Here is a 56,694-nt window from a genome sequence, read left to right on the forward strand (position 1 = left end):
CCGGAGCACCACCAGTAACACGGGGCGGGCAAGTTGAGAGCATCCTTATGCATTCCTTGCCCGCCCCGACCGTTCGGGTCTCCCGCTGAGGGATCGGTTTACGGAAAGCGCAGTGCTTCTCTGCGTGCAAGAATGGGCTGCATGGCAGTGCACCCGCTGTGGCGTCCGTACGGCTCGCGAACGAACGCCAGTCGGCAACGGGCTCGGATGGCCTACAGACAATCCGAGCCCGGATCGCTCCAAGAACACCGAACCTCCTGGGCCGTCGACTACGACGAGATACGCGAACTGGTCGAACGGACCATCACTGATCAAGTTCTTCAAATTCGACACGTTGGATCCACAGCGGTTGCTGACCTGCTCGCGAAACCTGTTATCGACATCGACCTCATCATTCCGGCTGTCGCTGTCGAAGCCGTCTACATGCCACGGCTTGAAGCCATCGGCTTCCGCCTCATCTTTCGAGACGATATGGCCGGTGACCCGCACAGGCAGCTCACGTTTTCCAGGCCGAACATCAACCTGCACGTCTGGAGCCCGAACGCCGTCGAGCCCCTGAGGCACGAGCTCTTCGCCAGATGGCTGAGGTCAAGCTCCGACGACCGGCGCCTATACGCTGCTGCGAAGCAGGCCGCCGCACGTACTGAGGGCGCCCAGCGATACAACGACATCAAGTCGGCCACCGTGTACGAAATCTACGAGCGAGCGTTCACCGGCGATCCAGCGCATGAACATGATCCTCAACCTCGGCCGGGCGGATCACGCTAGGGAATCCACTTACGCGGGTTTGATCAGCGGGCGTCCAGACGCCCGCAAGCGGATCCTTTAGCGTGCAGCTGCTTCCGTTCGCGCGAGCCAGTCAGTTATCAGCGCTTCGGTAATAGTGGGTTGCTCAAGATGGACGTTGTGTCCGGCTGCGTCGAGGACAGCGTATGTCCCTCGGATGTAGTGGTTTCGAAGCTGCCAACCGTCCTCATACCCTGTCACGTGGTCCTGTCTGCCAAAAACGTGCAGCGAAGGCGCTGCGAAGGGTTCCGGGTGTTCGACCTCCGGCTGGTGGCGAAGCGCGTAGTTCGCCGAGACACGAGCCATGACCTCTTGGTCCGCGCTGGCGAGACCAGGAAGTACGTGCCGGGTGAACGCGGCAACGGTCGCGTCGCTTTGTACGACCGTCAGTTCCCCATAGTCCTTGCGTGCTGCGCCCGCTGACGCAGCGGACTCCGGGTTGTGGTGCAGAACGTGGCGCCTAGGGAGGGTGCGTGCGGAGTGATCAGCCTCGAACACGCCTGCGAGTGTTGCCAGTCCGAGGATTTGTCCGCGCATCTCATGCGCCACGAACCGCGAAATCATCCCGCCGAATGAGTTGCCGATGACAGCGAAAGGCCTAGCTCCAAGGTGCTGGCGGATCTCGGCGACAACTCCGTCCGCGACGTCCTGAGCGGTCGATACACCGCAGTCCGTAGCCGTCGATGTCCAAGGCAGATCCAAATAGATGCGCTGCCAGTTGGACACACCGGCAAACTCCTCAAGAGGAAGCATGATGCGGTGATCCACCCCGAAACCGTGGATGACAACGAGCGGGGTCCCTCGTCCTGAGATGTTTGCAATCACGTAGCGACTGTATAGGGGTCGCCAGCGTTGCCCTAAGCCGATCCTTTATCGGGCGCCTTAATTTCCGTTTGGTCACCGTCAGCGGCCCACATACTTAGAGCCTTGACCGCACAGGGTGTGGAACCCAGGTGAGTGCTTCAGAGACCGGTGGCACACCGTTATCTCTCGACCCGACTCTAGAAGTGCGATTTTGCTTTAGAAATGGCGGCTGTTGGATTCGCGACCTACGGGTATTTCGGTGCATTCTGACGTGGATCTTAAACTTTTTCGGATTCGGTGAAACCTTTTGGGCTTTGCCGGACACTAAAGGGCATGGGGAACAACGGAACCGGCGAAGAGGTGTTGTGGCGCCAGAGCCTTCTGGGCCAGGGCGATGCCTTTGGCGCCCTGTACGACCGGCATCGGGACAGAGTCTTCCGCCACGCGTACCGGCTCTGCGGGAACCACCATGACGCTGAAGACATCATGGCTGCCTCATTCCTTGAGCTCTGGCGGCGGCGAAAGCAGGTCCGGGTCGTGGAAGGATCGATCCTTCCATGGTTGCTAGTTACGACCACGAACATGGCACGCAACAGCGCCCGCACGGCACTCCGCTACCGACGCCTCTTAAACGCCCTTCCCCGAACCGAGGACATGAGCGACCCAACAGCAGATTCTTACCGCTCTTACCAGGACGCTCTTGACCAGGACCTTGCGCGGGCTCTGGCCACACTGACTGCCGAGGACCTGCATCTGGTCACCCTGGTCGTTTTCGAGGAGCACACCATCGTTGCTGCCGCCGCTGTCCTGAATCTGACGCCTGCCGCAGCGAAATCACGGATCCACCGGGCACGCCAGCGGCTCAGAACCGCCCTCGACGGTGATGCATCTACTAACCCGCCCACCGCTCCAACCCCGGTGTTGGAAGGAGAACGGACATGAACCAGTCCCACGTCGATGGCCTGTTCAGCGATGCCCTCCGGGCAGAACTGGTCTCCCAAGTCAAGAAGGAATCACCAGCCACGAAACGGAGGCGCACCAGGGTGTGGCTTGGTACCGGCGCACTGGCGGGAGCAGGACTGCTTGGAGTCGGGGCAGCAGCGGCAGGGCTGTTCTACATCCCTGGAGGGGAGAAGTTAACGCCCCTGGCTTCGCCCGTGACCACGACCTACACCGGCACAGCAACCGTTGAGCTGGGCACTCCTCCCGAGGGAACCACGGGGATTCAAATGGAACTTAGGTGCCTGACTCCTGGCTGGTTTGAGTATCCCGACGGTGCATCGAGCAGCTGCTCGGAGGAGGATGTGGCCAACGACAGACTGGGCTGGAGCAGCTACACCATCAGCCTTGCCCCTGGCCAGGACAGTGTCACGATACAGACCGACCCCGAGGCCCGCTGGCAGCTCACCGCCGAGTATGTAAAGCAGGAACGATTACCCCTGGGTGTTAATGCCAAGGGTGAAACCTACGGCGTCGAAAGCCAGGAGAACGGAACCCCCGATCTGATCGCTGTGATGGCAACCAACGGGCAATCCGGGTACGCCTACGCCGGTGACCTGTACGGGGGACCCATGCCCACCAGCCCGGAAGACGCCGTCAAGAACTTCAGTACTCCGCGCCCTCCGCGCGAGATCCCCGTCTTCAAAAGCGACGGAGAAACCCAGATCGGCGTCTTCATGGCCGCCGGATCCGGCGGAGGGATACCCTCCTATCCAACGCGAAGTTCCCCGCCAGGGTGAACCGATCATTCGCTGGTATCCCTGCACTCCGCAGCATCCTACCGCTCCCGATCCGCTCCGGGAGCGCCATCCTACGAATGCGGGTACGCACCTATATCCTCCGATCAGGGTTGACTTATGAGGGAGCACAATGAAACGCATTCGGTTGTGGCGATGCCTGGTTCCATCCCTACTTCTCACCATGCTGCTGACATCATGCGGCGACAAGGTGACGGGCGAACCAGGAACTGCCGAGCCCACGGCGAACTCCACCAGCTCAATCCCTGGTTCTACCAGTAGCCCCGTTCCAGGCGGTGGCCCGGTAGCGTGCGTTGACTGGGTCCGGTTCGAGACCCCTCAGGACGAATACGACAACGCCGGCGTGGTGCTCATTGGAAAGTCCGTAAGCCGGGCCGGCGAAACAAGCATTTACGGTTCCAAGGCCACGACCCACCTTGTTGAAGTCGAGCAGGTACTCAAGGGGGATCCCGGAGAGGGGAACCTCCGCATCACCTCCATGCCCCCGACCTGCACTGTAGGAGGGACCTACCCAGACGGCGATCCGCTCGATACCGATCAGAGAGTCATCATTTTTGCGACCAAGCAGGGCGGCGACTGGTTCACCATAACGCCTGCACAAGGAGTCTTGCCTTTCCCAGAGGGCTCAGAGCTTCCCTTTCACTAGACGCTACGTGGCGGCGTTTTTTGATCGCTCGCTGTCGCACCGCCGCCCGTGAGCCGATCCCTCATTGGACTGTGCTCTCCCGGATTGCGGCGTACAGAAACATGTCACAACGCTCTCCCGCGATCTCCTGATGACTGCGAAGTAGTCCCTCGCGCTCGTAGCCGGCACGTTCGGCGGTGCGGATAGAAGCGGCGTTCCACGGCTCGATATACAACTCCAGACGGTGCAGATGCGGAATCGTCCAAGCAAAGGTAGTGAGGGCGCACAGGGCATCGGATGCAATACTGTGGCCTCTCTCCTTCGGGGCAACGCCATATCCAACCTGTGCACGGCCTTTGTCCAACTCCCTGATCCATAGTCCGATGTTCCCCATGGAGCGATTAGTTTCAAGGTCGGCTATCGAGAAGGAAAATCCTGTCCCTTCGATGTGGCGCTGTCGCTGCCGCTCAATCCACGCTAAGGCTTGTTCAAGAGTGGCATACGGTGGGAGGGTTCCCACCGTGGGGACATACGGATCTTGGGAAAGGTCCATGGCCATCCCTACGTCCAGATTCGTGAACGTGCGCAGCCGGATACGGCCATGCTCCGGGTTGGAAGACGGCCAAGGCGGAATATCACCGCAGATGCTCATACCCCTAGTTTTGCATTGGGGCGCCAAGGTAAGTTGCGCGTCCCGTTCTTCACCGTCCCCGTACGCCGAACCCTCAGCGGACGAACTCGAGGACGGGCGTTCCTTTGCACTCAGTAGGACTAACGGAGCCGGGAAACACCGATAGGCTACGCGAATGAGGAAGTCCAACACCAGGGATTGGACGCCGCCGGGCAGTAGTGGATCTTCTCCGGACTACTGCCGTCAACAGAAACCCATAATCTTGTGGAGCGTCCTGCCGCGTGCTTAGGTGAATTATCGGCGGCACGAGGCCGCTCACGTTCTGGGGGAACGAGATGTCTAGAAGCACAAAATCCATGCTTTACCGGCGCACTCTGTGGGCAGGAATCATCGTTGGTGTGATCGGTCTGAGCATAATGCTGTTCTCAAACGTGTTCATGCAGTCCATCGGCACCTATACATTTAACGGTGCCAACGGCTTCTTTTACGCCTTGACGCACATCTATCTTCTTGCGGCGCAGGCTTGCATGCCTTTCTCAGCAGCGCTCATTGCAGCTGCCCTGGTGATGCGCTACTTGGACGCCCTGGGTGTGCGGCCCTCCGAACAGCGGACGACAGACGACATCCTGCCTTAGGGCGCTGAAGAGTTCCCTAAAACGGAATGGCGGACGGTTCGGCCGTCTCACTCGGTAAACCTGCTGCGGGACGCCTCACCATTCCGAAAGCGGGACCGGCTTACGGACGACTACCCAAGGCCAGGTCTTTGATTTGGAGGCATAGGCTCAAACAATGAATGAAACCCTGAGGCTGCAGCGGCATGAAGACCTCAGCATGATGGAATTAGATGCACTGGAAAAGCTTTTTGACGGTGAGTACCTAAGCGATTACGGCCGGTGGAGCCCCGACGCGCCGTACGGCTACTCACCAGCCGATTTCCATGTCCTGGCGTTCCAAGGGCCCGCTCTGGCGGCGCATGTGGGCTTTCAGCGTCGCGTGATCTCAGTAGGAACCGACGACGTCGTTGTGGCTGGCACGGGAGGCGTGCTGGTTGATCACCGCTTTCGCGGTACTGGTCTCGGCGGCCGAGCGATGCGACACGCTCAAAAGGCGATGCGCGATGAAGCCGGCGTCGACTTCGGTTTCCTCGGATGCCGGAAAGATGTGGTCCCCTTCTACGAGTCAGCAGGATGGCTTGAGGTGCATGCCACGGAACGGTGCTTGTCCCGCTTGGACCGGATATCGGTCATCGTGTCCCGTGGAGGGCCAACGCTCATCTGCTCCGCGACGCGCGATGCGAGCGAGTGGCCGCACGGCGACATCGATCTTCGAGGCACGCCTTGGTGACACCGCGCCTCAAGGCGGCAAAGCGTCCCAATAGAGAATCCGTCTGAGGAACCTTGACCGCTACGGGTTGGATTGATCTGCCCTTGACGACCTGCGGTACTTGACGACGGCCAGTCCTATGACGTTGGCGGCGGCGAACCCAAACGTCACCACAATTAGGATGATGTTGAAGGTGATCCAGAACGGCGAAGTGTGTTCAGTGAAAAGTGCTAGGACTCCAAAGATGAGCCCAAGAAATACGCCGCTTATGGAGGGAAAGGATCGCCTCTTAACAGGCTTGTTACTCAACTTATCGTTCATAGCGCGCTAGACCTCTTTCGCGATCCCAATCAGCCCGCCTTTGAACATAGATGCTACGCCTCACCTCATGCACGGTAACCTCCCCTCTCGACTGTGTGCACAACGTTGATGGGTTCCGATATTGATGAGTTGATTCAAGCAGATGCCCCCGCGGAGGAGATGTGCTGCGATCCAAAATGCCGCGAAAGGGGCCGGTCCGCATAACGTCCCGTAAGCCGGTCGTCATCTGGCTACGACAATAAGGAGACACGCCCTAGCCACCCTTGGACGCCTGGTAACCGCGGCCTTGCCACTCCTAGATTAAGTCCCTCGGCGGTTTCAGACCTCATTGGGAAAGCTCTCCAATGCGGAGGCAACGAAACATTTCTCGCACCCCCGCCCGCACAAGCCGTCCCGTAAGCCCGCCCCCTTCCGGACGAACCTACCGCCCACCTGCATAAACGTGTCCCTACGCATCAGCCCCCACCGTAAGACCCGTCCGTTGAAATGCCAGGTGACGGTAACATATCTGGCCCACCTAAGAGTCGAGTGGCAGACTTTTGCGCATGACCGCTTTGCTGGTCGGCTACGCGCGTGTGTCCACGGAGCAGCAGGACCTCACGGCGCAGCGCGACGCACTGTCAGCCTTAGGGATCACCCCGGATCGGATCTACGTGGACCACGGACTGACCGGCACTGACAGGAACCGGCCGGGCCTTCGGGAAGCGATGGCGGCGTGCCGGGATGGCAATACGTTTGTTGTAACCAAGCTGGACCGTCTGGCCAGGTCAGTCCGGGACGCCCACGAAATCGTTGACGAGCTGGCCCAGCGCAACGTGAAACTCAGCGTCGGCGGCTCGGTGCACGATCCCACCGACCCCGTCGGAAAACTGCTGTTTAACGTGCTGGCCATGGAGGCGGAATTCGAGAGCGACCTGATCCGCGCCCGAACCCGCGAGGGCATGAAGATCGCAAAAGCCATGGGCCGGCTGCGCGGGAAGAAACCGGAGCTGTCTCCCGCGCGGGAGGCGCACTTGGTCAAACTGCACGACGCGGGTGAGCACGCCACCGGCGAACTCGCAGAACTTTTCTCAGTAGCCAGATCCACGGTGTACCGGGCAGTCCAACGCGCACGGCACAAGCCGGGCTTGCCCCGGTGAGGTGGCGCCTGCGCCGTGGCCAAAGCCAGCAGGCAACAACAACGGCCCCTCCGAACCGTTAGGTTCGGAGGGGCCGTTGTCGGTACGGGGTGGTCCGGCTGGGCGCCGGAACCTTTCCCTAAGCCTTTAGAGAGGGCGGATGTTCTCTGCCTGCGGGCCCTTGGGACCCTGGGTTACATCGAATTCGACCTTCTGGTTCTCATCCAGTGAGCGGTATCCGCTGCTGGAGATTGCCGAATAGTGGGCGAAAACGTCCGCGGACCCGTCGTCGGGGGCAATGAAGCCAAAACCCTTTTCGGCGTTGAACCATTTAACTGTGCCTGTTGCCATGGCTGCATTCCTTCATGTGACTCTGATTCTCTCCGCAGGCACAATGGCCCGCGGTGCGGAGAACGTCCCCCGCTTTCCCCAACGTACGGGGCGACGGCGCTGCTTGCAAGGGTATAAGTCCTCTTAGTGCACTATAAGTCTGCCCAGCAGGGCAACAATGTGCCCGTGTGAACCGCAAATAGACGGCTAATTCCCTCACCAAGTGACGGTTCCGGCTGCCCCGTCCACTGTGATCGTCTGCCCGTCGCGCAGCCGTGCGGTGGCATCGGGAACCCCGACGACGGCGGGGATGCCGTATTCGCGTGCCACCACCGCACCGTGGGAGATGACTCCGCCCATCTCCATCACCAGGGCCCCGGCCGTCATAAAAAGCGGCGTCCAGCCGGGATCAGTCGACGGGGCCACAAGAATTTCCCCGGGTTCCAGGCGGGCACCCACCGGATCCATAACCACCCGGACTTTACCGGTGGCCGTGCCGGCGGAGGCCGGCGTCCCCGCCAGCCGGTCTGGCGCGTCTGCCGGGGCCAGCGCGGCGGCCTTCGCCATGACGGCGGCCTCCACGTCGGTGCCGTCCGAAAGCAGCAGGCGCGGAATCCGCCGTCGTCGGAGTTCGACGTCGTACAGCCGGCGGCGCGGGGCGACGATTCCCTTCAGGTTCGCACCGCGAAGGCCCACCCTCAGCTCATCGAAGTCCAGGAAGAACACATCGCCGGCCGCGGTGATGGTGCCGGCCCTTGTCAGTTCCACTCCAACGGCCAGGAGTTGCCGGTGCATCTCCGCCAGCACCATCACGATGCAGAACTTGGGAAATTCCCGCAGGCCGGCCAGCTGCCGGGTCCGCCGCAGGCAGAGCGCCACCAGGCGCCCCCGCAGCCGGCTTTTGGCACCTGCACGCGCCGCCAGTTCGCTGATCCGGGCCTCCGCGTCGTCGGCGGCCTTGGCAAACTGGCGGTCCGGAGCCTGCTCGGGCTCCTCCACCCGGAGATAGTTCGAGATCATGCCAAGCAGGTGGTCCGGTTCCTCGGACCACCGCGGCATCCCCAGATCGATTTCCGCCACGGCCCGGTGACCGTACTTGGACAGGAACTTCCGCAGCCCGGCCTGGGCAACGGGCGGCAAGCTTCCCGCGTCGTAGCGCGCAGCCAGTTCCTCTGGGCGCTGTTCCATCAACAGCCGGCGGGCCTCGGTATCCCGGCCCAGGGAAACGGCCAGGTGCCACAGTTCAAGGTCCATAATCGTGGTCACGTTGTGGGGAAGCCCCCGCAGGACCGCCTCCAGTTCCCGCGGCTTGGCAATGCCGCGCAGCAGCCTGCGGGCGGCGGCCAACATCAGGTACCCGGCAGCCGGCCCCGGCAGTGTGGCCTGGATCAGCCCGCTGACAGTGGTCCCGAGGACATCCTCCGCGTGCCGGAGCCGTCGTGCCGGACTGGCCGGGAGCCGGAGCGCCAGCCGGGCTTCGAGGCGCCTTTGATAGTGCCGTGCCCTGCGCAGTTCCGCGTCCGGCCACAGCAGGGCACGCACCATCGCGGGGATGAACTGTGCAGCCAGGCCGAGGTTCTGGGTGCCGTCCGTGCCCTGTCTTTCTGTCGTCGCGGAACCCGCAGCGCCGTCCCGGCCCCGCTTCCGGCGCCGCCCCTTTCGGGGAGGACGGGCAATGCTGAACCGCGGGTCTTCCAGCAGTGCCGGGAACACGGCCGCAGACCTTCCGTCGGCCAGCGGAAGCATCCGCAGCAGCGTCCGGCGGCCGGATTTGCTGCGGACGAACGGCGTCAGGTCGACATACATCCGCAGCCCGGGGTTCACGTATTTCCACGGCCCCTTGTTTCCCCTCATGAGGCTCAGGACTGAGAGGCCCATCGGCGTGATGGGGCGGGTGAGCCCCTGGAGCAGCGTGCCGCACAGGTACACCCGCGGCTCCGTACCGGCCGCCTCGTCCGTGCTGGCTTCGTCGCCGGATTCTTCCTCCTCCGGCAGCGGGTACAGCGTGGTGATGGGCCGCGACTGGGCCAGCCAGGCCTTGCCTCCGGCGTCGATCACCCACTCCACGTCCTGGGGTGCGCCAAACAGGCTCTGGGCGGAGTCGCCTAGTGATGCCAGTTCGCGAAGCTGGGCCTCGGCCAGGCTTTGCCCCCGGCCCTGTGACGCCTGCAGGACCCTGCCCGTGGCCGTGTCCACCACAAAGTGGTCGGGATTCACCGCGCCGGAGACCACGGCCTGCCCCGGTCCCGGGCTGGCATCAATGACGGTCTCCGTGCGCGTCCCCGTCACCGGGTTGGCGGTGAACAGCACGCCGGACGTGCCGGCGTCGACCATCTGTTGAACGACGACGGCGAGACCCACCTCGCGGTGGCTGATCCCGTTCGCCGTGCGGTAGGCCACCGCCCGGTCCGTCCAGAGGGACGCCCAGCAACGCCGCACGGCCTGGACGACGGCGTCGGCTCCGACGATATCCATGAACGAATCCTGCTGCCCCGCGAAGCTGGCGAAGGGCAAGTCCTCCGCGGTGGCCGAGGACCGTACCGCCACTGCCACGTCGTCGCCCATAACCGTGTACGCGCGGCGGACGGCAGCCTCGACGTCGGGCGGCACCGGTGCCGCCGCCACCGCCTCGCGTGCATGCCGCGCCAGCTCGTCCCGGACGTCGGCCGCGCCGTCGTCAGAGTGTGAGTCCGGAGCGCCGTCCAGGCGGGAGGCCACGCCGTCGAGTGCCGCGGGGACGGCCATCCGGTAGGCAGCTGTGGTCAGGCAGAAGCCGGGCGGAACAGGAAAGCCCGCCGCGGTGAGTTTGCCAAGGTTCAGCGCCTTGCCTCCCACCAGCGCCAGCGACCCGGAGGCAAGCTCCGTGAGCCCCACAACGAGGCTGTCCCGGGCCCCGCTGCCCGCCTGCGGATCAGGGCTTACTGAACCCATGTCCCGCTCCTAGCCGTTGTCGGCGCCCTCGCCGGTGTCCTCCCACATGACATCCAGGTTCCGGAAGATCACGGGTCCGTCGCACAGCGCAGCCATCTTGGCCGCGAATTCCGACGTTTCCGGGTGGCCGGAATTCTCCATCGCAGAGTCAAAGGAATCGAAGTCGACGATAGTGAAATAGGTCCCCGGGTGGTCCCTGTCCGCCGTCGCGACGATGCGGCGGAACGTTGGCGGAGTACTTCCCTCGGTCCTTGACGGACGGCCCAGCTCTTCAATCTCCTTGATGCGGGAGGTCTTGAATTCGATGATCTGCACAAACCCGGCCATGACGGCTCCTCGACGGCGGTGGATGCTGACGCGCTTCACGCTAGCCCCCGCCGCAGGGCGGCGCAAAGGGGAGAAATGCCCTACTTTGCCGGTGTCCTGGCACTGCCCTGGTGGGAGCCCGGGCGACTAAGGGGTGTGGACTCCCCGGACGGTGCGGTTGCGGCCCAGCGACTTGGCTTGATACAGGGCGGTGTCCGCGGTCGCGATCAGCTCATCCAGGCCGACCGTTCCATGGTCTATCGGGGCAATGCCGTAACTCGCCGTGGGCATGCGGAAACCGCCCGGTCCGCGGACTGACCTGAGCTGCCGGTTGATCGCCGTAGTGATGGCTTCTGCCCGGTCCGGGCTTACCCCGGGCAGGAGGAAGATGAACTCCTCGCCGCCGTAACGTCCCACGAGGTCTGTTGAACGGACCGTGTCATTGCAGGCGGCGGCGAACGACTGCAGGGCCACATCGCCGGCCGCGTGGCCGTAGGTGTCGTTGACTGCCTTGAAGTGGTCAATGTCGGCCAGGATCAGGCAGCCCAGTGCCTGCTTGCGCCGCAGCCGCTGCAGCTCATCGGAAGCCAGTTCCATGAAGGCCGAGCGGTTGAGCAGCCCGGTGAGGCCGTCCTGCGTGGCCACGGCGTGGAGGGCGCGAGTCTGCTGTTCGCTGCTGAGCGCCGCCATGCTGAAGGACACCACCACCAGCAGCACCATGGTGACCAGCGTGGTGACGGCGGAGCCGAAGTAGGCGACGAAAACGGGGCCGTCCGGGCCTTCGCCGATGTACACCACCAGCCGGCAGAAGTAGTAGGCGGAGAAGAACCCGGCCGCGATGGCCAGCGGAATCCGGACCCGGGAGTAGCCCGGCTCCAGCCGCCAGAGTTCGCGGGACGCAAGGCCCAGCATGAGGCTCATGAGCGCCAGGAACACGGCCCCGCCGGACCACACGTTGACGGCAGGGTTTTCCAGGGCTGATGACACGGTCACAACGGCGGGACCTGCCGCCAGCTGCCAGGAACGCGGCCGCGACGCGTGTAGCGACCGGGCGCCTGACCAGACGCAGGTTGCTCCGGCGATCAGCAGGCAGTTTCCCAGGGGGTTGGCCCACACCTGATGCGCTGTCCCGTTGAAGAGAAAGGAAGCGGACCCGGCGAGGAAGAGCGTCAGGGCGAGGCACCACCACGCACTGTAGGGGGACCGCGTGCTCCGGTAGGCCGCGAAGTAGAACAGGAGGGCAAGAGTGAACGCGACAACGGCAAAGGCAACCCTGAGGGTTGAGGTGTCGAGCTGCATTCAGTTCCCCCAGTTCGCCACCAAGCGAAGACCCCGGACCGTTCGCGCACCCCATTCGTACGCAGACTTAGTATCGCACCCGAAGGCGCTCGCAAGGGACTGCCGTTTGCAGTCTGTTAAAACCCTGCTTAAGCCCTGCGGTCAGCCAGCCGGGTCAGGGCGTGAGCAGCACCTTGATGGCACGCCGTTCGTCCATGGCTTTGTAGGCCTCGGCAGCTTCCTCCAGCGGCATCACGGAGTCAAACACCCGGCCCGGGTTGATGGTTCCGGCCAGCACGTCCGCCAGCAGTTCGGGGATGTACGTCCGTGCGGGAGCCATGCCGCCGGCGATGGAGACGTTGGAGTCAAACAGGTAGCGCAGCGGAACCTCGGCCCCTCCGGTGGGGACGCCCACAAAGCCAAGCGCGCCGCCCGGGCGGACACAGTGCAGGGCCTGCTCCATGGATTCCTTCGTGCCCACGCATTCCAGCACCGAATCGGCCAGCACCCCGTCCAGCAGCTCGCGGACCTTGGCCACGCCGTCGTCGCCCCGTTCCTCCACGATGTCCGTGGCGCCGAACTCGCGGGCCAGCGCCTGCCGGTCCGCGTGGCGGGACATGGCGATGATCCGCTCTGCCCCGAGACGCTTGGCCGCGAGGACACCGCAAAGCCCGACGGCGCCGTCGCCCACCACTACCACCGTCCGGCCGGGCGCCACTTTCGCGGACAGCGCCGCGTGGTGGCCGGTGGCCATGACGTCGGAGAGCGTCAGCAGGTTGGCAGTGAGCCCGGCGTCCGGCTCGCTGACTCCCGGCACCTTGACCAGGGTGCTCTCGGCAAGTGGAACACGGATGGCCTGGCCCTGGCCGCCGTCGATCCTGTGGCCGGTATCGTCCCGGCCGCCCCAGCCGGCCAGGTGGTCGCAGGCAACGGTGACGCCGTTGCGGCACTGAGGGCATTCGCCGCAGCTGATGACGAACGGTGCAATGACGAAGTCGCCCACCGCCAGCGCTGTCACGCTTTCTCCGACGCTCTCCACCACCCCGACGAATTCGTGGCCGATGGCCGTCGGCTTCTTCGTGGGCCTGACGCCCCGGTACGGCCACAGGTCCGAGCCGCAGACGCAGGATGCGGTCACCTTCACCACAACGTCCGTGGGCAGCTGGACGCTGGGGTAGTCGCGGTCTTCGACCCGGATGTCTCCAGGGCCGTGGATGATGGTGGCGCGCATGCGGGCTCCTCAAGTCCGGGGGCGGGGCTAGGGTCGAGTCTAGACCTCCGTTCCAGGGGGATCCGCTAGCGCATTCCCTCGCGGCGGATGGCGGTGGCGATCGCGGCGGCGCGGGTCTCCACCCCGAGCTTGGCGTAAATGTGGGCCAGGTGCGTCTTCACCGTGGCCTCGGAGATGAACAGCCGCTGGCCGAGCTCCCGGTTGCTGAGCCCCTCGATCAGCAGGCTCAGCAGCTCCGCCTCGCGCGGAGTCAGGATCTCGTCGGGGTTCCGCAGCTGCTGGAAGAGCCGCGAAGCCACGGGGGCGCTCATCACGCTCTTGCCTTGGACGGCTCCCCGGATTGCAGCGAAGATCTCCTCAGGCGCAGCGTCCTTGAGCAGGTAGCCCATGGCGCCGGCGTCGACGGCCCGGACGATGTCCGCATCCGAATCGTAGGTGGTGAACACCAGCACGGCCTGCCTGCTGTCGCGGCGTCGCAGCTGCTTGATGGCCTCGATGCCGTCCATCCCGGCGCCCATGGCGAGGTCCATCACCACCACCGCGGGGCTGAGCTGCTCCGTTTGGACCAGGGCCTCTTCTCCGGAGGCGGCCTCGGCCACCACCTGAATGTCGGGCTGCGTTCCCAGCAGGGCCTTGAGCCCGCTGCGGACCACCAGATGGTCGTCCACCAGCAGCACGGTAACCGGGTTCACTGTTCCTCCCCGGTGGGCAGTTGCGCGGCCACGATCGTCCCTTCGCCGGGGGTGCTTTCCACCGAGAATACGCCGCCCAGCTGCTCCACCCGCTGCCGCATGGCGCGGAGTCCGTAGCCTCCGGCGTCCGACGGCGGTGCCAGCGACAGCGGGTCGAAGCCGCCGCCGTCGTCGTACACATCCAGGGTGACGGCACCGGGCAGGAACCCCAGCGTCACCGTGGCGTTCTCCGCGCCGGCATGCAGCTTGGTGTTCGCGGCAGCGCTCTGGACCACCCGGAGCAGCGTGTGCCGCACGTCCGCGGGCACAGGGCGCGGCTCGCCGGTGACCAGCAGGCGCGCGCCCGGGACATACTGCGACGCCGCCTGCAGCAGGGCATCCGGCAGGGGCGCCGTGTCCAGCCCGGGGGAGGCGAGTTCGTGGACCAGGCTGCGGGTGTCCGCGAGGTTCCGGCGCAGCATCCCGCTGGCGCTGAGGACGTCCTCGCGCGCGGCCAGGCTGGGCCAGGACCTGTTGGCGGCTTCCAGGAGGAGGAGGCTGCTGGCCAGGCCCTGCGTCACGGTGTCATGGATTTCCCGGGACACCCGTTCGCGCTCCTCGATGGTGCCCGCCCTGCGCTCGCTGGCCGCCAGCCGTCCCTGGGCCAGCGACACCTCCGCGTGCAGCCTGCGCTGCTCGGCGGCGTCCTGCTCGATGCGGTCGTAGATCAGCGTCAGCATAACGCCCACGGCCAGCGGCCCCAGGAGCATGGCAATATCGCTGCCGCCGCTGAGCCGGAACAGCCCGACGGCGGTGGCCGCCGCCGTCGCGCCGCCCGCCAAATACGCCACCCAGCCGCTGAAGGCCGTCCGGCACAGGAAGAACAGCGCGAACGAGCACCATGCAAAGCTGGGTGCCGCGATCACCAGCACCGCCCAGAGCGCCACCAGGACGAACATCCACACTGCCCACGGCCGCCTGCGCTGCGAGAGCACGGCGATCACGGCATAGAGCGAACACACTGCCGCGGCGAGGGCCAGCACCCACAGGTTGTCCGCCGGGCTGTGCCGCATCACGTACCGGACCGCCGACGCCATCAGCAGCACGGCAAAACCAAGATGGACGACGGCGTCGATGCGGCCCAGCGGGCCTCTTCCGGGAGCGCCGTGGTGGGGGAGGGGCTCGGGGGCTGGCGAGGGGACCGGCGCCGCCGGGCGGGCTGGTGGTGAGGAGGGCATGGGGGTCCGGTTCCGGTGGAGGAGTGCTACCCACAATGCTAGGGCCCGCGCCGTTGCTGGTCTCTCAGCTTTTTGGCTGATACGGCGAGCCTAATGGGGGAGGCCGGAGCAGACTAACGCCCGATGCCTTGCCGGGTCTCAGCGGAAAGGATGGATTCCAGGCCCGGGGCATGAACCCGGGCAAGTGCCAGAACCCCATTCCAAGGAGAACCCGTGAAGATGTCCAAGAAGATCGCCGCCGCCGCTGCCGCCGGAGCACTGCTCCTGACCGGCGGGCTGACCGCCGCAGCCAACGCCGGGACCTCAGCTGCCGCCCCTGCACCGGCAGCGGCTCCCGCAGCCGTTCCGGCAGCCGACGTCCAGCCGGCCCCGGAAACCGTGGTGGCCCAGAACCGGATCAGCGTCGGCGCCTCCGCGGACGCGGTCAAGGCTGCCCTCGCCAAGTGCCAGGCGGACAAGCTGCCGTTCGTCACCGTGGCTCTGGTGGACAGATTCGGAACCGTGCAGGCACCTCCGCGGCGACAACGCTGCCGAGCACACCATTGAAGCGGCGCAGCAGAAGGCCTACACGGCTGCCGCGTTCGGCACGCCCACCAGCGAGCTTGCCAAGCGCATCAACGGCAACGGGCCCAGCATCGCGGACCTCCCCGGCACGCTCTTCCTGGCCGGCGGGGTCCCGCTCAAGGTCAACGGGGTCTCCGTGGCGGGCATCGGCGTGGGCGGCGCCCCGGATGGTGCGCTGGATGAAGCCTGCGCAACCGCCGGTGCGGAGGCCATTGCCGCAGGCGCCGCGAAGTAGGCTCAGGGCTGATGCGGCGGTTCAGGACATGGCGGAGGACGCGGCAAGTATCGGCGGTCTTCATCGCCACGGCCGGTGTCGCGGCCTGCCTGGCGTCGTGCCAGGCAGGGCCCAGGGACCCCGGCCGGCGGGACGCACCGCCGTCGTCCGTGCCCGTAACCTCCTCCGCCGCCGGGACGCCGTCAGCTGACGCGCAGGCGGAACTCGACCAGCGGCTGATCCGGGCCGCGAAGGCCAACGATGCTGCGACGGTGGCGGAGTTGATCCGGGCCGGGGGCAACGTCTCGGCGTTCCTCTATGCGGGCGCCGAGGGGTTCAACGAGGTCCTGGAGCTGACCCTGGCTGCGGGTGCGGATGTCCGGAGTACCAACCGCTTCGGCGGAACGGCGCTGATCCCCGCGAGCGAACGCGGGCATGTGGACATCGTGCCGATCCTCATCGCAGCCGGCGTGCCCGTGAACCACGTCAACAGCCTGGGCTGGACCGCCATGCAGGAGGCCATTCTGCTCAACAACGGCGGGCCCAGGCAGCAGGAGGTTGTGCGACAGCTCCTCGACGCCGGCGCCGACCCCGGCATCCGGGATCCACAGGGCCGCTCCGCCCTGGACAATTCGGAGCGGCCGGGGTTTGCCGGGATCGCGGCCCTGATCCGGGCACGCTAGCCCAACTGGGTAGCAGCAGATGTCGTTTTGAGGGCTCAAAACGACATCTGCTGCTACCTACTTGGGTGGGGCTAGACCGCTTCGAGCACGCTGACGTAGTTCGCGATGCCCACGCCGCCCATGTTCTGCACTGCAGCGCGGCGGGGATTGGCGAGCTGCATGCCGCCCGCGGTGCCGGTGAGCTGCATTGCCGCTATGACGTGTTGGGACACGCCGGTGGCGCCGACGGGGTGGCCCTTGGCCTTGAGACCGCCCGAGACGTTGACGGGCAGCTTGCCGTCCTTGAACACCCAGCCTTCCGCCAGGGCACGGGCGCCTTCGCCGGGTTCGGTCAGTCCCATGGCCTCGTACATGAGCAGTTCGGCGATGGTGAAGCAGTCGTGCACCTCGGCGAAGTCCAGGTCCTCAAGCGCGACGCCGGCCATCCCCAATGCCCGCTGCCAGGACGCGCGCGTCGCAGCGAAAGCGGTGGGGTCGCGCCGTTCGGCGGGGAAGAAGTCGTTCGCGTGGCCGAACCCCGCCAGGCGCACCGGCGCAGTGGCCCCGCCGGTCGGTGAGACAGACAGCACGACGGCGGCGGCGCCGTCGGACACGGGGGAGCAGTCGGTGCGGCGCAGCGGATCGGCCACCATCGGGTTCTTGTCCGAGACCGTGCGGCAGAACTCCTCGCCGAGGTCCTTGCGGAGCTGCGCGTAGGGGTTGTCCACGCCGTTGCGGTGGTTCTTCGCCGCGATGGTGCCCAGGATGTCGCTGACCGGTCCGTAGCGCTTCTCGTAGTGCTTGGCCACTTCGGCGAAGAGGCCAGTGAAGCCGGTGGTGGAGGCCTTGCCGGCCATGTCGTAATCCGCGCCCAGCAGGGCCGAGCCCACAACGTCGGCGCCGGCGTGGGTCATCTTCTCGGCGCCGATGACGAGCACAGTCTTGGCGGTGCCTGCCAGCAGCGATTTGGTGCCCTGCTGGAAGGCGGCCGAGCCGGATGCGCAGGCGTTTTCCACGCGGGTGGAGGGCACGTTGGCAAGCTGCTCGGAGACCTGCAGCGCGAGCGAGGACGGGAAGGCCAGCGGCATCATGCCGGAATTGAACTGGCCGAGGTAGATCTCATCGATCTGGCCCGGTTCGATCCCGGCGTTGCCGATGGCCTCGGTGGCCACCTGCACGATCAGGGACTCGAGGGTCTCGTCAGTGAGTTTGCCGAAGCGGCTGTGGCCCCAGCCGGTGAGTAGGACATCCTTGCCGAACTGTTCCTTCAGGCTCATGCCGTGGCTCCTTCAAGGGTGGGGGTTGCGTTCAGGGACGGGGCGACGTCGAAGCGGGCTTCGGTTTTCTCGCGGATCTCCTCAACAGTGACGCCCGGGGCGAGGCGGGTCAGCGTCAGCTGCCGGCCGCCGTCGGACTTTTCCAAATCAAAAACAGCGAGGTCGCTGATGATCCTGTCCACGCAGCTCAAGCCGGTGAGCGGGAGCGTGCACTCCCTGACGACTTTGGCGGTGCCGTCCTTGGCGTTGTGTTCGGTGAGGACCACAACGCGCGGGGTTCCGGCGACGAGGTCCATGGCGCCGCCCATGCCCTTGACCATCTTGCCGGGGATGGTCCAGTTGGCGAGGTCGCCGCTGCCCGAGACCTGCATGGCGCCCAGGATGGCGACCTTGACGTGGCCGCCGCGGATCATGCCGAAGGACGTGGCGGAGTCGAAGATGCTGCCGCCGGGAAGGACGGTGACGGTCTGCTTGCCGGCGTTGATGAGGTCGGCGTCTTCCTCGCCTTCGTAGGGGAACGGGCCCATGCCGAGCAGGCCGTTCTCGCTTTGCAGGACCACGCGCACGCCCTCGGGCAGGTTGTTGGCCACCAGCGTGGGGATGCCGATGCCGAGGTTGACGTAGTCGCCGTCGTTGAGTTCTTCGGCCGCGATGGCAGCCATTTCATCCCTGGTCCAGGCCATGGGGTTCTCCTTGGGGTTCAAAAGGTGGGGGGCTTAAGTGTTCGTTCGCCCTTGGTGTGGAGGGCTGGGGCGCGCGTCCCGGTGATGCCGGGTCCGGTGGTGCCGTGCGCCCGCGGTGGGGGAGTCAGGCGGGAACAGGCTCGGAGATGCGGGCGCGGACCGTGCGCTGTTCGATGTCCTTGACCCGGCTGCTGGCTTGCACCAGGCGCTGGACGTAGACGCCCGGGGTGACGATGTGGTTCGGATCCAGATCGCCCGGTTCGACGATGACCTCGGCCTCGGCAATGGTCACCGCCCCGGCCGTGGCCACCACCGGGTTGAAGTTGCGGGCAGTGAACCGGTAGATCAGGTTGCCGTCGGTGTCTGCAGTGTGCGCGTGGACCAGGGCGACGTCGGCCTTGATGGCGCGCTCCTGGACGTACGTTTCGCCGTCGAACTCGGCGAGCGGCTTGCCCTCGGCGACGAGCGTGCCAACGCCGGTCTTGGTATAGAAGGCCGGAATGCCGGCTCCGCCGGCGCGGAGGCGCTCGGCCAGGGTGCCCTGCGGGGTGAACTCCACTTCCAGCTTGCCGGCGAGGTACTGCTCGGCGAAGAGCTTGTTCTCGCCCACGTAGGAGGCGATGACCTTGCGGACCTGGCCTGCCTCGATCAGCACACCGAGGCCCTTGCCGTCCACGCCCATGTTGTTGGAGACGACCGTGAGGTCCTTGACGCCGGAATCGCGGACGGCCTCGATCAGGTCCGCCGGGATGCCGCTGAGCCCGAAGCCTCCGACGGCCAGCGTCATGCCGTCCTGCAGCACGTCCCGCAGTGCGGCAGCCGCACCGGATTTCACCTTTGACATTGCATCTCCTCATTGAGCGGGCGGGTTCCGGCAGTGCGGGTCCCCGTGCAGACGGTAATCCACTTTGTGGACTGTTGTTCTGGAATTGGAGCGTACGGGGCGGCTGGAGGCGCTGTCAAGGCGCGATTTTCCCGTAATTGCGGGCATTTTTAAAGTGTGGACGGTAGGCTAAGAAGTATCCATATTGTGGATACTTTGAAGGGAAAATAATGAATTCAGTACCGGTCCAGGGTGCCCAGGTGGTCAGCCGGGTTGCAGCTTTGCTGAGGATCGTGGGACGCCAGCCCGAAGGCAGTCCGCTGGTTGAAGTGGTTCGGGAATCGGGCCTGACCCGGCCCACCGTCCACCGGCTGCTCTCCTCGCTGGCCTCCGAAGGCCTGCTGGACCAGGACCCTCAGAGCGGCAACTGGGTGCTGGGCCCGGAAATCCTGCTGATGGGTTCCGTGGCCTCCGCCCGTTTTCCGCTGGAGGACATTGCACGGCCCAGCCTGCGCCGGCTTGCCGAGGAGACCGGTGAAAGCGCGTTCTTCTCCATCCGCCGCGGAGCGGAAACGGTGTGCCTGCTCCGGGAGGAAGGCAGCTTCCCGGTCCGCTCCTTCGTGCTGCATGAAGGCGTCCGGTTTCCGCTGGGGGTGGCGTCCGCCGGGACCGCGATCATGGCGTTCCTGCCCGAGACGGAACAGGAGGAGCTGCTCGCCGGTTGGGCCGCCCACGCCGGCAACTTCGCCGCTGCGCACACCGAGGCCCTGGTCCGGGAGAACCTGGCGAAGACCCGGCAGGCCGGCTACTCAGTCAATCCCGGTCTGGTGCTCGAAGGCAGCTGGGGCATGGGCGCCGCGGTGTTCGACCAGCGCGGGCGCCCAGCCTGGGCCTTGTCGCTGACGGGGATTGAGCCGCGTTTCCGTGGCGAACGGCAGGAGACCCTGGGCCGCCTCCTGATGGAAGAAGCGCACCGGATCTCCACGCTGCTGACCCGTCCGCCGGGCGGCGCCTGAGCTGGGAGGCCGGCCGTCGTCGGGCACTTTGACACGGACACGCCGGAAGGTGAGGCCGGAACGGGCCAACCGGGGTTCAAAGTGCCCCGTTGCGGCCCGGACTTCGTCCGCCGAGTGCGGGAGATAGTGGCCAGCAGCAGGCGCTTGCGCACACATCCGATCTGCAAGATGCTGGCAGCGTAGGCGGCAACTGCGTCGAACCTAAGGAGTGCAGCCTCATGAACAGCATCAAAATGTCCTTTGACCACTTCGGCAGCCCGGAGGTCGTCACCGTGGGCGAAGAGGAGCTCCCACCCCCGGGGGAGGGCGAGGTCCAGGTGGGCGTCCGCTCCATCGCCGTCAACCCGGTGGACTGGAAGCTCGTTGCAGGCTACCTGGAGCCCTACTTCCCGCTGCAGCTACCCGGTGTTCCCGGCTGCGAAGCGGCAGGAACGGTGACCGCCGTCGGCCCCGGCGTGACCGGGTTCGGAGTGGGCGACGAGGTCATTTGGAACGGCGTCGCCGGAGGGTACCGCGCCGTAGCCAACGTTCCGGCCGCCCAACTGACACCCAAGCCGGCCGGCATCGATTTTGAGCAGGCATCCTGCATGGCGATAGCGGGCGGCGCGGCGTACTCGGCCCTGGTCCAGCTGGGCGTTGGCTTGGGGGATACCGTCCTGGTCCACGGCTCGGCGGGCGGGGTGGGCTCGGCATCAGTCCAGATCGCGCGGGACCTGGGCATCCGGGTCATCGGCACCGCTTCAGAACCAAACCACGATTACCTGCGCGGACTCGGGGCCGAACCGGTGGCCTACGGCGAGGGGCTCGCGGATCGTGTCCGCTCACTCGGCAGCATCACCGCGGTGGTGGACACCTTTGGCGGGGAGGAGGCGACGGCGGTGATCGTCGCGCTGCTGGGCGGTCACGGGGCCGCGGTGACGACTGTGCCCGGCAAGGAGTCCAATGCCGCCGGAATTGCACCGGTCCGGCTGCTCGACGGGCGCGTAGCGGACGCGGCCAGGCTGGCTGCCGAGGGAAAGCTCCGCTTCAACATCCATGAACGGCTGCCACTCACAGACGCGGTCCGGGCACTCGGCATCAGCCGGGCAGGGCACATCCGCGGCAAGATCGTGCTGGTGCCTTAGCTGATATCTCATAGGCAACCAGTGAACCAGGGACCCGTACCCAGGGATCCCGGAGGACCGACGTGGGGCACTTTGACACGGACACGCCGGTGCGGAGGACCGAATCGGTCCAGCCAGCGCCCAAAGTGCCCCGGGAGGGAGTCCCCCGGTGAGTTTTACAGACCGACCCGGGGTTCCTCCGGGCCCTCGCCCTTCCACCAGGTGTCGAATATGCTGACCGGGACCGTGCGCTTGTGACGGGTGCGGAGGTATTTCTGCTCGATCGATTCGGCCACGGCGTCCGGGACCTCGCGGCCTTCGAGGTAGTCGTCGATCTGGTCATAGGTGATGCCCAGTTCGTCCTCGTCCGTGCGGCCGGGTTTGCCGTCGAGGAGGTCGGCCGTGGGGACCTTCTCCCAGATGCGGGCGGGGGCGCCGAGCTCGGCCAGGAGCGCCCGGTTCTGGCGCTTGTTGAGTCCGAACAGAGGCAGTATGTCCGCGCCGCCGTCGCCGTACTTGGTGAAGAAGCCCGTGACTGATTCCGCGCCGTGGTCGGTGCCGATGACCAGATAGTTGTGCTCGCCCGCGAGGGCGTACTGCGCGATCATGCGGGTGCGGGCCTTGGTGTTGCCCTTGTGGAAGTCGGAGATCCCGTTGCCCACGGTCTTCTCGAATTCATCCTCGAAGCCGTCCACTGCGGCGGAGATGTTGAAGGTCCATTCGGTCTTGGCCTGGATGAAGTCGAGGGCTGCCTGGGCGTCGTCCTCATCGTGCTGCACGCCGTAGGGAAGGCGGACCGCCACGAAATTGGCTTCCGTTCCTTCGGCCGCGAGCTCTTCGACGGCAAGCTGGGCCAGCCTGCCCGCGAGCGAGGAGTCAAGGCCTCCGGAGATGCCCAGGACGAAGCCCTTGGTGTGCGTTGCCTTGAGGTATTCCTTCAGGAACGTGACGCGTTTGCGCACCTCCCCGGCGGGATCGATCCGGGGCTGGACGCCCATTTCTTCAATGATGCTGGCCTGGAGTTCGCGCATGTGATCCAGACTAGTCAGCAGTGTCAACCATGCTCAACTGTGTCCCACTGCGTCGGTCGCGGAGTCACGGAGTCGGGCGCGGACTCACTGCGTCGGTCGCGGAGTCACTCCGCTGTTGGACCAGCCACAGAACCGGGCGCAGGTGCAGGCCCGGTGGAGCCGCGGACGGTCAGATGCGTGGGCATCACGGACCGGCTGCGTGTGCCGCCGCCCGCCAGCGGGTTCAGCTGGGCCAGCAGCATGGAGACTGCCACGCGGCCGGCCTGTTCGATCGGGGAGGCCATGGTGGTCAGCGGCGGATTGCAGAAGTCGGCGCCGAAGATGTCGTCGCAGCCCACAATGCTCATGTCCTGCGGAACACGGAGGCCGCGTTCGCGGAGGCGTTGGAGCATTCCGATGGCGATGAGGTCGTTGAACGCGATGCAGGCCGTCACCCCGCTGTGCACGGCGGCGTCCGCGGCTGCTGCGCCGGACTGCGTCTTGGGCGCGAACGGCCCCAGCCTGCGCACCTCCACGCCGCGTTCCTTGGCTGCCTCGGACAGGGCGGTCCAGCGCCGGGTGCTGGACTGGGACGTTGCCGGTCCGGCGATGTAGGCAATCCGGGTATGGCCCAGCGAGATGAGGTGGTCGAGGGCCTGGCTCGTGGCGGACGGCGTGTCAATGAGAACCGCAGGGATGCCGGGGACATCGCGGTTCATGGTGACCATGGGCATTTTTGCCGCCGCGGCCAGCAGGGCTTCGTCGGTGAGCCGGGAGGCGGCCACCACGATTCCGTCCGCACTCTTGCGGAGCTGTTCCATGGTGCTGGCCTCCACCTCGTCCGATTCCTCCGTGTCCACCAGCAGCTGGGTGTATCCGGCGGCCTTGAGCTGGAGCTGGGTGCCCCGGATGAGGTCGAAGTAGAAGGGGTTGGTGATGTCCGGGACCAGCACCCCCACTGCTCCTGTGCGACCGGAACTCAGTGCTTTGGCCTGGCTGTTGGGGGTGTAGTGCAGCTGGGCGGCGGCCGCTTCGATGCGCTGACGCGTCCGGATGTTGACGCGGTCCGGCGAGGAGAGCGCCCGCGAAACGGTGGAGGCCGCCACGCCGCAGAGCGCGGCGATGTCGTGGATGGTGGGCGGGCGGTCCATTGCTGCTGGTTGCGTCGTAGCCACGGCGCTCCTCTCTGAACGTGGTGGCCGGGCCCGTGAGGCCGGGTCGGATGGACGGGCCCGTGACTGCCGCCACAGATCCGGTCAGCAAAGAATGCCACAGATTGTCAAAGTTTGGCAATCGGTTGTCATTTGAAGGCAAGGCTAGCTAAACTGAGCTGGACACCGTTTGTGAACTGCGTCACCGCACTGGAGCCCGAAGGCGAGCTGCCAGCGCGGCGGCCGCGAAACCCAGGAGATCCGCGTGAGCAAAACAACAACCGCAGTCTGGCCCCTTTCAGGTTTCGGCGATGAGATAGACCCGGATCCGGCGGTGCAGGCTGCCGTGTTGCTGGCGCTGGGCGCGAGCCACATCGAGGTCCGCAGCGCCTGGGGCACCAATGTCTCAGAGCTGGAACCGGAGCAGGTTGCCCGGCTGAAGGAGATCCTCGATGAAAAAGGCCTCAAGGTCTCGGCAGTGGCCAGCCCCATCGGCAAGGTGGATGTGAGCCTGCCGGCGGAACACGAGCTGGAACGCCTCCGCCAGATCATCTCCGTGGCCAAGGGCCTGGACACCAAGTACATCCGCGTCTTCTCGTTCTACCGGGCGGAAGACCGCAGCGCCGAAGATATCCGCGAGGACGTCCTGGCCCGCATGGGCGCGCTGGCAGCGCTCGCAGAAGAGTCCGACGTCGTGCTTCTGCATGAAAACGAAAAGGGCATCTACGGCGATACGCCGCAGCGCGTGCTGGACATCATGGAGTCCGTGGGCTCCCCGGCGCTCCGCATCGCCTGGGACAACGCCAACTTCGTCCAGGTGGGCGTCAAGCCCTACACCGAGGGCTACGCCATGCTGCGCCCGTACCTCGAGTACTTCCAGGTCAAGGACGCGCTCTCCACCACGGGCGAAGTGGTGCCCTCCGGCGAGGGCGACGGCGAACTGGACGCCACCATCGCCGCCCTCAAGGCCGACGGCTTCACCGGTTTCGCGTCGCTGGAACCCCACCTGGCCAGCGCCCACGAGCTGGGCGGCTTCTCCGGTCCGGTGGCCTTCGGCATCGCGGCACGCGCCTTCGCTGCGCTCGCGGCGAAGAACGGGGTTGAACTCTCGTGAGCACGACGGCGGCGGTCATCGGCTGCGGCGATGTTTCGGCTGTGCACTTCGAAGCGGTCGCAAAGCTCGACGGCGCCACGCTAGTTGCGGTCTGCGATGCGGATCCGCAGCGGCTGGCCGCCGCTGTGGCCGCCTATGGCGTGCCCGGCTTCGCCGACCACCTGAGCCTTATCGAGGCGGTCCGGCCGGACGTGGTGCACATCTGCACCCCGCATGACCAGCACGCCTCGGTGGCCGCGGACTGCCTGGAGCGCGGCGTCAACGTCATCGTGGAGAAGCCGCTGGCCCACACCCTGGCAGAAGGCCGGCGGCTTGTGGAAGCCGCGTCGGCGGGCGGGGCGAAAATCGCGGTGTGTTTCCAGAACCGTTACAACGCCACGGCGCAGGCCATGCACGCGCTGCTGTCGTCGGGCGGGCTGGGGGCTGTGGTGGGGGCCTCGGCAACAGTGATGTGGCAGCGCTCCGCCGACTACTACGAAAACCGGCCGTGGCGGGGGACCTGGGCCGGCGGCGGAGGCGGGCTGATGATGAACCAGGCCATCCACACCGTGGACCTGCTTCAGTGGCTGGTGGGCGACGTTGTCACGGTCACGGGAAATGCTTCCACTCGCTTCCTGGGAGGCACCATCGAGGTGGAGGACACTGCGGAATTCGTGGCGGAACATGCCAACGGTGCCCGAAGCGCGTTCTATGCCACCCTGGCCAATGCCTTCAATGCGCCGGTGACACTCGATGTGGTCACCGAGAAGGCGGTCCTGTGCCTGCGGGGCGACCTCACCGTCACCCATGATGACGGGCGCGTGGACGTCATTCCGGAGCGCAAGAGCGACTCCGGCGGCCGGTCCTACTGGGGTGTCTCGCACGAGCTGCTGATCAGCGACTTCTACAGCCGGCTGGACGAGGCGGAGCCGTTCTGGATCAGCCCTGCTGAGGCCGAAAAATCGCTGCGCATCATCAAAGACGTCTACCGGCAGAGCTACCCGGAGTCGGCCGAGCTGGTGTCCTGACCCGTGGCCACAGTGGCGCCTTGGGCCTAGCCGAAGCAACCGGTTGCTGCCACTTATATGCTCCGGGAGCTCTTCATTTCCGAACTCTCAAAGTTTTTCTGCAACTCTTTTGACAATCGGTTGCCAAAGCGGGCAACAGTGCGTACGCTGAATCCCACAAGGCCAGTGTGGTCCACGCCACACTTGCTGCATTCCGTAAGTCTCACGTTCCACGGACACTAGGAGCCAACAATGAAGTTAGGTCCCAAGGCGGCAGCTGCCGCCATCATCGTCAGCGCGGCGCTTGCGCTGACCGGTTGCGGCGGCGGCGCCGGAGCGGGCACAAACGCCGGCGCTGCTCCAACATCACTCACCTTGGGCACCCTCCGCGACATCACTTCCTGGGATCCTGCCCAGGCCCACGTCGGCCATGCCCTGCAGCCGTACCAGGCAGCGTATGACACCCTGATCCTGCGGGAGCCCGACGGCAAGCTCAGCCCCATGCTGGCCACGGCATGGAAGTACAACGATACCAACACCAAGCTCACCGTGGACCTCCGGACCGACGTCACGTTCAGTGATGGCGCCAAGTTCGACGCCACAGCAGCCAAGGCCAACCTGGACCACTTCAAGAAGGCGAACGGTCCCCAGATGGCCCAGCTGGGGTCTGTATCCACCATCGCCGTGGTGGACGCGGACACCATCGACATCAACCTCAGTGCAGCAGAGCCCGCGCTGGAGTACTTCTTGAGCCAGGCAGCTGGCCTGATGGGAAGCCCCGCAGCACTGGGCACTGACGCCATCAAAACCGTACCGGTGGGCTCCGGCCCGTACGTGATGGACAAGGCGGCCTCAGTGAAGGACTCCCAGACGGTCTTCACAGCCCGCGACGGCTACTGGAACAAGGACCTGCAGAAGTACAAGAAGCTGACCCTGAAGATCCTTACCGATCCCACGGCACGTACCAATGCCCTCGTTTCCGGCCAGGTTGACGCCACACTCCTGGACCCCAAAAGCGGTAAGCAGGCCGAGGGCGCCAAGATGAAGCTTGAAGCGAACCAGGTTGACTGGTCCGGCTTGCTCCTCCTGGACCGGGATGGCACCAAGAACCCGGCCCTGGCCAACGTCAAGGTCCGTCAGGCAATCAACCACGCATTCGACCGCAAGACCATCCTGGAACAGGTCATGCTCGGCCAGGGAACTCCCACCTCCCAGCCGTTTGGCAAGGACAGCGGTGCCTGGACGGAAGAGCTCGAAAACTACTACAGCTACGATCCCGCCAAGGCCAAGCAACTCCTCAAGGAATCCGGCTTCGAAGGCAACGTGACTATCGACGTCCCCACCCTTCCGGGAGCTGAAACGCTCATCTCGGTTCTCCAGCAGCAGCTCGCCGACGTCGGAATCACGCTGAAGCCGGGCGCCGCGATCACCAACACCTACACCGCGGACGTCGCAGCGCAGAAATACCACGCACTGTTCTTCAACCTCTTCCAGGGTGAGCCCACGGTAGCGATCGACCAGATCGTCTCCACCAAGGCCCTCTACAACCCGTTCAAGAACACCACCCCGGAGCTGGAAGCCAAGATCCAGGCTGTACGCACAGGTGGCGAGGACGCCGGCAAGCTGGCCCAGGACGTCAACAAGTACGTGGTGGAACAGGCGTGGTTCGCGCCGCTGTTCCGTGTGAACCAGATGTACTACCACAACGACAAAGTGACCGTCACCCCGCAGGCACAGCAGGCCGTTCCGTCCATCTACAACTACTCGCCCGCCAAGTAGGACCCCATGATCAAGTTCATTGCGAAAAGGCTGGGCAGCGGGCTGGTGGTGTTGTTCGTAGTCTCGGCACTCACCTTCACTTTGCTGTACACCTCCAGCGGCAGCATTGCCCGGAACATCCTGGGTGACCAGGCAACTCCGGAGCAGGTTGCCCTGAAGGAACAGGAGCTGGGACTCGATCAGCCCCTCGTGACCCGTTACTTCGCCTGGTTGGGCGACGCCCTCTCAGGAAACCTTGGAGCTTCGTGGTTCACCTCGGAACCGGTGGCCAGCTCCCTCGCTACGCGTATCCCGGTGACCATGACGATGGTTTTCACCGCAATGATCCTGATCGCCATCTGCGCAGCACTGATCGGTGTTGCCGCAGCCGTCAAGCGCGGCTGGGTGGACAGGGTGGTCCAGGTGGGCGCGATCGTTGGCGACTCCATCCCGGGGTACGTGATCGGCGTGTTGCTCGTGACCATCCTGGCCATCCAGCTGGGCTTCTTCCCGGCCACCAGCACCATCTCTCCTGAGGTGGGTCCAGAGGCCTGGGTCTATTCGATGACTCTTCCGGTCATTGCACTGCTCATGAACGGCGTGACTGGCGGAGCGCAGCAAATCCGCAGCGCCGTGATCAAGCAGCTCGAGCGCGACTACGTCAGGACACTCCGCAGCCGGGGCATCGGAGAGCGGGAAATCCTCTTCAAGCACGTGCTGCGCAGCGCGGCACCGGCAGGCCTGACCGTCTTGAGCCTGCAGCTGATCGGCATGCTGGGCGGCGTGGTGATCATCGAGCAGATCTTCGCTCTTCCAGGAATGGGACCGCTTGCGGTCACCGCCACCGGCCAGTCCGATCTTCCGGTGGTCATGGGAGTGGTCATGTACACCGTGGTGGTGGTCATCGTGGTGAACCTCCTGGTGGACATCCTCAATGGTTGGCTCAACCCGAAAGTGCGTGTGTCATGAGCGATTCCGTAGAAACAGCGGCGGTAGCCGCACCAGTGGCCACCGGCCAGAGCGGCACAGTAGTCCGTTCCACCGTGATGCGCCGCCTCATCAGGAACCCGATGGGCATCGCCTCGCTGGTGATCCTGGGATCCATCGCCTTGCTGGCCATCTTCGCCCCCGTCCTGGCCCCGTTCGAGGAGAACTTCGCGAACATCACCAAGACCCTGGCACCTGCAGACTCGGTGAACATCCTGGGCACGGACAGCGCCGGACGCGACACCTGGAGCCGCCTGCTCTTCGGTGCACAGCTCACGCTGTTGTCCGCACTCCTGTGCGCCGGTGTTGCCATCGCCATCGGCCTCCCGGCCGGCCTGATCGCCGGCTACTACGCCGGGAAGTTCGAGGCCGTCTCCAACTGGGTGGTCAGCATCCTCATGAGCCTGCCGGGCCTGATCGTGCTGCTCACCATCCGCGCGGCGTTCGGACCCTCGGTCTGGATTTCGATGATGGCCTTCGGCGTCCTCATCAGCCCGTCCTACTTCCGTCTGACCCGTACCGCGGTCCAGTCTGTACGCAATGAGCTCTACGTCGACGCCGCCCGGGTTTCCGGGCTCTCCGACTGGAGCATCATCGCCCGCCACATCTTCTCCGTGGTCCGCGCACCCATCATCATTCAGACCGCAGCCATTGCCGGCGTGGCCATCGCCATCCAGTCCGGACTCGAGTTCCTTGGACTCGGCGATCCCACCAAGGCAACCTGGGGCGTGATGCTCTCCGAAGGCTTCAAGAACGTCTACCTGACCCCAACGCTGCTCTTCTGGCCCGCCCTTGCCATGGCGCTCACCATCGGCGGCCTGGTGCTGCTCGGCAACGCCATCCGCGACGCGTTGGAAGACGGCGAAAAGATCAAGCACCGCAAGAAAAGGGCCGCGTCTTCGGCCACGGGAGCGAGCCCGACGGCGGGACCCGCCGCGGCGCGCCCGTCGCGTAAGGCTGTGGCCGCCGTCGATGCCGGAACCGAGCACCACCTCGTAAAGGTGACCAATCTCGGCGTCGGCTACCCGCAGGCCGACGGCTCCATCAAGAAGGTGGTGGACGATGTGTCCTTCCACGTGGACCGGGGTGAGATCCTGGGCATCGTGGGTGAATCCGGTTCGGGGAAGTCCCAGACGGCGTTCTCCATCCTCGGCCTGCTGCCGGACAATGCCCGCATTGTGGGCGGCGCCATCCAGTTCGATGGCAACTACACCGTGGCCCCGGGCGACGAACGCGTCAACCAGGCGCGGCTGTCCAAGCTGCGGGGCAAGCGGATCTCCTATATTCCGCAGGAGCCCATGAGCAACCTGGACCCCGCCTTCACCATCGGCTACCAGCTGGTCACGCCCATGGTGCGGGTCCTGGGGATCTCCAAGGAGGAGGCCCGCAGGCGGGCGCTGAAGCTGCTGACCGACGTCGGGATCGCCAGCCCGGAACGGACGTTCAGCGCGTACCCGCACGAAGTCTCCGGGGGCATGGCCCAGCGTGTGCTGATCGCCGGGGCCATCAGCTGCGAACCGGACCTGGTGATCGCCGATGAGCCCACCACCGCCTTGGATGTCACGGTGCAGGCCGACGTGCTGGACCTGCTGCGCGAGCTCCAGCAGCGCCTGAACATCGGCGTCGTCCTGGTGACGCACAACTTCGGCGTGGTGGCGGACCTCTGCGACCGCGTGGCGGTGATGCAGAACGGCCGGCTCGTGGAGGAAGGATCCGTCCGCGACATCCTCCGGAACCCGAAAGAGCAGTACACCCGGACTCTTCTGGCCTCGATGCTCGAAGGCAAAACCCCCATGTCCATGCTTGTATCCAGCCAGAAGGAGCCGGTCGCATGAGCACCACGGAAAGCGCACCGCTTCTGACAGTGGACAACCTCGTTGTGGAATACCCCAGCAAGAAGTTCCGGGCCAAGCCCTTCAGGGCCCTGACGGACATCAACATCTCCATCGGCCAGGGCGAGACCCTTGGCCTGGTGGGGGAGTCCGGCTCCGGCAAGACCACGCTGGGCCGCGCGGTCCTCGGCCTCGCCCCGGTCACGGCCGGCAAAGTCACCTTCGAAGGCAAGGACATCAGCCACGCCACTCGCAGGCAGCGGCGAACCCTGAGCCGCGACCTCCAGGTGGTTTTCCAGGATCCGTACACCTCGCTCAACCCCGCCCTGGAGATCGGTGACATCCTCGCCGAGCCCCTCGGCGTGCAGGGCATGGAGCAGAATGCCGCCAAGAAGCGCGTCAAGGAACTCCTGGACCAGGTAGGTCTGCCCTCGGATGCCATCCACCGCCTGCCGCGCGAGTTCAGCGGCGGCCAGCGCCAGCGCGTGGCCATCGCCCGTGCCCTGGCCCTCTCGCCCAAGCTGATCGTCTGCGACGAGCCCGTCAGCGCATTGGACCTCTCCACCCAGGCCCGGGTCCTTGACCTGTTCCTGCAGATCCAAAAGGACACGGGTGTTTCGTACCTGTTCGTCTCCCACGACCTTGACGTCGTGCGGCACATCAGCCACCGTGTGGCCGTGATGTACCACGGCGAAATCGTCGAACAGGGACCGGCCGAGATCGTTACCCGCGACCCCGAGCACCCTTACACGCAGCGCCTCCTGCTGGCGTCCCCGGTACCCGATCCGGACCGGCAGGAACAGCGCCGGGCGGATCGTCACCGACTGCTGGAAAGCCAGCGCCATCAGATTGAACAGGCCGGAGCCCTCGCCTGAGGGTAGGCGCAGGATTTAACACACAAGCTACAACAACGGAGGAATAACGTGGCCAAAATAGGCGTGCAGGCGATGATGCTGAAGGACAGCTTCGCGGAGATCGGTGCGTTTGAAACGCTCCGCAAGGTAAGCGCGATCGGTTACAACGCCGTCGAAATTTCCCAGATCCCGATGACACCGGAGAACGTGGCCGAACTGGACCGCTCCCGTTCGGAGCTGGGCATGGACATCGCGGCGTTGTCCGTCGCGATGGAAGCCCCCAAGGGCCGCCCCGGCGATTCGCTCCAGGACCACTTCGACAAGATCGTGGACGAGGCGAAGCGCCTGGACTCAAAGCTCCTGCGGATTGGCATGCTGCCGTTCCCGGCAATGAAGTCGATCGGTGCAGTCGTTGACTTCGCGAAGCAGGCCAACGAATACGCCGAACGCCTGCAGGAACAAGGCCTCGGCCTGTACTACCACAACCACCACATCGAGTTCGCGAAGTTCGACGGCAAATACATGCTGGACATCATCGCCGAGAACTCCCCGGCCATGGGCATGGAAATCGACGTGCACTGGGTACAGCGCGGAGGCCTCGACCCCGTCCGGACCCTGGAAAAGTACGCCGGGCGCACCGCCATGGTGCACCTGAAGGACTACCGGATCGGCCAGATGCCGCAATCAGCTTTCGGACTGCTGGATTCAGGCGACTTCATGGGATTCATGGCGGAGTTCAAGAACGTGGTCCAGTTCGCCGAAGTGGGCGAAGGCAACCTGGACTTTCCCTCGATCATCCCTGCGGCGCAGGCAGCCGGAGCAGAATACATGCTGGTGGAACAGGATGAACTGTACGGCCGCAGCGTCTGGGATGCGCTGCAGACCTCCCACGACAACCTGGTGGCCATGGGCCACGCCGACCTCTTCTAAGACTTCCCAGACTCAGCACCAACGAATACGGAGATTCAACAATGACCAAGAAAGTACGCCTCGGCATTATCGGCCTGGGCCAGCAGGGCGGAGCCTACGCCAGGTTCATCGCGGAGGGCATGGTTCCCAACATGGAGATCGGCGCCATCTGCGACGTCGATCCCGCGAAGAAGGAACTGGCCTCGGCCACGTACCCGGAAGTTCCCTTCTACGACGACTACATCGCCATGCTGGAAAGCGGCGACGTGGACGCCGTCGTCACCTGCGTTCCGCACTTCCTGCACCCCGAGATGGGCATTGAGACCCTCAAGCGCAACATCCACGCGCTCGTGGAGAAGCCGGCCGGCGTCTACACCAAGCAGGTCAAGGAGCTCAACGAGTTTGCCGCGGGCAAGCCCGAGCTGTCCTTCGCGATCATGTTCAACCAGCGCAACAACCCGCTGTACCGGAAACTCAAGGAAATCGTCGAGAACGGCGAGATCGGTGCCATCCGCCGCAGCAACTGGATCATCACCAACTGGTGGCGTCCGCAGGGCTACTACAACTCCAGCGAATGGCGCGCCACGTGGGGCGGCGAAGGCGGCGGCGTCCTGGTCAATCAGGCACCGCACCAGCTGGACCTGTGGCAGTGGATCTGCGGCGTTCCGAAGTCCGTCTACTCCAAGGTTGCGTACGGCTTCCGCCGCGACATCGCCGTGGAGGATGAAGTCACAGCTGTTGTGGACTACGGCAACGGCGCCACCGGTGTCTTTGTCACCGCCACCCACGACCTCGTGGGAACCGACCGCTTCGAGATCCTGGGCGACCAGGGGAAGATCGTCGTCGAAAACTCCAAGACTGCCACCGTCACCCGCCTGAAGAAGCCCGAGCGTGAACTCAGCGACGCCATGGATATGGACGATGTCCGCAAACTCTTTATGGGCGAGCTGAACCCCGAGCAGTACTACACCACCGAAGTCATCGAATTCGAGTCTGTCTGGGGCGGCCAGCACGCCGGCGTCCTGGAGAACTTCGCGGCCAACATCCTGGACGGCACCCCGCTGCTGGCCCCGGGATCGGACGGCATCAACGGCGTCCGCCTGGCCAACGCCATCCACCTCTCCAGCTGGACCGGCACGGAAGTCGAGTTGGACTTCGACGAGGATGTATTCCTTGCCGAGCTGAACAAGCGCATCGCGGACGAAGGCAAGTTCCCCGAGCGCTCCTAGCCCACCCGCGGCACCCCCGCCCGGTAGCTCACCCGCGGCAGCCCCGCCCGGCAACCGCTGGCCATCTCTAGCCCAACTGGGTCGCAGTTAATGTCGTTATGGGCGCTCATAACGACATTAACTGCGACCCAGTTGGGTTGTTTCCTCGTAGGATGGGGCGGTGACTGAACCCAAGACGCCGGAAGTTGCCGCAACAACAGCGCCGGCCAAAAAGCACGCCCGGGACGGCAAGCCCAACGCCACCATTTACGACATTGCCAAGGTTGCCGGCGTCAACCCGTCCACGGTGTCCCGCGCGCTCAGCAAACCGGGCCGGGTCAGCGCCAAGACGCAGAAACTCATCGAGGATGCCGCCGCCGAACTGAACTACCAGGTCAACCCGTTTGCGCGCGCCCTTCCCACCGGGCGCACCAACACGTTCGGGCTGATCGTCGCGGACATCACCAACCCCACCTTCTTCGACATCATCCGCGGAGCGGAAACCACCGCCACCCTGCGGGACTACACCCTGGTCCTTGCCGAATCCGCCGAGTCCGCCGTCACCGAGCTGACCGCCGCCCGCCGGATGATGGCCACCGTGGACGGCCTGATCTTTGCCAGCCCGCGCATGGACGACGACGACATCCGCGCCCTTGCCCGCGACAAACCCGTGGTGGTCATCAACCGCGAGGTCGACGGCGTGCCGTGCGTGGTTCCCGACGTGAACAAGGGCATCAGCGAGGCTGTCCGCAGCCTGGCGGCCAACGGGCACCACAAGGTCGCCTTTGTTGCCGGGCCGCCGCAGTCCTGGATGTCCGCCCGCCGCTGGGAGGGCGTGCAGGCCGCCTGCGAATGGTCCCGGATCGAGGCCGTGCGGCTGGAATCCACCAAGCCCACGGTCGACGGCGGCCGGCAGGTGGCGCGTGACGTCCGCGCCAGCGGTGCCACGGCGGTGCTGACGTACAACGACCTCCTGGCCATCGGGCTCATGCAGGAACTCCAGGCCGCGGGCATGGTGGTTCCGGACCAGATCAGCATCGTGGGCTTCGACGACATCTTCGGGGCGGATTTCACCACGCCGCCGCTCACCACCGTGCGATCGCCGCTGGGGGAGTGCGGCTCGGGCGCTGCCGCACTGCTGCTTGACCTCCTGCACGGCACGGGGGAGCCAGCCGGAACGCTGCGCGTCGAAACGGAGCTGGTGCTGCGGGGTTCGAGCGGACGGCTCCTGCCCGCGGGCTAGCTTTACCTGAGGCGCCCCGCAGCTAAGATGGCAATTTATGGCAACCGGTTGACAAGTGGTGGCTGCAGACCCGACCATTGAGCTATGTCACAGTCGATTGCAGCCAACCCAGACCGGCTCCTGCCCGCGGATCCCGGAACGCGCAGCATTGCGCGCGACCTCCTGCAGCGCGTCCAGGACCTGCCCATCATTTCCCCGCACGGGCACGTTGACGCCGCAGTCATCGAGCACAACACCCCCTTCCCGGACCCGGCAGCGCTGCTGGTCAGCCCGGACCACTACGTCACCCGGCTGATCCACGCCAGCGGGGTCCCGCTGGACCGGCTGCGCGGCTCGAACACCGCGGAACCGGACTCCCGCACCGTCTGGCGCGAGTTCTGCCAGGCCTGGCCGCTGTTCGAGGGCACCGCCTCCGGCTACTGGCTCCGCACCCAGTTCGACAGCGTCTTCGGCCTCCAGCAGGAGATCAGCGCCGAAACTGCCGATGCCAGCTACGATGCCATTTCGGCCAAGCTGCTGGAGCCCGGCTTTCGGCCCCGCCAGCTCTTCAAGGACTTCAACATCGAGGTGCTGGCCACCACGGACGACCCCCTGGACAGCCTCGCCAGTCACAAGGCGATCGCCGAGGACCCCACGTTCCACGGACGCGTCCTGCCCACCTTCCGCCCGGACGCCTACCTGAACATCGCGCACCCCACCTGGTCCGCGAACGTTGACCGGCTTATCGCGGCAGCGGGCGACGGCGCCACCGGCTATGCCGGGTACATCACCGCCCTGGAAAACCGGCGTCGTTATTTCGTGGACCACGGCGCAGTCTCCGCTGACCACGGCGTCCGCACTCCCGCAACGCTGAAGCTCGACGCCGGCGATGCGGCGAAGCTATTCGACCGAGCCCGCTCGGGCCAGTCCACGGCCCAGGACCGCGAAGACTTCGAAGCCCACATGATGTACCAGATGGCGCGGATGTCCGTGGAGGACGGCCTGGTGATGACCATCCACCCGGGGTCGTACCGCAACCACCACGAACCCACCTTCAACGCCTACGGCGCCGACACGGGCCACGACATCCCGTTCGCCGTCAACTACACCGAGGCGATCCGTCCGCTGCTGCAGGACTTCGGCACCGCCAAGGACTTCCACCTGGTGCTCTTCACCCTGGACGAGACCGTGTTCTCCCGCGAACTCGCTCCGCTGGCAGGCTTCTACCCGTCCGTGTACCTCGGCGCCCCTTGGTGGTTCCTGGACGCACCGGACGCCATGCTGCGCTTCCGCTCGGCCGTCACCGAGACCGCAGGCTTCTCCCGCTCGTCCGGTTTCATCGACGACACCCGCGCCTTCTGCTCCATTCCGGCACGGCACGACGCGTCCCGCCGGATCGAGGCCTCCTTCCTGGCCAGGCTCGTGGCCGAGCACCGCGTCAGCGAGGACCGCGCCCATGAACTGATCGTCGACCTCGTCGACGGCTCGCCCCGAAGGGTGTTCAAGCTGTGAGCATCGAAGTGCAGCCTGAGGCGCAATCCGCCGTCGACCTTCCCCAACTCAACCGCCGCCTGAACCCGTCCGCCAAGGCGCCGGTGCGGATCGTCCACCTGGGGCTGGGCGCCTTCCACCGCTCGCACCAGGCCTGGTTCACGCACCAGGCGTCCGACGCCGCGGACTGGGGCATCGCCGCCTTCACCGGCCGCCGCCCCGACGCCGCGCTGGCCCTGGCGGAACAGGACGGGCTGTTCACCGTGGTGGAACGCGCCGACGGCGGGGACTCGTTCACCGTGGTCAGCAGCATCGTGGAGGCTGCGGACGGCGCGGATGTCCAGCGGCTGGCGGAGCTGGTTGCCGCTCCCGCCACCGCCGTCGTCACCCTGACCATCACCGAAGCGGCGTACCGGCTCGTCGCCGACGGGCACCTCGACCGGACCGCGTCCGACGTCGTTGCCGACCTCGCGGTGCTGGCATCCGGCAGCGGAAATCCGACGACGCCGCTGGGCCGGCTTGTGCTGGCCCTCGCCGCGCGCCGGGCTGCCGGGGCGGGGCCGCTCGCCGTCGTCTGCTGTGACAACCTCTCCAACAACGGCACCGTGGCGCACAACGCAGTGGCAGGCATGGCCGGGGCGTGGGACGCCGGCCTGGCCGATTGGATCGACGCCAACATCAGCTTCGTCAGCACCTCGGTGGACCGCATCACTCCGCGGACAACCGACGCGGACATTGCCGCCGTCCAGGCCGCGTGCGGCTACCGCGACAATTCGCCCGTGGTGGCCGAACCCTTTTCCAACTGGGTGCTCAGCGGGGACTTCCCGGCCGGCCGGCCGCGCTGGGAAGACGCCGGTGCCGTGTTCGTGGCAGACATCGAGCCGTACGAGAACCGCAAGCTCTGGCTCCTGAACGGCGCGCACTCGCTGCTTGCCTACGCCGGCCAGCTCCGCGGCCACACCACCGTGGCCCAGGCCTTGGCGGACCCGCTGTGCCTGCAGGCCGTAGAAAGGTTCTGCGACGAGGCGGAAGCCAACCTTTCCGGGCCGGACGGAAATGCTGCGGACCTGCAGATCCCGGCCTACCGGGCCGCCCTGCTGGCACGCTTCAGCAACGCCCGGATTGCCCACCACCTCGCCCAGATCGCCATGGACGGCAGCACCAAGCTCCGGATGCGCGCCGTTCCGGTGCTGCAGGCCGAGCGTGACGCGGGCAGGTCCGGCGCGGCCGCCGCGCTTATGATCGCCGCCTGGATGGACTACAGCGCCGCCGCCGCCAAGTTCCAGGATCCCCTGGTTGACCAGGTTGCCGCAGCCAACCGGCTCAGGGGTACGGAGCGGATCCGTGCCCTGCTGGGCCTGGTGGATCGGGCGCTGGCCGGGGACGCCGCCGTCGTGGAGCTGATTGAAGACATGTGCGGAACGTTCGGGGAGCTGGCTGTCTCCCCGTAGCGTCCTCCGTACGTGCGCTGCTGCCCGGCCCCTTGGATCAAGGGGAGCCGGGCATAAGTGTTTAATGAACTTTCAACAAAATTATGGCAACCGCTTGCCAAATGATTGCCAAGTGATTAGGATTACAACAAGAGCCAAAACCGGCATCCCGGGAATCGCACCCGCCGGAGGCCAAGGACTTTTCACAGCATCACCACCCCAAGCATTTTCACAATTTTTTCGCCGGCTCCACGGGGGCGGCACCGGGTAAAGGAGCCCAAATCATGAAAAAGCTGAGCAAGCTAAGCATCGTCGGCTACGGCGCCGGGGATGCAGCCAACAATCTCGCCTTCACCACCGCCACCATGTTCCTTCTCGTCTACTACACGGATGTTGCAGGAATCTCGGCCGCCGCGGCGGGTACCCTGCTGCTGGTCGTCCGGATCTTTGACGCGTTCGCCGATGTCTTTGCCGGCCGCATGGTGGACCGCGCCTTCAGCAAGCGCTTCGGGAAGTTCCGTCCGTTCATCATGTTCGGTTCCATCCCGCTGCTGCTCCTGAGCGTTGCAACCTTCTCCGTCCCGCAGCTGGGCGAGTCCGGTACCCTGCTCTACGCCTACGTCACCTACGCGGCCCTTGGCCTGGCCTACAGCCTGGTCAACATTCCGTACGGCTCCCTCGCCGGCGCCATGACCCAGGAGCCAGGGGAGCGCGCCAAGCTGGGATCGGCCCGCATGGTCGGAGGCCTGCTGGTGGGTTCGGCCCTCGGCATCTTCGTAGCCCCGCTCATTAAGCCGGGCGCTGACTTGCAGGCAACCTTCACCACCATCACGCTGGTATTCGTGGCGATCGGTGCCGCCCTCTACTTCTTCACCGTCATGACCGCCAAGGAACGCGTCCACCGCGCCGTCCCCAACGTCTCGGTCAAGCAGAGCATGGACACGCTCAAGGGCAACAAGCCCCTCCTGATGCTGTGCATCAGCTCCTTCTTCTTCCTTTCGGGCTACCTGGCGCTGACGTCGGTGCAGCTGTACTACCTGCGCGACGTCCTGGGGCGCCTTGACCTGTACCCGGTCCTGTCCATCATCCAGCTGGTGTTCACTTTCGTGCTGGCCGCGTTCATGCCCAGGCTGGTCCGCTCCATCGGCAAGAAGCGCGTCTACATCTACTCGTCGCTGCTCACCGTCACCGGCGGCGCCATCATTTTCTTCACTCCGGCCAGCCAGGTCTGGATGGGCTTCACCGGCCTGGTGATCAGCCTCCTCGGTGTCCTCGCCGTCAACATCGTGGTGTGGGCACTGGAAGCCGACACCGTGGAATACGGCGAATGGAAGACCGGCGTCCGCACCGAGGGCATCACCTACGCGCTGTTCTCCTTCACCCGCAAAACCGGCCAGGCCGTGGGCGGAGCGCTCGCCGCATACGCCCTGGCATTGGGCGGCTACAAGTCCGGCGCCGTGCAGACTGCGGACGCCGTGTTCGGAATCCAGCTCGCCGCCGGCGCCATCCCGGCCGTGCTGACCATCCTGGCCGTGCTGGTCATGTCCAAGTACAAGCTGACGGACGCCATGCACGCCGAGATCCTGGCCGAGATCCGGGCCCGCCGCGTGGACGGCGAGCACAGTGATCCCGGAACTGAACCGTCCGCCGGGGCCGAACCGTCCCGCGCCGCCGAGGCCACTGCGGCCGCCAAGCCGTTCGCCGCTACCTCCAACTAAGCCCCGACCCAGCCCCGCTCGAAAGGAATAGCTGTGAAAATCATTGCCGCGGAAGTCTTCGTGACAAGCCCGTCCCGTAACTTCGTGACCCTCCGGATCACCACGGAGGACGGCGTGACCGGCATCGGTGACGCCACCCTGAACGGCCGCGAGCTCGCCGTCGCCGCGTACCTCAAGGAACACGTCGCGCAGCTGCTGATCGGCAAGGACCCGCACCGGATAGAGGACACCTGGCAGTTCCTGTACCGCAGCTCGTACTGGCGCCGCGGCCCGGTGACCATGGCAGCGATCGCCGCGGTGGACATGGCGCTCTGGGACATCAAGGGCAAGATCGCCGGGATGCCGGTCTACCAGCTCCTCGGCGGGGCATCCCGCAACGGCCTGCGCGCCTACGGCCACGCCTCCGGCGCGGACATCCCCTCCCTGTTCGACTCGGTCCGCGAGCACCTGGAACTCGGCTACAAGTCCGTCCGCATCCAGACCGCCGTCCCGGGCATCAAGGCCGTCTACGGCGTCGCCGCCCAGGCCCAGGCCTCCGGTGAACGCTACGACTATGAGCCCGCGGGGCGCGGCGCGTTCCCGGTGGAGGAGGACTGGGACACCCGGGCCTACCTGCGCCACCTGCCGTCCGTGTTCGAGGCCGTCCGGAACGAGTTCGGCCCGGAGCTGCCGCTGCTGCACGACGGCCACCACCGCATGACCCCGATCCAGGCCGCCAAGCTCGGCAAGGCCCTGGAACCCTATGACCTGTTCTGGCTCGAGGACTGCACCCCGGCCGAAAACCAGGAAGCGCTGCGTCTGGTCCGCCAGCACACCACCACGCCATTGGCCATCGGTGAAATCTTCAACACCGTGTACGACTACCAGACCATCATCAAGGAACAGCTGATCGACTACGTCCGGGCAGCCTCCACGCACTTCGGCGGGATCTCCCCGCTGAAGAAGGTCATGGACTTCGCCGCGCAGTACCAGATCAAGTCGGGCTTCCACGGGCCCACCGATATCTCCCCGGTGGGCTTCGCCGCGCAGCTGCATGTGGGCCTTGCCATCCACAACTACGGCATCCAAGAATACATGCAGCACTCGGACGCCACCAACACGGTGTTCGAGCAGTCCATGACATTCGTGGACGGCTACCTGCACCCGGGCGACAAGCCCGGCATCGGCGTCGAATTCAACGAAGAGGCCGCCGCCGCGTACCCGTACCAGCAGGCCTACCTGCCGTACAACCGGCTGGTGGACGGCACCGTCCATGACTGGTGACAAGGAACCCCTGATGAGCACCAAGCACCGCATCATCGTTATGGGCGTCTCGGGCTGCGGCAAGACCACCATCGGTGACCTTGTGGCCCGCGAACTCGGCGTACCGTTCCTCGACGGCGATTCCCTCCACCCGGTGGAGAACGTCGCCAAAATGGCGGCCGGAACGCCCCTGACCGACGAGGACCGCTGGCCCTGGCTGGCCACTGTGGGCAGGGAACTCGCCTACGCCGGCCCGGGCGGACTCGTGCTTGCCTGCTCCGCGTTGCGGCGCAGCTACCGGGACGCCATCCGGGAACAGGCGCCGGATACGGTGTTCCTGCACCTGCACGGCAGCAAGGAGGTTCTTAGGGAACGGACTGAAGGGCGGTCCGGGCACTTCATGCCGCCCGCGCTGCTGGAATCCCAGCTCGCCACCCTGGAACCGCTCGAGGCCGACGAAGCCGGAATCGTGGTTGACGTCGCCGCCCCGGTGGACCAGGTGGTGACCGAGGCGCTGGCCGGCATTGCTGCCGTCGCCGCTGCGGCCGTCGGAACTTCCGCTGTGGCGTACCAGCGTGCCCCGGGCACCCAACCGCGCCAGTTCGACGTCGACCTCCGGGCCGCGCCGTTCAATCTCGACGACGATGCCGTTGCGTGGGTGGAATCCACTATCGCCGGACTGAGCCTCGAGGAAAAGATCGGGCAGCTGTTCATCAACCACAACAACGACTACTCCCCGGAGTATCTGGACGGTGTCCTGGACACCTTCCACGTGGGCGGCATGCGCTACCGGCCGGGACCCTCCGCGGCCGTGCAGGAACACATCCGCTACGCGCAGTCCAAGACCCGCATCCCGCTCCTGGTGGCCTCCAATCCGGAAATGGGGGGAGCCGGAAGCTGCGACGACGGAACATTCGTGTCGACGCACCTGCAGGCCGGCTCGCACCCGGACAAGGCCATCGCCCGGAAGATGGGGCAGGTGGCCGGGGTGGAAACCGCGGCACTGGGCTGCAACTGGGCGTTCGCGCCGATCGTGGACATCCACTACAACTGGCGGAACACTGTGATCTCCACCCGGGCCTTCGGCAACACGCCGGAGATCGTGGTGGAGCGCGCCAAGGAGTACTTCGACGGCATCAGCGAGTCACCCACCGTCTGCGCCATGAAGCACTTCCCCGGCGACGGCATGGATGAACGCGACCAGCACGTGGTCACCTCCTACAACACCCTCGGCTACGAGGACTGGAACCGGACCTACGGGCAGGTGTACCGCGAGATGATCGGGCACGGCGTGCAGTCCATCATGATCGGGCACATCGGCGCGCCGGAGCTCACGCGGCATTTCCGCCCGGGAACGGCGGACAAGGACATCCTGCCCGCCACACTGTCCCCGGAACTGCTCCAGGACCTGCTCCGCGGCGAGCTGGGCTTCAACGGGCTGATCCTCACTGACGCCTCGCAGATGATCGGCCTCACCCAGGCCATGAAGCGCAAGGACCTGGTTCCGGCCACTATCGCTGCCGGCTGCGACATGTTCCTGTTCTTCCGCAACCCGGCCGAGGACTTCGGGTACATGATGGACGGCTACAAGTCCGGCGTCATCACCGAGCAGCGCCTGCACGATGCACTGCGCCGGATCCTGGCCCTCAAGGCAAGCCTCGGGCTGCACCTCAAGCCGGCCGCGGAGCTTGTGCCGCCGGTTGAGGCCCTGGCGAAGATCGGCAGCGATGCCCACCGTGCCGTCGCGGCAGAGATCGCGGACAAGACCGTCACGCTGATCAAGGACACGGCCAAGAACCTGCCCATCACGCCGGAGACGCACAAACGGATCCGCCTGTACGGCATCTCCGGCGGTTCGGACTTCACCAGGGCTGATCCGCTGGCCTACCTGGACACCGTCAGGGCCGAGCTGGAAAGCGTCGGCTTTGAGGTGCACCTGTTCAAGACGGCGGACCAGCGGGAGGCAGCGGGGGAGACCGGGGTGAATTTCATGTCGATCATCTCCGAGGAAGCCACCGGTGACTACGCGGACAAGTACGATGCCGCCTTTGTGTTCGCCAATGTGAAGGGCTTCGCCCAGGAGGCAGCCATCCGGATCAAGTGGTCCTCACCGATGGCCGCGGAGATCCCGTGGTACGTCACCGAGGTCCCCACCGTGTTCGTCTCGCTCAATCAGCCCAACCACCTGATTGACGTGCCGATGGTGAAGACCGCCATCAACGCCCACGCCGGAACGCCCGAGGCCATTCGGGCGACCATCGAAAAGATCATGGGCAAGTCGGAATTCCAGGGAACGTTCAACGACAACGTCTTCTGCGATTCCTTCGACACCCGGCTCTGACCCGGTTCCGGCGCCCGCGAGTCGCGCCCGCGAGTCGCGCCCGCGAGTCGCGACGGCGACGCGCGGGCGGCCTGGGCAAGCGCGGCTGCCAAATCCCTGTGCAGCGGCTCCGGCCCCGGCGTAGCGTGGGTGCATGGAGCGAACGGGGTGCGTTGTGGTGGGCGGGGGACCGGCGGGCATGATGCTGGGCCTGCTGCTGGCACGGGCCGGAGTGGAGGTCACCGTCCTCGAAAAGCACGGCGACTTCCTGCGGGACTTCCGCGGCGACACCGTGCATGCATCCACCATCAGGCTGATTGACGAGCTGGGACTGGGGGACCAGTTCCGGAAACTGCCGCAGAGCAGGCTGAACGCCGCCGCCATCCCGCTCCCGGGCGGCGGCATGCTGACGCTCGGCGATTTCGCCTCCTTGAAGCCGCCCTACAATTACATCGCCATGATGCCGCAGTGGGATTTCCTGAGCTTCCTGGCCGGTGAATCAGCGCGCGAGCCCACCTTCACCCTCCTGATGGAGCATGAAGCCACATCGTTAATGTCCGACAGCGGCCGCGTCACCGGCGTCCGCTACCGGACCCGCCACGGTTCCGAAGGTGCGATCCTGGCGGACCTCGTGGTGGCCACGGACGGGCGCCACTCCGTGCTGCGCCGGGCAGCAGGCCTACAGCCGAAGGAATTCCCCGTTCCGTTCGACACCTGGTGGTTCAAGCTCCCGCGCCATGCCTCGGAAAAGGGCGCCGTGGCAGGCATCGTTCCGGCATTCCGGGGAACCGAAGCCATGATCGCGCTGTTCCGGGATGACTACTACCAGATGGGTTACCTGGGTCCCAAGGGCACGGATTCGAGGATCAGGAGCGAGGGCGTCGGGCGGTTCCGTCAGCGGGTGGCAGCCCTCCGTCCTGATCTGGCGGACCGGGTGGACTCGATCCGTTCGCTCGATGACCTGCATATGCTCGATGTCCGGCTGGACCGGTTGCGGCGCTGGTATGTGGATGGCCTGCTGTGCATCGGCGACGCCGCGCATGCGATGTCCCCGGCGGGCGGCGTAGGCATCAACCTGGCCATCCAGGACGCAGTGGCTGCGGCGTCCCGGCTGGCGCCGGCCCTCCTTCGCGGGCAAGTGACAGTGCAGGATCTCGCTGCGGTGGAACGGCGGCGGCGGATGCCCACAGTCGTGGTCCAGACCGTCCAGCGCATCATGCACCGGGCAGTGTTCGTTCCGTTGTTTGCCGGACGGCGGTCCGGAGTTCCACGCGTGGTGTTGTTCCTGGCCAGTCACTTTCCGGCGGTGACCAGGCTCATGCCTCGCCTCATTGCCTTCGGGCCCCGGCCGGAGCACGCGCCCGGCTTCGCCCGCCGTGGTCAGCCGCGGGAGGCGAGGTAGTCGATCAGGCCCTTCACGGTGGTCACTGCGGTGTAGTCGCGCTCGGGAATATCGACGCCGGTGGACTCGTCGATGGCCTCCAGGAGCCGGAGGAAATCCAGCGAGTCGAGTTCGAGGTCCTGCCGCAGCCGGGACTCTTCATCAAGGCCGGCAAGATCCACGTCCGGGGCAACCTGGCCGATGGCCGTGTGCACGGCCAGCCGGGCGTCCTGTTCGTTCATAGCTCCTCCGGTTTCTGCAGCAGTTCGTCGATGCGGGCCAGGAAACGGCCGCCCCGGAGCCCGTCGCTTACCCGGTGGTCAGCGGACAGCGTTGCAGCGACCGCGGGCCGCACACCCAGGAGGCCTTCGTGGGCCCAGGGCTGTTCCACCACTTTGCCCAGGCCCACCATGGCCACCTGCGGCGGATAGATCACGCCGAATACGGTCTCCACGCCGAGGTCCCCGAGGTTCATCACCGTGATGGTGGGATCGGCCATTTCGGCGCGCTGCAGGCGCCCGGCCCGCGCCCGGCTGACGAGATCCCGCAGCTTCTGCATGAGGACGTCCAGAGCCAGGGTGTCGGCGTTGTGGATGGCAGGCGAAACCAGGCCGCCGTGCCGCAGGGCCACGGCAACGCCGAGGTGCACGGAACTGCTTGGCCGGAAGATCCCGTCGGTGTAAAAGCCGTTGACTTCCGGAACCTCCCGGGCTGCCAGGGCGGTTGCCTTCAACAGCAGGGCCGAGGGGACCAACCGGGAGGCCACCGGCCGCTGGTTGTTGACCAGCTGCATCCACTCGAGGGCGGCGCGCAGGTCCAGGGTGGTGCTGAGGTAATAGTGCGGAATGGACTTCTTGGACCGGGACATCAGCGACCCGACGGCCCGCCGGAGGCTCGACACCCGGTCCTGCGCCTCGGACGGCGGAACGGATGCTGCATCCGGCTGGACCGTTTCTTCCTCGGTTCCCAGGATCCGGACCATGGGGGTGCCTACGGGGACCGTCGTGCCGATATCCACCAGCAGTTCGGTGACCTGGCCCTCCTGCTGGGTCTCCACATCAAGGGTGGTCATGTCGGTTTCGACCACTGCCACCGAATCTCCCGGGCTCACGTGGTCGCCAGGCTCAACGAGCCACTCCACAAGCTTGCCGTTCTTCAGGTCCGCGCCAAGGGAGGGCAGCCGGAATTCACCCATATGCCGCTGCTGGGTAGGGCCGGACCGGGAGGCCGCGGCCGTCTTTGGAAGATACGGGCCAGCGGGTGAGTGGCGCGGTTCCGGCCGTCATGACTCCATCCGACTCCTCCCCGGGGAAGCTGCATAGAGTAGAAAGTCCCTTGGCCGCGCCGTCACAAATCCCTGACCCACTAAAGTGGACCCCATGACTGCCCCGCTTGATGCCTCTGCCGCCCGTGCCCGCCTGCTTGAACTCATCAAGGAACTCGCCGTGGTCCGCGGCAAGGTGATCCTGTCCAGCGGAGCCGAGGCCGACTACTACATCGACCTCCGCCGCATCACCCTGCACCACGAAGCGTCCAAACTCGTTGGCCAGGTCATGCTCTCGCTGATCGATGACGCCGGGATCGACTTCGAGTGCGCCGGCGGCCTCACCATGGGCGCCGACCCGGTGGGCACCGCAGTGATGCACGCCGCCGTGGACGCCGGCCGCAACGTGGACGCCTTCGTTGTCCGGAAGGCGCAGAAGTCCTACGGCATGGGCCGCCAGGTGGAAGGCCCTTCGGTGGAGGGCCGCAAGGTCCTGGTGCTTGAGGACACGTCCACCACGGGTGGCTCCGCGCTGACCGCCGTCGAGGGTGTCCGCAACGCCGGCGGCAACGTAGTCGCGGTCGCCGTCATCGTGGACCGCGACACCGGGGCCAAGGAAAAGATCGAAGCCGAGACCGGCGTGCCGTACCTGTTTGCGTTCGGCAAGGACGAACTCGGCCTGAGCTAGGGATTCCCGCTCGGAACTTCAAGGACCTTCCCCGAACCAGACACCTCCACCGAGGCGACAGCTGCCGTTGAGGGCGTCTTCCGCGACTTGGGTCATCCCGGACGCGATCGCGTTGGTGCCTTGCGCGGCGGTGCCCTGGGGGAACGGCCGCGGCGGGTATGCCACTGCCAAGGCAAGCCGCCGGCTCCCGTCGGCACTGGCCATGGCGACCGTACCGTATCCCGGGACGTCGCCGACATAGCCGTAGTAGAAGCCGTTCGTGCACCTGTCGTTCCACTGGAATAGGCCGAGCCCGTATTCGGCGTGGATTGGTCCCTGCATTTCCGCCACCCGATCCCGCGGTACCAGCCGACCGTCCAACAGCGCGTCGAAGAACTTGTTCAAGTCAGCCATCGTCGACACGAGGCCGGTGGCCCCGGAACCACTGTGAAGGGCGGCATAGGTGGTGTCCACGGGTTCACCGTCGATGAGCGTGTAGCCGTGGACCATGCCCTCAGGTACCGGCCCGTCGTCTGTCAGCCGGGTACCGCCGAGGCCCAGGGGCTGCCCGACGTCGGCCCACAGCACGTCAGCGAGCGGCCGCCCCCGGAGACGTTCGACGATCAGGCCCAGGGCGATGTAGTTGGAATTCGAGTAGCTGAAGCTTTGGGCGCGGCGCCGTTGCCAGGGGAGAGTTGCGGCCAACGCGAGTTTGTCTTCGGGGCTCAGCCGGGTGGCGAGGGCCTGCCGCGGAGAAACTGCATCCAGCAATGGACCGTGGTAGTCGGGCATGCCGGAGGTGTGGCCGAGGAGTCGCCGCACGGTGTAGGGCTCGGGTTGGTGGAGCAGGCCCTGGAGCTCCGGCAGGTAGGTGCTGGCCGGTTCATCGAGGGAGAGCCTGCCTTCCTCCGCGAGTTTCAGGACGGAGACCGCCACCAGGGGCTGCGTGAGGTCGCCGACGTGGACGGGGTCGGTGGCCCGGGCCGCTTCGCCCGCGGAGTTCCGGACACCGGCGGCATGAGTCCAGGCCTCCGCGCCGACACGCAGTTCGAGGAGGACCGCTGGGGCACCGGCGTCGATCAGACCTTGGCTGTACCGCTCAAGGTGTGATTTTAGATCGCGGGTGGGTATCGGTGGCTGAGGCGGGGGCGTCGACGTCGGCACCGCCGGTTCCGAGGGGCCCGGCTCAGGACCGAAGGTGCAGCCGCCCAGCGCCATGCCGGATGCAACCACGGCGGCCACGGCCGCAGTACGGATCGACGATCCACCTCCGCGAGCCGCAACCATCGGACAACCTTCTGCCTGTCGGTTCACAGCGCGCCCGGCATCAGGGCTGTTCCGACACGTTTATGCTTCCATGCGCGCTCTGGGAGTCAATACCCGGCCCCAATGCCGATCCGGTGTCCTCGAAGACCAGCTTCCGGTGGCTAAGCCTGCGTGGACGGTCCTCCGCCGGTGGCTTACCATTTGCCTTACGACCCCGTGCACCTGTCCCTGGAGAAAACGCGCCATGCTCCCGTCCAACCCAAGCCCCACCACCGTTGACCAGATCCAGAACCTCATCCTGGAGAGTGCGGATTTCGAGGACTTCCTCAACGAACTGGCGCGCTTTTCCGCGCACCAGATGGCGGGCGACGGCGACGACGCGCTGTGCGGCATCACTTTGCTCCGGGACCGCAAGGCGGCCACCATCGGCTGGAGCAGCGATTCCGCGCGCGAGGTGGACGAGATCCAGTATTCGCTGTCCCAGGGGCCCTGCCTGACGGCTGCGGAGGAGGAACGGGAAGTCCACGTTCCGGACCTCTTCGAGGAGGACCGCTGGGGCCCTGACTACGCAAATGCCGTCGCCTCGCACGGGCTTCGGTCGGTGCTGTCCCTCCCGTTCCACCTCCAGGGCGACGCCAAGGCCGCGCTGAACCTCTACTCGGACGATCCGCGCAAATTCGACGAGAAGGCAGCGGCCCGCGCCAGGGGCTACACGCGTGAAATTTCGCAGGCGCTCCGTCTGGCCGTCAGGTTTTCGCTGCACACAGACAGCGCCACCAACCTCCGGGCCACGTTGGAGTCCCGGACCACCATCGATATCGCCGTGGGAATCGTCATGGCGCAGAACCGCTGCAGCCAGGAGGCGGCGGTCCAGATCCTGACGGATGCATCCAGCAACAGCAACGTCAAGCTCCGGGACATCGCCAGGTCGTTGGTGGATTCGGTGGGCGGCACGGAGGCGCGCACCCACTTCGAGGAACCGGGCCAGGGCCAGAACCGCGGACAGGGCCGAACTCAGGCAAGCTAGCCGGTGCGGGCCGGGGCCGATCATCCGCTGCCGGCCCGCACCACGCCTGCGCCCTGACCGCAGGCTTGTGCCGGCGGTGCGGGGAGGATACGCTGGCCGAGGTTGAGCCGTCGGCCATAGACACCCTTTTTTGGAGTACCTATGGACCGCAAACTTCGCGCCCTCGTTAAGCTCGACGTCACCTCGGATGTTGTCCGGATTGACGTCCGGGGGAGCCTCAACCACGACTCCCGCCCCGCCCTTGTGATGGTTATTCGCCGCATCCGCCGGATGGGCATCACCGCCCACATCCGCGTGGACTTCTCCCTTGCTGCTTTCGTCGAATCAGCCGCCCTGGTCGGGCTCCGCAACGACCTCAATGCGATCGACGGCGGCGCCAGCGAAGGCGGCGTGTCCACCGGGTCCGGGGTTTCGCTGGATTTCATGCCACGGCGGGACGACCTTGCTTCAGATTCCGGCGCGGGTTCCAGAACACTTGAAATCACCGGGGAATTCGCGGCGTCGATTGACCCGTCGGGCTGCGGTCCGCTGGCCCAGTACTCCGACGACGAACTTCTTGCGGCCAGCGACTCCGTGTTCGGAATGCTGGACGATCCCGCTGCAATCGCCGGGACCGAACTCCTGGCACGGTACGACGCGATCGGCCTGGAGATTTCCCGGCGGGAGAACGCCAAAGCCGGCCGGAAGGACGCTGTCGGCGTCGTTCCTGCCCGTCCGTCCGGGAATGCGAACTAGCACCATCCATCGCGTTTTATATCCGGCTTCCGCTGTGGCTACGGTAGAGGTGTGCCATGTGCCCAGGAGCCACACCCCGAGGGCGGCCCCGGATCAGCCGAGGGACGCCTCCTCAGGCATGCCGCCGAACTCAAGAGATTTTCCCGGCGGAATTTCCTGGTCGGGGCGGGTGCGGCGTCCCTGCTGGCCACCGACATGTTCTTCACCCGGCATGTCCAGGCGGAGCGCCGGACCAACAGGATCCTGACGGTGGGCGACGACTTTGCGGAGAGCTACTACCCGCACTCCAGCTGGATCCTGTTTCCCGGCTACAAGACCAGCTGGGAGGAGGCGCAGTGGATCCTCAATTCCCTGCGCGGCACGCTGCGCCAGCGCGGCCAGCTTGCCGCCGTCGGGTATTCCAACGAGGGGCTGGACATTGACCAGATCGTGATTGAGGTGATCGAGTACGTTCGGGAAAAGCAGCTGACCAGCCTGTACTTCTACGGCCACAGCTTCGGCGGGATGGTGGCGACGCAGGTCGCTGCCCGGTTGCTCGAGCTGCACGGAGTGGAAGTGGAGTTCATCCTGCTCGACTCCAGCCCCTACAGCAAGTTCGACGTCCTGGACCAGAGCTGGTTCGAGGGTGTGGTTGTCCTCTACGAAGGCGGGTTCCGCGTTCCCACCGTCCTGCGCGGCGGATATGAACTCGGCGAACGCATCGCGCACAAGGACGAACGGACCTGGCGCCAGGTGGTGGACCAGAGCCTGGAGCAGCTGTCACCGATCGCTCCGTCCAGTGTGCTGATCCAATCCGAATCGGCCTACATCTACCATTTCGACGCCACCCGGTTCGCCGGCAAGATCGGTGCGACCCGGATGGCCTTCATCGGCAACCCTCGCGACGGCACGGTGAACTACCGGACGGCCCGCGAAGCGTGGGCGCAGACGTTTGCCGCGAACATGGTGTCCAACGACCGGCGCACCGACGATGCCCTGCCGGCGCATGCCAGCCCGCAGTGGAACCCGTTCGTGTACCGGCCCATCATCGAAGAACTGCAGGACGAAATCTTCCCGTTGCCTTCGGGCGGCGGCAAGCTGACCGCGTTCTGAACCGGTGCACGGCCGCCGCAGTCCGAATGAGGCTAGATCTGGCTCTTGAGGTCCGCCACCGAGTTGAGGATCTGGTTGGGCCGGAACGGATAGGCGGCGATGTCGTCCCTGTGCGTGATTCCGCTGAGGACCAGCACGGTGTGCAGTCCGGCCTCCATGCCCGCGATGATGTCGGTGTCCATCCGGTCGCCGATCATGGCGGTGGTCTCGGAATGGGCGTCGATCTGGTTCATGGCCGAACGGAACATCATGGGGTTCGGCTTGCCCACAATGTACGGTTCGCGGCCGGTGGCCTTGGTGATCAGGGCCGCGATGGCTCCGGTGGCGGGCATGGGGCCGTCCTTGGACGGGCCGGTGGCATCCGGGTTGGTGGCGATGAAGCGGGCACCCGCCAGGATCAGGCGGATCGCCATGGTGATGGCCTCGAACGAGTACGTGCGCGTTTCGCCGAGCACCACAAAGTCCGGGTTCTGGTCGGTGAGGATGAACCCGGCCTCGTGCAGCGCCGTCGTGAGTCCCGCCTCGCCGATGGTGTAGGCACGGTTCCCGGATTCCGAGCCGCGCACCTGGTCCTTCAGGAACTGCGCCGTGGCCAGCGCCGAGGTCCAGATGTTCTCCTCCGGGATCTCCAGTCCGGAGGAACGCAGCCGCGCGGCCAGGTCCCGGGGCGTGAAGATGGAGTTGTTGGTGAGGACCAGGAAGCGCTTGGAGGTGTCCACCCAGCGCTGGATCAGTTCCGCGGCACCGGGGATCGGCTGGTTTTCGTGGACCAGGACGCCGTCCATGTCCGTCAGCCAGCATTCGATTTCCTGGCCACTTCGGTAAACCGATGCCGATGAACGTACTTCGTCTGATTTTGCCATGGTGATCCTCCAACGCTGATGGGCCGGTTCCGGGTCCCAGTCTGTCATTTTTCGGGCACCGGAACATCCGGCGTCCGGAGAATGACGGAACGCGCCCAGCGCATCCCGACGCCGTCCACTAGGCTCGTAGCTGGCACCAGTGTGCCAGCGGCCGCGGATCGGGGGATGTCTGCGGTGGTTTGTTGTGCCGGCCCGCGCCGGCAGGTCCCCGCCGCCGGACATCACCAGGCATCCCGGGAACCGCAGGATGCCAGCAAGCACCTGAAAGGGCCCGCAAATGAGCAACAACTACGGCGCACCGCCGCCGCCACACCCCCAGCAGCCCCACCCCACACAGAACTTCCCGGGGCAGCCCCCGCAGCAGCCGCGCAACAACAAGAACCTGATCATTGTGCTCGGCGCCGTCGCCGCTGCCGTGATCATTGCGCTGGTCGCCGTGTTCGTTTGGGTCATTCCGGCGTTCAGCAAACCGCAGGCCGAGGACAACCCTGTGCCGGTGGCGCCGTCCTCTGAAGCCGCAGCTTCTGAAGCGGCGGAGGAGGGCGCCGCCCCCGAGGGATCCGCCGCGCCGTCGGAGGATGCCTCCTCGGACGACATGCCGGCCGGTGCCTTTCCCCTTCCCCAGGGGTGGGACGAACTTCAGGGCCCCGCCAACATTCCGGCAGCCGACGACCCGCTCTTCAAGCGCTTTGTCACCGGCGAATCCTCCTTCTCGTACCTGGCTTCGTGGAGCAGCGACGAAACATTCGGGATCACCACGGACCCGGCCACCGGCGCCCCCATGCAGCAAGTCGCCAGGGGCACCGATGAGCGCGACGGTGACGGCATTTCCACGGCCTTCTCCTTCTTCGCTGAAGCTGAGGAGGGCAAGTACGGCAAGGAGCCGGCAAAGGTCCAGGCAGCCATCAAGGACATCGAGGCGAAGCTCAAGGCCATCCCCGCCGCTGAACTGCCGCAGCACCTCGTGGGCCACAAATGCGTCTCCAATTTTGAGTCGTCGGCGCCGGAAATCCGGGAGTTCCGCCGCGCAGAGGCCGTCGTGGTCGGGTTCACGTGCACCAATGCCGGCGGCGGCGCCATCCGGGCCGTCAACCTGTTCAGCGTGACCCCGTGGGGCACTCCGCAGATGATGGGCGTCAGCGGACACGAGAGCTACTGGAGCGCCAATCCGGAAGCGTTGGAGAAGATCGCCAACTCCTACCGGGCCAACCGCTGGAAGCTGGACGGCTAGTTCCGCCCGCATCCGGTCCCGGGACGGGCGCGGCTAGAGTTGAGGGGTGACTGACCACCCCCAGACCCCAGCCCTGCCCGTTCCCCCGCCCGAGGAGGAACCGGAGCCCAAGGCGGAGGTCGGCGTCGGGCCCTGGGAAGGTGAGTTTCCCCAGGGCGGGCACTGGGACCCTGACCTCCTGGCCGACGGGGACCGCCGCAATGTGGTGGACAAATACCGCTACTGGAAGCACGAGGCCATCGTGGCCGACCTGGATTCGAAGCGCCACGAGTTCCACATAGCGATCGAAAACTGGCAGCACGACATGAACATCGGCACCGTGGTGCGGACCGCCAACGCGTTCCTGGCCAAGGAAGTGCACATCATCGGACGGCGCCGCTGGAACCGCCGCGGCGCCATGGTCACCGACCGCTACCAGCACGTCCGCCACCACCCCACCGTGGAGGATTTCGTGGCGTGGGCGCAGCGGGAGGGGCTGGCGATCATCGGCATCGACATCTTCCCCGACTCCGTGCCGCTGGAAACCTACGAGCTCCCGAAGAACTGCGTCCTGGTGTTCGGCCAGGAAGGTCCGGGCCTGACCCCGGAAGTCCATGAGGCGGCCCGGGACACCCTCTCGATCGAACAGTTCGGCTCCACCCGCTCCATCAACGCGGCGTCCGCGGCGGCCATCGCCATGCACGCCTGGATCCGCCGGCACGTCTTCAGCCAGCACGTCTAGTTCGGCACCGTCGCCGCGGCCTGCCATCCGGGCGGGCACAGCGCAAAGTGTTACCCGTCCCCGTGACCCGAAACACTGTCCCTGCGCAGAAATGACTAGGATGGGTGCTAGCCGACGAGGTTCACTCCAGGGTCAACACAGCCCGTAGACGAAATTCACTTTAGGAGTCAGCATGCCCATTGCAACCCCAGAGATCTACTCCGAGATGATCGACCGCGCCAAGGCGGGCGGCTTCGCATTCCCCGCAGTCAACGTCACGTCGTCGCAGACCCTGAACGCTGCGCTCCGTGGTTTTGCCGACGCCGAGTCCGACGGCATCATCCAGGTTTCCACCGGCGGTGCGGCCTACTGGTCCGGCGCCTCCACCAAGGACATGGTTGCCGGCTCCCTGGGCTTCGCCGCCTTCGCCCGCGAAGTGGCCAAGAACTACGGCGTCAACATCGCGCTCCACACCGACCACTGCCCCAAGGACAAGCTGGACGGCTTTGTCCTGCCGCTGCTGGCAGCCTCCGAAGCCGAGGTCAAGGCCGGCCGCAACCCGCTCTTCAACTCGCACATGTGGGACGGCTCCGCCGAGACCCTGCAGGAAAACCTGCGCATCGCCCGGGAACTCCTGGAGCGCACCGCTGCTGCAAAAATGATCCTTGAGGTCGAGATCGGCACCGTCGGCGGCGAGGAAGACGGCGTCGAAAACGAGATCAACGAGAAGCTCTACACCACTGTGGAAGACGCCCTCGCAACCATCGAAGCCCTGGGTGCCGGCGAGAACGGCCGCTACATCACTGCCCTGACCTTCGGCAACGTGCACGGCGTGTACAAGCCGGGCGGCGTGAAGCTGCGCCCGGAGATCCTGAAGGACATCCAGGCCCAGGTCGGTGCCAAGATCGGCAAGGGAAACCCGTTCGACCTCGTGTTCCACGGCGGCTCCGGCTCATCCGACCAGGAAATCGCCGACGCCGTTTCCTACGGCACCATCAAGATGAACATCGACACCGACACCCAGTACGCCTACACGCGTCCCGTGGCCGACCACATGTTCAAGAACTACGACGGCGTGCTCAAGGTTGACGGCGAGGTGGGCAACAAGAAGACTTACGATCCGCGCGTCTGGGGCGCCTCGGCCGAAGCCGGCCTGGCAGCCCGCGTTGTTGAAGCCACGAAGCAGCTTGGCTCGGCCGGAAAGACCTTCTAGATGTCCGACGAGTTCCGCAGGAACCTGATGGGTCCCGAGCCCACGCTCCTGCCGGCCGAGACTGAGGTCTATGCGCAGCTGGATGCCGGCCAGGAAGCCCTGGACCTGGTGGAGAAGCACCCCACTTCGTCGCTGCTGTGGGCTGTACTCGCCGAGGAAGCCTGGGCTGAGGGCCGGACCATCGAGTCCTACGCCTACGCCCGCGTCGGCTACCATCGCGGCCTCGATTCACTGCGGCGCAACGGCTGGCGCGGGGTGGGACCCATCCCGTGGGAACACGAACCCAACCGCGGCTTCCTGCGTGCCCTGTACTCCCTGGGCCGCGCCTCCTCGGCCATCGGTGAGGCAGAGGAACCGGAACGCATTGAGAAGTTCCTCAATGACTCCGATTCTTCCGCCAAGGCGGCCATCGAAGGCAAATAACTGAACATACGACGGCGGCCCCTCACCTGGAAAGGTGGGGGGCCGCCGTCGTACGTGGTTCGGTCTATTTAGTTCGCCTTGGTGAGGCCGGTGCGGGCCATCGCGTCCAGGTAGGCAACGTGCATCTCGTCGAGGTACTGCTGCTGGCGGGCTTCGGTTCCGGCGAAGGCGCGGCCGCTGAGCGAGCGGACCTTGTAGGTCTTCAGGCCGCGGCGCCACAGCAGCGGCACTTCGGTCTTAAGGAGCAGCTGGGCCAGGCGATTGGCCTCGGTGCCGTGGGCCACAATCACGGACGCGCGGGGGACCAGCGCAAGGAACTTCAGGAGCGGCTTGAGGCCGGCGGAAATCTGGTCCGGGGTGAACTTGCCGTTCGGCTCGCCGGGGGTGTGCCACGGGTGGACGTTCCACGGCATGACGAATTCGGGGCGGAGGCCCAGCTTCCACTGCACGCCGAGCATGCGGGTGGCGGCTTCGTTGTCGCCGGCGGTGATGAAGCCGGATTCATCGGCGGTGCCGATGTTGGAGTACAGGCTGATGATGCGGCACTCGTCGACGTCGTGCATCGGGTCAACATAAGGGACCACGGTGTCCGGCTTGACGCCTTGGAGGGTGTCGCACAGCTCGTTGACAGCTGCGACGTTGGGTTCGTAACGGCGGCTCAGAAGCTGCTCGCGGAAAGATTCAGTAGCCAAGGCTGTCATGTATTGCTGTGTCTCCTGCGGGATCGGTGACGCTGCCACACCTGACGCGGGCATGCCAAATACCGGCACGCCTAGGTTCGGTGTGGTTGAAAATGTGGTGAGTGGACCGATTCCTGATCGATCCTTATCAGTCTATCAAGCCCTGCGAAATGTGGGACCCGGAACCGGTCCCGGGGGCTCCCGCAGCCCCCGGGACCCTATTGCCGGTCAGCCGGTCACTGCCGGAGTGGCGGCTTTCTCGACGCTCCCGGATACGGCCGCCGGGTAGATCGTCTCGGCCGGCGCACGGTTGGTGGCTTTGGCCCACGGGTAGTACACCGCCATGGTGACGAGGATGCCCACGATCCAGGAAATGTCCGCGCCTCCCAGCCACTTGGTAACCGGCCCTGTGTAGAGCGCCTGGGCGAGGAACGGCACCTGGACCAGGACACCAATCCCGTAGGAGGCCAGGGCCGGGACATTCCAGCGACCGTAGCGGCCGTCCGGGTTGTACAGGGCCGGGATGTCCAGCCGGTCGCGGGAGATCTTGTAGTAGTCCACGAGATTGATGACGGACCACGGCGTGAACACCATCAGCAGCAGCAGGACGAAGTTCTTGAAGACGTTCAAAAAGTCCTTGCTGGCGAAGAGCGCTATCAACACGCTGGCCGTGATGACGGCGATGATGAAGACGATCCGGGCTGCCCGTGAGACCGAGTCCCGCCGGTTGATGGCCGTGCTGATGGTCACCGAGCACATGAAGGCACCGTAGGCGTTGAGGCAGTTGACGGTGAGTTTGCCCGTGACGATCATGAGGTAGATGAAGATCGCGATCAGCCCTCCACCGGCCAGGTCGCCCATGTAGCCCACCTGGTTCTTGAGGAAATCGCCGCCCAGGCCTGCAGCGGAGAGCCCGCCCGCGAGGGCGCCCAGCGTCATCGCCCACTGGGCGCCGCCCACCGAGCCGGCGAACGTGTACCAGAAGGTCTTGCGCTCTGACGTGGACTGGGGCAGGTAACGCGAATAGTCGGCGATGTAAGGGCCGAAGGTGAGCTGCCAGCCTGCGCCCAGGGCTATCGCGGTGAGGAAGGTGGGCCACTCGAAGCCCTTCAGGAACATGATCTGGCCCACGTCGAACCTGGTGAACACGGCAACCGTCAGATACAGGAAGCCGGCCAGGCCCACCACTGTTGCGATGCGGCCAAGGGCGTGGATGTACTTGTAGCCG

Annotated in this window: 54 protein-coding genes and 1 pseudogene (1 of these 55 cut by a window edge); 34 read left to right on the forward strand and 21 right to left on the reverse strand. The window is 65.6% G+C overall.

Features of this window, described 5'->3' with window-relative positions; genetic code table 11:
- Positions 1-207 precede the first annotated feature (207 nt).
- Positions 208-768 (forward strand): GrpB family protein, encoded by a 561-nt coding sequence (locus tag J7I79_RS15250; protein ID WP_214954538.1) that lies wholly within the window; start codon positions 208-210, stop codon positions 766-768.
- Between the two features lie 57 nt (positions 769-825).
- On the opposite strand, the gene J7I79_RS15255 is transcribed toward J7I79_RS15250, so the two are convergent.
- Positions 826-1,611 (reverse strand): alpha/beta hydrolase, encoded by a 786-nt coding sequence (locus J7I79_RS15255; RefSeq protein WP_311380590.1) that lies wholly within the window; start codon positions 1,609-1,611, stop codon positions 826-828.
- Between the two features lie 312 nt (positions 1,612-1,923).
- Between J7I79_RS15255 and J7I79_RS15260 the strand changes: the two genes are divergently transcribed.
- From J7I79_RS15260 to J7I79_RS15270, 3 genes are all read left to right on the forward strand, one after another.
- The gene (locus J7I79_RS15260; protein ID WP_214954540.1) at positions 1,924-2,532 is read left to right on the forward strand and encodes an RNA polymerase sigma factor; all 609 of its coding nucleotides are present in this window, start codon (positions 1,924-1,926) and stop codon (positions 2,530-2,532) included.
- On the forward strand, positions 2,529-3,329 hold the full coding sequence (locus J7I79_RS15265; RefSeq protein WP_214954542.1) for a peptidase M56 family protein: 801 nt from the start codon (positions 2,529-2,531) through the stop codon (positions 3,327-3,329). Before J7I79_RS15260 ends, J7I79_RS15265 begins: the two co-directional genes overlap by 4 nt.
- A 181-nt stretch (positions 3,330-3,510) precedes the next feature.
- Entirely contained in the window at positions 3,511-3,993 is a 483-nt protein-coding gene (locus J7I79_RS15270; protein ID WP_214954544.1) for a hypothetical protein, read from the forward strand.
- A 61-nt stretch (positions 3,994-4,054) separates the two neighbouring features.
- On the opposite strand, the gene J7I79_RS15275 is transcribed toward J7I79_RS15270, so the two are convergent.
- Positions 4,055-4,624, reverse strand: a complete 570-nt coding sequence (locus J7I79_RS15275; protein ID WP_214954546.1) for a GNAT family N-acetyltransferase — start codon at positions 4,622-4,624, stop codon at positions 4,055-4,057.
- A gap of 314 nt (positions 4,625-4,938) precedes the next feature.
- Here J7I79_RS15275 and J7I79_RS15280 point away from each other — a divergent pair, with 314 nt between their 5' ends.
- Positions 4,939-5,238 carry a hypothetical protein gene (locus tag J7I79_RS15280; protein ID WP_214954548.1) on the forward strand — a complete coding sequence of 100 codons (300 nt, stop codon included), beginning with the start codon at positions 4,939-4,941 and terminating at the stop codon, positions 5,236-5,238.
- Positions 5,239-5,392: 154 nt separating this feature from the next.
- Complete coding sequence (locus J7I79_RS15285) at positions 5,393-5,947, forward strand: GNAT family N-acetyltransferase (protein WP_214954550.1); 555 nt, start codon at positions 5,393-5,395, stop codon at positions 5,945-5,947.
- A gap of 60 nt (positions 5,948-6,007) precedes the next feature.
- Here the strand turns inward: J7I79_RS15285 and J7I79_RS15290 are convergent, their stop codons facing one another.
- Entirely contained in the window at positions 6,008-6,247 is a 240-nt protein-coding gene (locus J7I79_RS15290; protein ID WP_214954552.1) for a hypothetical protein, read from the reverse strand.
- Positions 6,248-6,792: 545 nt separating this feature from the next.
- On the opposite strand from J7I79_RS15290, the gene J7I79_RS15295 reads away from it, so the two are divergent.
- The gene (locus J7I79_RS15295) at positions 6,793-7,386 is read left to right on the forward strand and encodes a recombinase family protein (RefSeq protein ID WP_214954553.1); all 594 of its coding nucleotides are present in this window, start codon (positions 6,793-6,795) and stop codon (positions 7,384-7,386) included.
- Positions 7,387-7,512: 126 nt separating this feature from the next.
- Here the strand turns inward: J7I79_RS15295 and J7I79_RS15300 are convergent, their stop codons facing one another.
- From J7I79_RS15300 to J7I79_RS15330, 7 genes are all read right to left on the reverse strand, one after another.
- Complete coding sequence (locus J7I79_RS15300) at positions 7,513-7,716, reverse strand: cold-shock protein (RefSeq protein ID WP_069950491.1); 204 nt, start codon at positions 7,714-7,716, stop codon at positions 7,513-7,515.
- Between the two features lie 195 nt (positions 7,717-7,911).
- On the reverse strand, positions 7,912-10,626 hold the full coding sequence (locus J7I79_RS15305; protein WP_214954555.1) for a PEP/pyruvate-binding domain-containing protein: 2,715 nt from the start codon (positions 10,624-10,626) through the stop codon (positions 7,912-7,914).
- 9 nt (positions 10,627-10,635) lie between these two features.
- Positions 10,636-10,953, reverse strand: coding sequence for a hypothetical protein (locus J7I79_RS15310; RefSeq protein ID WP_214954556.1), 318 nt, complete (start codon positions 10,951-10,953; stop codon positions 10,636-10,638).
- A gap of 126 nt (positions 10,954-11,079) precedes the next feature.
- A complete protein-coding gene (locus J7I79_RS15315) occupies positions 11,080-12,231 on the reverse strand; it encodes a GGDEF domain-containing protein (protein ID WP_214954558.1) in 1,152 nt (383 codons plus the stop codon).
- A gap of 154 nt (positions 12,232-12,385) precedes the next feature.
- Positions 12,386-13,441: a zinc-dependent alcohol dehydrogenase family protein gene (locus J7I79_RS15320; RefSeq protein WP_214954560.1), complete on the reverse strand. Its 1,056-nt coding sequence runs from the start codon at positions 13,439-13,441 to the stop codon at positions 12,386-12,388.
- Positions 13,442-13,506: 65 nt separating this feature from the next.
- Positions 13,507-14,133, reverse strand: coding sequence for a response regulator transcription factor (locus J7I79_RS15325; RefSeq protein ID WP_214954562.1), 627 nt, complete (start codon positions 14,131-14,133; stop codon positions 13,507-13,509).
- Positions 14,130-15,350, reverse strand: coding sequence for a sensor histidine kinase (locus tag J7I79_RS15330; RefSeq protein WP_251042838.1), 1,221 nt, complete (start codon positions 15,348-15,350; stop codon positions 14,130-14,132). Before J7I79_RS15330 ends, J7I79_RS15325 begins: the two co-directional genes overlap by 4 nt.
- A gap of 219 nt (positions 15,351-15,569) precedes the next feature.
- Here J7I79_RS15330 and J7I79_RS15335 point away from each other — a divergent pair.
- Positions 15,570-16,149, forward strand: a pseudogene (locus tag J7I79_RS15335) (heme-binding protein).
- An 11-nt stretch (positions 16,150-16,160) separates the two neighbouring features.
- Positions 16,161-16,811 carry an ankyrin repeat domain-containing protein gene (locus J7I79_RS15340; protein WP_251042839.1) on the forward strand — a complete coding sequence of 217 codons (651 nt, stop codon included), beginning with the start codon at positions 16,161-16,163 and terminating at the stop codon, positions 16,809-16,811.
- Positions 16,812-16,882: 71 nt separating this feature from the next.
- On the opposite strand, the gene J7I79_RS15345 is transcribed toward J7I79_RS15340, so the two are convergent.
- The 3 genes from J7I79_RS15345 to J7I79_RS15355 form a co-directional block, all read right to left on the reverse strand.
- Complete coding sequence (locus tag J7I79_RS15345) at positions 16,883-18,067, reverse strand: acetyl-CoA acetyltransferase (RefSeq protein ID WP_214954569.1); 1,185 nt, start codon at positions 18,065-18,067, stop codon at positions 16,883-16,885.
- Positions 18,064-18,750, reverse strand: coding sequence for a CoA transferase subunit B (locus tag J7I79_RS15350; RefSeq protein ID WP_214954571.1), 687 nt, complete (start codon positions 18,748-18,750; stop codon positions 18,064-18,066). Before J7I79_RS15350 ends, J7I79_RS15345 begins: the two co-directional genes overlap by 4 nt.
- Positions 18,751-18,874: 124 nt before the next feature.
- Positions 18,875-19,594 (reverse strand): CoA transferase subunit A, encoded by a 720-nt coding sequence (locus J7I79_RS15355; RefSeq protein WP_214954573.1) that lies wholly within the window; start codon positions 19,592-19,594, stop codon positions 18,875-18,877.
- 209 nt (positions 19,595-19,803) lie between these two features.
- Between J7I79_RS15355 and J7I79_RS15360 the strand changes: the two genes are divergently transcribed.
- Positions 19,804-20,589, forward strand: coding sequence for an IclR family transcriptional regulator (locus tag J7I79_RS15360; RefSeq protein WP_214954575.1), 786 nt, complete (start codon positions 19,804-19,806; stop codon positions 20,587-20,589).
- Between the two features lie 218 nt (positions 20,590-20,807).
- On the forward strand, positions 20,808-21,713 hold the full coding sequence (locus J7I79_RS15365; RefSeq protein WP_214954577.1) for an NADP-dependent oxidoreductase: 906 nt from the start codon (positions 20,808-20,810) through the stop codon (positions 21,711-21,713).
- A gap of 155 nt (positions 21,714-21,868) precedes the next feature.
- On the opposite strand, the gene nadE is transcribed toward J7I79_RS15365, so the two are convergent.
- Both nadE and J7I79_RS15375 read right to left on the reverse strand, forming a co-directional pair.
- Positions 21,869-22,723, reverse strand: a complete 855-nt coding sequence (gene nadE, locus J7I79_RS15370; RefSeq protein ID WP_214954579.1) for an ammonia-dependent NAD(+) synthetase — start codon at positions 22,721-22,723, stop codon at positions 21,869-21,871.
- Positions 22,724-22,827: 104 nt separating this feature from the next.
- Positions 22,828-23,853 (reverse strand): LacI family DNA-binding transcriptional regulator, encoded by a 1,026-nt coding sequence (locus J7I79_RS15375; protein WP_214954699.1) that lies wholly within the window; start codon positions 23,851-23,853, stop codon positions 22,828-22,830.
- A gap of 265 nt (positions 23,854-24,118) precedes the next feature.
- Here J7I79_RS15375 and J7I79_RS15380 point away from each other — a divergent pair, with 265 nt between their 5' ends.
- From J7I79_RS15380 to J7I79_RS15450, 15 genes are all read left to right on the forward strand, one after another.
- Entirely contained in the window at positions 24,119-24,967 is an 849-nt protein-coding gene (locus J7I79_RS15380) for a sugar phosphate isomerase/epimerase (RefSeq protein WP_214954581.1), read from the forward strand.
- Positions 24,964-25,974: a Gfo/Idh/MocA family protein gene (locus J7I79_RS15385; RefSeq protein ID WP_214954583.1), complete on the forward strand. Its 1,011-nt coding sequence runs from the start codon at positions 24,964-24,966 to the stop codon at positions 25,972-25,974. Before J7I79_RS15380 ends, J7I79_RS15385 begins: the two co-directional genes overlap by 4 nt.
- Before the next feature lie 231 nt (positions 25,975-26,205).
- Complete coding sequence (locus J7I79_RS15390) at positions 26,206-27,732, forward strand: ABC transporter substrate-binding protein (protein ID WP_214954585.1); 1,527 nt, start codon at positions 26,206-26,208, stop codon at positions 27,730-27,732.
- A gap of 6 nt (positions 27,733-27,738) precedes the next feature.
- Positions 27,739-28,680 carry an ABC transporter permease gene (locus J7I79_RS15395; RefSeq protein WP_214954587.1) on the forward strand — a complete coding sequence of 314 codons (942 nt, stop codon included), beginning with the start codon at positions 27,739-27,741 and terminating at the stop codon, positions 28,678-28,680.
- Complete coding sequence (locus J7I79_RS15400; protein WP_214954589.1) at positions 28,677-30,533, forward strand: dipeptide/oligopeptide/nickel ABC transporter permease/ATP-binding protein; 1,857 nt, start codon at positions 28,677-28,679, stop codon at positions 30,531-30,533. The genes J7I79_RS15395 and J7I79_RS15400 overlap by 4 nt, the downstream gene beginning before the upstream one ends.
- Positions 30,530-31,405 carry an ATP-binding cassette domain-containing protein gene (locus J7I79_RS15405; protein WP_214954597.1) on the forward strand — a complete coding sequence of 292 codons (876 nt, stop codon included), beginning with the start codon at positions 30,530-30,532 and terminating at the stop codon, positions 31,403-31,405. Before J7I79_RS15400 ends, J7I79_RS15405 begins: the two co-directional genes overlap by 4 nt.
- 48 nt (positions 31,406-31,453) lie before the next feature.
- The gene (locus J7I79_RS15410) at positions 31,454-32,314 is read left to right on the forward strand and encodes a sugar phosphate isomerase/epimerase (protein ID WP_311380591.1); all 861 of its coding nucleotides are present in this window, start codon (positions 31,454-31,456) and stop codon (positions 32,312-32,314) included.
- 41 nt (positions 32,315-32,355) lie between these two features.
- Complete coding sequence (locus tag J7I79_RS15415) at positions 32,356-33,522, forward strand: Gfo/Idh/MocA family protein (protein ID WP_214954599.1); 1,167 nt, start codon at positions 32,356-32,358, stop codon at positions 33,520-33,522.
- A 160-nt stretch (positions 33,523-33,682) separates the two neighbouring features.
- A complete protein-coding gene (locus J7I79_RS15420; protein WP_214954601.1) occupies positions 33,683-34,744 on the forward strand; it encodes a LacI family DNA-binding transcriptional regulator in 1,062 nt (353 codons plus the stop codon).
- 84 nt (positions 34,745-34,828) lie between these two features.
- A complete protein-coding gene (uxaC, locus tag J7I79_RS15425) occupies positions 34,829-36,235 on the forward strand; it encodes a glucuronate isomerase (protein WP_214954603.1) in 1,407 nt (468 codons plus the stop codon).
- Positions 36,232-37,665: a mannitol dehydrogenase family protein gene (locus J7I79_RS15430; protein ID WP_214954605.1), complete on the forward strand. Its 1,434-nt coding sequence runs from the start codon at positions 36,232-36,234 to the stop codon at positions 37,663-37,665. Before uxaC ends, J7I79_RS15430 begins: the two co-directional genes overlap by 4 nt.
- A gap of 263 nt (positions 37,666-37,928) precedes the next feature.
- Positions 37,929-39,362 carry a glucuronide transporter gene (uidB, locus tag J7I79_RS15435; RefSeq protein WP_251042840.1) on the forward strand — a complete coding sequence of 478 codons (1,434 nt, stop codon included), beginning with the start codon at positions 37,929-37,931 and terminating at the stop codon, positions 39,360-39,362.
- 33 nt (positions 39,363-39,395) lie between these two features.
- Positions 39,396-40,625 (forward strand): D-mannonate dehydratase ManD, encoded by a 1,230-nt coding sequence (manD, locus tag J7I79_RS15440; protein ID WP_214954607.1) that lies wholly within the window; start codon positions 39,396-39,398, stop codon positions 40,623-40,625.
- Between the two features lie 13 nt (positions 40,626-40,638).
- On the forward strand, positions 40,639-42,945 hold the full coding sequence (locus J7I79_RS15445) for a gluconokinase, GntK/IdnK-type (protein ID WP_251042841.1): 2,307 nt from the start codon (positions 40,639-40,641) through the stop codon (positions 42,943-42,945).
- A gap of 133 nt (positions 42,946-43,078) precedes the next feature.
- Positions 43,079-44,326, forward strand: a complete 1,248-nt coding sequence (locus tag J7I79_RS15450; RefSeq protein WP_214954616.1) for an FAD-dependent oxidoreductase — start codon at positions 43,079-43,081, stop codon at positions 44,324-44,326.
- On the opposite strand, the gene J7I79_RS15455 is transcribed toward J7I79_RS15450, so the two are convergent.
- Entirely contained in the window at positions 44,305-44,547 is a 243-nt protein-coding gene (locus J7I79_RS15455) for an acyl carrier protein (RefSeq protein ID WP_214954618.1), read from the reverse strand. The two genes, J7I79_RS15450 and J7I79_RS15455, sit on opposite strands and share 22 nt — an antisense overlap.
- Positions 44,544-45,500: a dihydrolipoamide acetyltransferase family protein gene (locus J7I79_RS15460; RefSeq protein ID WP_214954621.1), complete on the reverse strand. Its 957-nt coding sequence runs from the start codon at positions 45,498-45,500 to the stop codon at positions 44,544-44,546. Before J7I79_RS15460 ends, J7I79_RS15455 begins: the two co-directional genes overlap by 4 nt.
- A 184-nt stretch (positions 45,501-45,684) precedes the next feature.
- Here J7I79_RS15460 and pyrE point away from each other — a divergent pair, with 184 nt between their 5' ends.
- Positions 45,685-46,257 carry an orotate phosphoribosyltransferase gene (gene pyrE / locus J7I79_RS15465; RefSeq protein WP_214954623.1) on the forward strand — a complete coding sequence of 191 codons (573 nt, stop codon included), beginning with the start codon at positions 45,685-45,687 and terminating at the stop codon, positions 46,255-46,257.
- An 18-nt stretch (positions 46,258-46,275) separates the two neighbouring features.
- On the opposite strand, the gene J7I79_RS15470 is transcribed toward pyrE, so the two are convergent.
- Positions 46,276-47,523, reverse strand: coding sequence for a serine hydrolase (locus J7I79_RS15470; protein ID WP_214954625.1), 1,248 nt, complete (start codon positions 47,521-47,523; stop codon positions 46,276-46,278).
- 223 nt (positions 47,524-47,746) lie between these two features.
- On the opposite strand from J7I79_RS15470, the gene J7I79_RS15475 reads away from it, so the two are divergent.
- From J7I79_RS15475 to J7I79_RS15485, 3 genes are all read left to right on the forward strand, one after another.
- Complete coding sequence (locus J7I79_RS15475) at positions 47,747-48,529, forward strand: GAF and ANTAR domain-containing protein (protein ID WP_214954627.1); 783 nt, start codon at positions 47,747-47,749, stop codon at positions 48,527-48,529.
- A gap of 141 nt (positions 48,530-48,670) precedes the next feature.
- Positions 48,671-49,264, forward strand: coding sequence for a hypothetical protein (locus J7I79_RS15480; RefSeq protein ID WP_214954629.1), 594 nt, complete (start codon positions 48,671-48,673; stop codon positions 49,262-49,264).
- 51 nt (positions 49,265-49,315) lie between these two features.
- Positions 49,316-50,356 carry a thioesterase domain-containing protein gene (locus tag J7I79_RS15485; RefSeq protein ID WP_214954631.1) on the forward strand — a complete coding sequence of 347 codons (1,041 nt, stop codon included), beginning with the start codon at positions 49,316-49,318 and terminating at the stop codon, positions 50,354-50,356.
- Between the two features lie 32 nt (positions 50,357-50,388).
- Here J7I79_RS15485 and J7I79_RS15490 read toward each other — a convergent pair whose 3' ends face one another.
- On the reverse strand, positions 50,389-51,219 hold the full coding sequence (locus tag J7I79_RS15490) for an HAD-IIA family hydrolase (RefSeq protein ID WP_104174109.1): 831 nt from the start codon (positions 51,217-51,219) through the stop codon (positions 50,389-50,391).
- Positions 51,220-51,496: 277 nt separating this feature from the next.
- Here J7I79_RS15490 and J7I79_RS15495 point away from each other — a divergent pair, with 277 nt between their 5' ends.
- From J7I79_RS15495 to J7I79_RS15510, 4 genes are all read left to right on the forward strand, one after another.
- The gene (locus tag J7I79_RS15495; RefSeq protein ID WP_214954633.1) at positions 51,497-52,450 is read left to right on the forward strand and encodes a hypothetical protein; all 954 of its coding nucleotides are present in this window, start codon (positions 51,497-51,499) and stop codon (positions 52,448-52,450) included.
- A gap of 46 nt (positions 52,451-52,496) precedes the next feature.
- Positions 52,497-53,171 (forward strand): TrmH family RNA methyltransferase, encoded by a 675-nt coding sequence (locus J7I79_RS15500; protein WP_396020203.1) that lies wholly within the window; start codon positions 52,497-52,499, stop codon positions 53,169-53,171.
- A 172-nt stretch (positions 53,172-53,343) separates the two neighbouring features.
- Positions 53,344-54,363, forward strand: a complete 1,020-nt coding sequence (fbaA, locus tag J7I79_RS15505) for a class II fructose-bisphosphate aldolase (RefSeq protein ID WP_214954635.1) — start codon at positions 53,344-53,346, stop codon at positions 54,361-54,363.
- A complete protein-coding gene (locus tag J7I79_RS15510; RefSeq protein ID WP_214954637.1) occupies positions 54,364-54,786 on the forward strand; it encodes a DUF3151 domain-containing protein in 423 nt (140 codons plus the stop codon).
- Between the two features lie 68 nt (positions 54,787-54,854).
- On the opposite strand, the gene J7I79_RS15515 is transcribed toward J7I79_RS15510, so the two are convergent.
- Both J7I79_RS15515 and J7I79_RS15520 read right to left on the reverse strand, forming a co-directional pair.
- Positions 54,855-55,487 (reverse strand): uracil-DNA glycosylase, encoded by a 633-nt coding sequence (locus tag J7I79_RS15515; RefSeq protein ID WP_214954639.1) that lies wholly within the window; start codon positions 55,485-55,487, stop codon positions 54,855-54,857.
- A 207-nt stretch (positions 55,488-55,694) separates the two neighbouring features.
- Positions 55,695-56,694: the 3' portion of a cytosine permease gene (locus J7I79_RS15520; protein ID WP_214954641.1), read on the reverse strand. 455 nt of this gene lie beyond the right edge of the window; the window shows 1,000 of its 1,455 coding nt (coding positions 456-1,455); its start codon lies off the right edge, out of view — the gene reads right to left on this strand; it ends in the stop codon at positions 55,695-55,697.

Origin of the sequence: Arthrobacter sp. ISL-69, assembly GCF_018613775.1 — a bacterium.
GTDB lineage: Bacteria > Actinomycetota > Actinomycetes > Actinomycetales > Micrococcaceae > Arthrobacter.

Bases quoted from the DNA above. Each gene is read 5' to 3' on its own strand.
- J7I79_RS15250 (WP_214954538.1), top strand. From the start codon at position 208: ATGGCCTACAGACAATCCGAGCCCGGATCGCTCCAAGAACACCGAACC.
- J7I79_RS15260 (WP_214954540.1), top strand. From the start codon at position 1,924: ATGGGGAACAACGGAACCGGCGAAGAGGTGTTGTGGCGCCAGAGCCTT.
- J7I79_RS15265 (WP_214954542.1), top strand. From the start codon at position 2,529: ATGAACCAGTCCCACGTCGATGGCCTGTTCAGCGATGCCCTCCGGGCA.
- J7I79_RS15270 (WP_214954544.1), top strand. From the start codon at position 3,511: ATGCTGCTGACATCATGCGGCGACAAGGTGACGGGCGAACCAGGAACT.
- J7I79_RS15275 (WP_214954546.1), bottom strand. From the start codon at position 4,624: ATGAGCATCTGCGGTGATATTCCGCCTTGGCCGTCTTCCAACCCGGAG.
- J7I79_RS15280 (WP_214954548.1), top strand. From the start codon at position 4,939: ATGTCTAGAAGCACAAAATCCATGCTTTACCGGCGCACTCTGTGGGCA.
- J7I79_RS15285 (WP_214954550.1), top strand. From the start codon at position 5,393: ATGAATGAAACCCTGAGGCTGCAGCGGCATGAAGACCTCAGCATGATG.
- J7I79_RS15290 (WP_214954552.1), bottom strand. From the start codon at position 6,247: ATGAACGATAAGTTGAGTAACAAGCCTGTTAAGAGGCGATCCTTTCCC.
- J7I79_RS15295 (WP_214954553.1), top strand. From the start codon at position 6,793: ATGACCGCTTTGCTGGTCGGCTACGCGCGTGTGTCCACGGAGCAGCAG.
- J7I79_RS15300 (WP_069950491.1), bottom strand. From the start codon at position 7,716: ATGGCAACAGGCACAGTTAAATGGTTCAACGCCGAAAAGGGTTTTGGC.
- J7I79_RS15305 (WP_214954555.1), bottom strand. From the start codon at position 10,626: ATGGGTTCAGTAAGCCCTGATCCGCAGGCGGGCAGCGGGGCCCGGGAC.
- J7I79_RS15310 (WP_214954556.1), bottom strand. From the start codon at position 10,953: ATGGCCGGGTTTGTGCAGATCATCGAATTCAAGACCTCCCGCATCAAG.
- J7I79_RS15315 (WP_214954558.1), bottom strand. From the start codon at position 12,231: ATGCAGCTCGACACCTCAACCCTCAGGGTTGCCTTTGCCGTTGTCGCG.
- J7I79_RS15320 (WP_214954560.1), bottom strand. From the start codon at position 13,441: ATGCGCGCCACCATCATCCACGGCCCTGGAGACATCCGGGTCGAAGAC.
- J7I79_RS15330 (WP_251042838.1), bottom strand. From the start codon at position 15,350: ATGCCCTCCTCACCACCAGCCCGCCCGGCGGCGCCGGTCCCCTCGCCA.
- J7I79_RS15340 (WP_251042839.1), top strand. From the start codon at position 16,161: ATGCGGCGGTTCAGGACATGGCGGAGGACGCGGCAAGTATCGGCGGTC.
- J7I79_RS15345 (WP_214954569.1), bottom strand. From the start codon at position 18,067: ATGAGCCTGAAGGAACAGTTCGGCAAGGATGTCCTACTCACCGGCTGG.
- J7I79_RS15350 (WP_214954571.1), bottom strand. From the start codon at position 18,750: ATGGCCTGGACCAGGGATGAAATGGCTGCCATCGCGGCCGAAGAACTC.
- J7I79_RS15355 (WP_214954573.1), bottom strand. From the start codon at position 19,594: ATGTCAAAGGTGAAATCCGGTGCGGCTGCCGCACTGCGGGACGTGCTG.
- J7I79_RS15360 (WP_214954575.1), top strand. From the start codon at position 19,804: ATGAATTCAGTACCGGTCCAGGGTGCCCAGGTGGTCAGCCGGGTTGCA.
- J7I79_RS15365 (WP_214954577.1), top strand. From the start codon at position 20,808: ATGAACAGCATCAAAATGTCCTTTGACCACTTCGGCAGCCCGGAGGTC.
- nadE (WP_214954579.1), bottom strand. From the start codon at position 22,723: ATGCGCGAACTCCAGGCCAGCATCATTGAAGAAATGGGCGTCCAGCCC.
- J7I79_RS15375 (WP_214954699.1), bottom strand. From the start codon at position 23,853: ATGGACCGCCCGCCCACCATCCACGACATCGCCGCGCTCTGCGGCGTG.
- J7I79_RS15390 (WP_214954585.1), top strand. From the start codon at position 26,206: ATGAAGTTAGGTCCCAAGGCGGCAGCTGCCGCCATCATCGTCAGCGCG.
- J7I79_RS15395 (WP_214954587.1), top strand. From the start codon at position 27,739: ATGATCAAGTTCATTGCGAAAAGGCTGGGCAGCGGGCTGGTGGTGTTG.
- J7I79_RS15400 (WP_214954589.1), top strand. From the start codon at position 28,677: ATGAGCGATTCCGTAGAAACAGCGGCGGTAGCCGCACCAGTGGCCACC.
- J7I79_RS15405 (WP_214954597.1), top strand. From the start codon at position 30,530: ATGAGCACCACGGAAAGCGCACCGCTTCTGACAGTGGACAACCTCGTT.
- J7I79_RS15415 (WP_214954599.1), top strand. From the start codon at position 32,356: ATGACCAAGAAAGTACGCCTCGGCATTATCGGCCTGGGCCAGCAGGGC.
- uxaC (WP_214954603.1), top strand. From the start codon at position 34,829: ATGTCACAGTCGATTGCAGCCAACCCAGACCGGCTCCTGCCCGCGGAT.
- uidB (WP_251042840.1), top strand. From the start codon at position 37,929: ATGAAAAAGCTGAGCAAGCTAAGCATCGTCGGCTACGGCGCCGGGGAT.
- J7I79_RS15445 (WP_251042841.1), top strand. From the start codon at position 40,639: ATGAGCACCAAGCACCGCATCATCGTTATGGGCGTCTCGGGCTGCGGC.
- J7I79_RS15450 (WP_214954616.1), top strand. From the start codon at position 43,079: ATGGAGCGAACGGGGTGCGTTGTGGTGGGCGGGGGACCGGCGGGCATG.
- J7I79_RS15455 (WP_214954618.1), bottom strand. From the start codon at position 44,547: ATGAACGAACAGGACGCCCGGCTGGCCGTGCACACGGCCATCGGCCAG.
- J7I79_RS15460 (WP_214954621.1), bottom strand. From the start codon at position 45,500: ATGGGTGAATTCCGGCTGCCCTCCCTTGGCGCGGACCTGAAGAACGGC.
- pyrE (WP_214954623.1), top strand. From the start codon at position 45,685: ATGACTGCCCCGCTTGATGCCTCTGCCGCCCGTGCCCGCCTGCTTGAA.
- J7I79_RS15470 (WP_214954625.1), bottom strand. From the start codon at position 47,523: ATGGTTGCGGCTCGCGGAGGTGGATCGTCGATCCGTACTGCGGCCGTG.
- J7I79_RS15475 (WP_214954627.1), top strand. From the start codon at position 47,747: ATGCTCCCGTCCAACCCAAGCCCCACCACCGTTGACCAGATCCAGAAC.
- J7I79_RS15480 (WP_214954629.1), top strand. From the start codon at position 48,671: ATGGACCGCAAACTTCGCGCCCTCGTTAAGCTCGACGTCACCTCGGAT.
- J7I79_RS15490 (WP_104174109.1), bottom strand. From the start codon at position 51,219: ATGGCAAAATCAGACGAAGTACGTTCATCGGCATCGGTTTACCGAAGT.
- J7I79_RS15495 (WP_214954633.1), top strand. From the start codon at position 51,497: ATGAGCAACAACTACGGCGCACCGCCGCCGCCACACCCCCAGCAGCCC.
- fbaA (WP_214954635.1), top strand. From the start codon at position 53,344: ATGCCCATTGCAACCCCAGAGATCTACTCCGAGATGATCGACCGCGCC.
- J7I79_RS15510 (WP_214954637.1), top strand. From the start codon at position 54,364: ATGTCCGACGAGTTCCGCAGGAACCTGATGGGTCCCGAGCCCACGCTC.
- J7I79_RS15515 (WP_214954639.1), bottom strand. From the start codon at position 55,487: ATGACAGCCTTGGCTACTGAATCTTTCCGCGAGCAGCTTCTGAGCCGC.